This window comes from Ignavibacteriales bacterium, assembly GCA_016709155.1.
Classification (GTDB): Bacteria; Bacteroidota; Ignavibacteria; order Ignavibacteriales; family Ignavibacteriaceae; genus JADJEI01.
In genome coordinates, this window is record JADJEI010000014.1 from 1 (window position 1) to 57,671 (window position 57,671).

The 57,671-nt window shown below is 34.5% G+C and carries 62 protein-coding genes and 6 pseudogenes (1 of these 68 running past the window's edge); 51 read left to right on the forward strand and 17 right to left on the reverse strand.

Annotation, left to right across the window (positions count from 1 at the left end):
* Positions 1-599 precede the first annotated feature (599 nt).
* The 6 genes from IPH11_18630 to IPH11_18655 all read right to left on the reverse strand — a co-directional run bounded on the left by IPH11_18630 (position 600) and on the right by IPH11_18655 (position 3,616).
* Positions 600-740 (reverse strand): hypothetical protein, encoded by a 141-nt coding sequence (locus IPH11_18630; protein MBK6915576.1) that lies wholly within the window; start codon positions 738-740, stop codon positions 600-602.
* A gap of 665 nt (positions 741-1,405) precedes the next feature.
* Positions 1,406-1,570 (reverse strand): hypothetical protein, encoded by a 165-nt coding sequence (locus IPH11_18635; GenBank protein ID MBK6915577.1) that lies wholly within the window; start codon positions 1,568-1,570, stop codon positions 1,406-1,408.
* A 55-nt stretch (positions 1,571-1,625) separates the two neighbouring features.
* Positions 1,626-1,898 carry a hypothetical protein gene (locus tag IPH11_18640; protein MBK6915578.1) on the reverse strand — a complete coding sequence of 91 codons (273 nt, stop codon included), beginning with the start codon at positions 1,896-1,898 and terminating at the stop codon, positions 1,626-1,628.
* A gap of 530 nt (positions 1,899-2,428) precedes the next feature.
* On the reverse strand, positions 2,429-2,737 hold the full coding sequence (locus IPH11_18645; protein ID MBK6915579.1) for a hypothetical protein: 309 nt from the start codon (positions 2,735-2,737) through the stop codon (positions 2,429-2,431).
* Between the two features lie 36 nt (positions 2,738-2,773).
* Positions 2,774-3,241: an APC family permease gene (locus tag IPH11_18650; protein MBK6915580.1), complete on the reverse strand. Its 468-nt coding sequence runs from the start codon at positions 3,239-3,241 to the stop codon at positions 2,774-2,776.
* A 168-nt stretch (positions 3,242-3,409) separates the two neighbouring features.
* Complete coding sequence (locus tag IPH11_18655; protein ID MBK6915581.1) at positions 3,410-3,616, reverse strand: hypothetical protein; 207 nt, start codon at positions 3,614-3,616, stop codon at positions 3,410-3,412.
* Between the two features lie 782 nt (positions 3,617-4,398).
* Here IPH11_18655 and IPH11_18660 point away from each other — a divergent pair.
* The 4 genes from IPH11_18660 to IPH11_18675 are packed head-to-tail and all read left to right on the forward strand — an operon-like array spanning position 4,399 to position 5,980.
* Positions 4,399-4,746 carry a toxin gene (locus tag IPH11_18660; GenBank protein ID MBK6915582.1) on the forward strand — a complete coding sequence of 116 codons (348 nt, stop codon included), beginning with the start codon at positions 4,399-4,401 and terminating at the stop codon, positions 4,744-4,746.
* Positions 4,747-4,759: 13 nt separating this feature from the next.
* Positions 4,760-5,182: a hypothetical protein gene (locus IPH11_18665; protein MBK6915583.1), complete on the forward strand. Its 423-nt coding sequence runs from the start codon at positions 4,760-4,762 to the stop codon at positions 5,180-5,182.
* Between the two features lie 33 nt (positions 5,183-5,215).
* The gene (locus IPH11_18670) at positions 5,216-5,758 is read left to right on the forward strand and encodes a SocA family protein (protein MBK6915584.1); all 543 of its coding nucleotides are present in this window, start codon (positions 5,216-5,218) and stop codon (positions 5,756-5,758) included.
* A gap of 18 nt (positions 5,759-5,776) precedes the next feature.
* Positions 5,777-5,980, forward strand: coding sequence for a hypothetical protein (locus tag IPH11_18675; GenBank protein MBK6915585.1), 204 nt, complete (start codon positions 5,777-5,779; stop codon positions 5,978-5,980).
* Here IPH11_18675 and IPH11_18680 read toward each other — a convergent pair.
* The 8 genes and pseudogenes from IPH11_18680 to IPH11_18715 all read right to left on the reverse strand — a co-directional run bounded on the left by IPH11_18680 (position 5,962) and on the right by IPH11_18715 (position 10,990).
* On the reverse strand, positions 5,962-6,516 hold the full coding sequence (locus IPH11_18680; GenBank protein MBK6915586.1) for a hypothetical protein: 555 nt from the start codon (positions 6,514-6,516) through the stop codon (positions 5,962-5,964). The two genes, IPH11_18675 and IPH11_18680, sit on opposite strands and share 19 nt — an antisense overlap.
* Positions 6,517-6,605: 89 nt before the next feature.
* A complete protein-coding gene (locus IPH11_18685) occupies positions 6,606-7,094 on the reverse strand; it encodes a hypothetical protein (GenBank protein ID MBK6915587.1) in 489 nt (162 codons plus the stop codon).
* Between the two features lie 294 nt (positions 7,095-7,388).
* Entirely contained in the window at positions 7,389-7,622 is a 234-nt protein-coding gene (locus IPH11_18690) for a hypothetical protein (GenBank protein MBK6915588.1), read from the reverse strand.
* Positions 7,623-7,675: 53 nt separating this feature from the next.
* On the reverse strand, positions 7,676-9,589 hold the full coding sequence (locus IPH11_18695) for an N-6 DNA methylase (protein MBK6915589.1): 1,914 nt from the start codon (positions 9,587-9,589) through the stop codon (positions 7,676-7,678).
* A 40-nt stretch (positions 9,590-9,629) separates the two neighbouring features.
* Positions 9,630-9,874: pseudogene (locus IPH11_18700) on the reverse strand (DUF2188 domain-containing protein).
* A 30-nt stretch (positions 9,875-9,904) separates the two neighbouring features.
* Entirely contained in the window at positions 9,905-10,540 is a 636-nt protein-coding gene (locus IPH11_18705) for a hypothetical protein (protein MBK6915590.1), read from the reverse strand.
* A gap of 2 nt (positions 10,541-10,542) precedes the next feature.
* Positions 10,543-10,860 carry a DUF2188 domain-containing protein gene (locus IPH11_18710; protein MBK6915591.1) on the reverse strand — a complete coding sequence of 106 codons (318 nt, stop codon included), beginning with the start codon at positions 10,858-10,860 and terminating at the stop codon, positions 10,543-10,545.
* A 3-nt stretch (positions 10,861-10,863) separates the two neighbouring features.
* A pseudogene (locus IPH11_18715) lies at positions 10,864-10,990 on the reverse strand (DUF2188 domain-containing protein).
* Between the two features lie 320 nt (positions 10,991-11,310).
* Between IPH11_18715 and IPH11_18720 the strand changes: the two are divergent.
* From IPH11_18720 to IPH11_18820, 21 genes and pseudogenes are all read left to right on the forward strand, one after another.
* Positions 11,311-12,000, forward strand: a complete 690-nt coding sequence (locus tag IPH11_18720) for a hypothetical protein (protein MBK6915592.1) — start codon at positions 11,311-11,313, stop codon at positions 11,998-12,000.
* Positions 12,001-12,389: 389 nt separating this feature from the next.
* Positions 12,390-13,178: a cation:dicarboxylase symporter family transporter gene (locus IPH11_18725; protein MBK6915593.1), complete on the forward strand. Its 789-nt coding sequence runs from the start codon at positions 12,390-12,392 to the stop codon at positions 13,176-13,178.
* A 48-nt stretch (positions 13,179-13,226) separates the two neighbouring features.
* Positions 13,227-13,502 (forward strand): cation:dicarboxylase symporter family transporter, encoded by a 276-nt coding sequence (locus IPH11_18730; GenBank protein ID MBK6915594.1) that lies wholly within the window; start codon positions 13,227-13,229, stop codon positions 13,500-13,502.
* A complete protein-coding gene (locus tag IPH11_18735; GenBank protein ID MBK6915595.1) occupies positions 13,442-13,918 on the forward strand; it encodes a cation:dicarboxylase symporter family transporter in 477 nt (158 codons plus the stop codon). The genes IPH11_18730 and IPH11_18735 overlap by 61 nt, the downstream gene beginning before the upstream one ends.
* 145 nt (positions 13,919-14,063) lie before the next feature.
* Positions 14,064-15,435 (forward strand): annotated as a pseudogene (locus IPH11_18740) (sodium:calcium symporter).
* 81 nt (positions 15,436-15,516) lie between these two features.
* A pseudogene (locus IPH11_18745) lies at positions 15,517-17,347 on the forward strand (KUP/HAK/KT family potassium transporter).
* Between the two features lie 44 nt (positions 17,348-17,391).
* Positions 17,392-17,913, forward strand: coding sequence for a hypothetical protein (locus tag IPH11_18750; GenBank protein ID MBK6915596.1), 522 nt, complete (start codon positions 17,392-17,394; stop codon positions 17,911-17,913).
* 293 nt (positions 17,914-18,206) lie between these two features.
* Positions 18,207-18,422, forward strand: a complete 216-nt coding sequence (locus IPH11_18755) for a hypothetical protein (protein ID MBK6915597.1) — start codon at positions 18,207-18,209, stop codon at positions 18,420-18,422.
* A 2-nt stretch (positions 18,423-18,424) separates the two neighbouring features.
* Positions 18,425-19,123, forward strand: coding sequence for an SDR family oxidoreductase (locus IPH11_18760; protein ID MBK6915598.1), 699 nt, complete (start codon positions 18,425-18,427; stop codon positions 19,121-19,123).
* Positions 19,124-19,263: 140 nt separating this feature from the next.
* A complete protein-coding gene (locus IPH11_18765) occupies positions 19,264-19,962 on the forward strand; it encodes a MotA/TolQ/ExbB proton channel family protein (protein ID MBK6915599.1) in 699 nt (232 codons plus the stop codon).
* Positions 19,963-19,980: 18 nt separating this feature from the next.
* Complete coding sequence (locus tag IPH11_18770; GenBank protein ID MBK6915600.1) at positions 19,981-20,517, forward strand: biopolymer transporter ExbD; 537 nt, start codon at positions 19,981-19,983, stop codon at positions 20,515-20,517.
* A gap of 19 nt (positions 20,518-20,536) precedes the next feature.
* Positions 20,537-20,950 carry a biopolymer transporter ExbD gene (locus IPH11_18775; protein ID MBK6915601.1) on the forward strand — a complete coding sequence of 138 codons (414 nt, stop codon included), beginning with the start codon at positions 20,537-20,539 and terminating at the stop codon, positions 20,948-20,950.
* A gap of 74 nt (positions 20,951-21,024) precedes the next feature.
* Positions 21,025-21,477: pseudogene (locus IPH11_18780) on the forward strand (GatB/YqeY domain-containing protein).
* Positions 21,474-21,995 carry a CvpA family protein gene (locus tag IPH11_18785; GenBank protein MBK6915602.1) on the forward strand — a complete coding sequence of 174 codons (522 nt, stop codon included), beginning with the start codon at positions 21,474-21,476 and terminating at the stop codon, positions 21,993-21,995. The pseudogene IPH11_18780 and the gene IPH11_18785 overlap by 4 nt, the downstream one beginning before the upstream one ends.
* Positions 21,992-24,331 carry an endonuclease MutS2 gene (locus tag IPH11_18790; protein MBK6915603.1) on the forward strand — a complete coding sequence of 780 codons (2,340 nt, stop codon included), beginning with the start codon at positions 21,992-21,994 and terminating at the stop codon, positions 24,329-24,331. Before IPH11_18785 ends, IPH11_18790 begins: the two co-directional genes overlap by 4 nt.
* A 3-nt stretch (positions 24,332-24,334) precedes the next feature.
* Positions 24,335-25,830 (forward strand): annotated as a pseudogene (locus tag IPH11_18795) (acetyl-CoA carboxylase biotin carboxylase subunit).
* Positions 25,823-26,329, forward strand: a complete 507-nt coding sequence (locus tag IPH11_18800; protein ID MBK6915604.1) for an acetyl-CoA carboxylase biotin carboxyl carrier protein subunit — start codon at positions 25,823-25,825, stop codon at positions 26,327-26,329. Before IPH11_18795 ends, IPH11_18800 begins: the two are co-directional and overlap by 8 nt.
* Positions 26,330-26,392: 63 nt before the next feature.
* Positions 26,393-27,634 carry an outer membrane protein transport protein gene (locus IPH11_18805; GenBank protein MBK6915605.1) on the forward strand — a complete coding sequence of 414 codons (1,242 nt, stop codon included), beginning with the start codon at positions 26,393-26,395 and terminating at the stop codon, positions 27,632-27,634.
* 14 nt (positions 27,635-27,648) lie between these two features.
* A complete protein-coding gene (locus IPH11_18810; protein MBK6915606.1) occupies positions 27,649-29,079 on the forward strand; it encodes an SGNH/GDSL hydrolase family protein in 1,431 nt (476 codons plus the stop codon).
* A gap of 110 nt (positions 29,080-29,189) precedes the next feature.
* Positions 29,190-29,609 (forward strand): SPOR domain-containing protein, encoded by a 420-nt coding sequence (locus IPH11_18815; GenBank protein ID MBK6915607.1) that lies wholly within the window; start codon positions 29,190-29,192, stop codon positions 29,607-29,609.
* 87 nt (positions 29,610-29,696) lie between these two features.
* Entirely contained in the window at positions 29,697-30,416 is a 720-nt protein-coding gene (locus tag IPH11_18820) for a M48 family metallopeptidase (protein MBK6915608.1), read from the forward strand.
* 116 nt (positions 30,417-30,532) lie between these two features.
* Here IPH11_18820 and IPH11_18825 read toward each other — a convergent pair whose 3' ends face one another.
* The 3 genes from IPH11_18825 to IPH11_18835 are packed head-to-tail and all read right to left on the reverse strand — an operon-like array spanning position 30,533 to position 32,941.
* Positions 30,533-31,783, reverse strand: coding sequence for a hypothetical protein (locus IPH11_18825; GenBank protein ID MBK6915609.1), 1,251 nt, complete (start codon positions 31,781-31,783; stop codon positions 30,533-30,535).
* Positions 31,784-31,793: 10 nt separating this feature from the next.
* The gene (locus tag IPH11_18830) at positions 31,794-32,423 is read right to left on the reverse strand and encodes a hypothetical protein (protein ID MBK6915610.1); all 630 of its coding nucleotides are present in this window, start codon (positions 32,421-32,423) and stop codon (positions 31,794-31,796) included.
* 8 nt (positions 32,424-32,431) lie between these two features.
* Entirely contained in the window at positions 32,432-32,941 is a 510-nt protein-coding gene (locus IPH11_18835) for a hypothetical protein (GenBank protein MBK6915611.1), read from the reverse strand.
* A 399-nt stretch (positions 32,942-33,340) separates the two neighbouring features.
* On the opposite strand from IPH11_18835, the gene IPH11_18840 reads away from it, so the two are divergent.
* From IPH11_18840 to IPH11_18965, 26 genes are all read left to right on the forward strand, one after another.
* Entirely contained in the window at positions 33,341-33,760 is a 420-nt protein-coding gene (locus IPH11_18840; GenBank protein ID MBK6915612.1) for a single-stranded DNA-binding protein, read from the forward strand.
* A 35-nt stretch (positions 33,761-33,795) separates the two neighbouring features.
* Positions 33,796-35,076, forward strand: a complete 1,281-nt coding sequence (locus tag IPH11_18845) for an HlyC/CorC family transporter (protein ID MBK6915613.1) — start codon at positions 33,796-33,798, stop codon at positions 35,074-35,076.
* Entirely contained in the window at positions 35,073-35,435 is a 363-nt protein-coding gene (locus IPH11_18850) for a hypothetical protein (protein ID MBK6915614.1), read from the forward strand. The genes IPH11_18845 and IPH11_18850 overlap by 4 nt, the downstream gene beginning before the upstream one ends.
* Positions 35,432-36,340 carry an MCE family protein gene (locus tag IPH11_18855; protein MBK6915615.1) on the forward strand — a complete coding sequence of 303 codons (909 nt, stop codon included), beginning with the start codon at positions 35,432-35,434 and terminating at the stop codon, positions 36,338-36,340. Before IPH11_18850 ends, IPH11_18855 begins: the two co-directional genes overlap by 4 nt.
* On the forward strand, positions 36,318-38,018 hold the full coding sequence (gene ggt, locus IPH11_18860; GenBank protein ID MBK6915616.1) for a gamma-glutamyltransferase: 1,701 nt from the start codon (positions 36,318-36,320) through the stop codon (positions 38,016-38,018). The genes IPH11_18855 and ggt overlap by 23 nt, the downstream gene beginning before the upstream one ends.
* 26 nt (positions 38,019-38,044) lie before the next feature.
* A complete protein-coding gene (gene acpS, locus IPH11_18865) occupies positions 38,045-38,422 on the forward strand; it encodes a holo-ACP synthase (GenBank protein MBK6915617.1) in 378 nt (125 codons plus the stop codon).
* Between the two features lie 406 nt (positions 38,423-38,828).
* Entirely contained in the window at positions 38,829-39,260 is a 432-nt protein-coding gene (locus tag IPH11_18870; protein MBK6915618.1) for an HNH endonuclease, read from the forward strand.
* Between the two features lie 69 nt (positions 39,261-39,329).
* Entirely contained in the window at positions 39,330-40,310 is a 981-nt protein-coding gene (gene trpS / locus IPH11_18875; GenBank protein ID MBK6915619.1) for a tryptophan--tRNA ligase, read from the forward strand.
* The gene (locus IPH11_18880) at positions 40,310-41,029 is read left to right on the forward strand and encodes a segregation/condensation protein A (protein ID MBK6915620.1); all 720 of its coding nucleotides are present in this window, start codon (positions 40,310-40,312) and stop codon (positions 41,027-41,029) included. Before trpS ends, IPH11_18880 begins: the two co-directional genes overlap by 1 nt.
* Positions 41,022-41,675: an SMC-Scp complex subunit ScpB gene (gene scpB / locus IPH11_18885; protein MBK6915621.1), complete on the forward strand. Its 654-nt coding sequence runs from the start codon at positions 41,022-41,024 to the stop codon at positions 41,673-41,675. Before IPH11_18880 ends, scpB begins: the two co-directional genes overlap by 8 nt.
* Positions 41,662-42,366, forward strand: a complete 705-nt coding sequence (locus IPH11_18890) for an rRNA pseudouridine synthase (protein MBK6915622.1) — start codon at positions 41,662-41,664, stop codon at positions 42,364-42,366. Before scpB ends, IPH11_18890 begins: the two co-directional genes overlap by 14 nt.
* Positions 42,356-43,864: a D-alanyl-D-alanine carboxypeptidase/D-alanyl-D-alanine-endopeptidase gene (gene dacB / locus IPH11_18895; protein MBK6915623.1), complete on the forward strand. Its 1,509-nt coding sequence runs from the start codon at positions 42,356-42,358 to the stop codon at positions 43,862-43,864. The genes IPH11_18890 and dacB overlap by 11 nt, the downstream gene beginning before the upstream one ends.
* A gap of 10 nt (positions 43,865-43,874) precedes the next feature.
* Positions 43,875-45,383: a lysine--tRNA ligase gene (gene lysS, locus IPH11_18900; GenBank protein ID MBK6915624.1), complete on the forward strand. Its 1,509-nt coding sequence runs from the start codon at positions 43,875-43,877 to the stop codon at positions 45,381-45,383.
* A gap of 58 nt (positions 45,384-45,441) precedes the next feature.
* Positions 45,442-46,374, forward strand: a complete 933-nt coding sequence (locus tag IPH11_18905) for a DUF2279 domain-containing protein (protein ID MBK6915625.1) — start codon at positions 45,442-45,444, stop codon at positions 46,372-46,374.
* A gap of 11 nt (positions 46,375-46,385) precedes the next feature.
* The gene (locus IPH11_18910) at positions 46,386-47,114 is read left to right on the forward strand and encodes a glycosyltransferase (GenBank protein MBK6915626.1); all 729 of its coding nucleotides are present in this window, start codon (positions 46,386-46,388) and stop codon (positions 47,112-47,114) included.
* Complete coding sequence (locus IPH11_18915; GenBank protein ID MBK6915627.1) at positions 47,114-47,584, forward strand: hypothetical protein; 471 nt, start codon at positions 47,114-47,116, stop codon at positions 47,582-47,584. The genes IPH11_18910 and IPH11_18915 overlap by 1 nt, the downstream gene beginning before the upstream one ends.
* An 18-nt stretch (positions 47,585-47,602) precedes the next feature.
* Complete coding sequence (locus tag IPH11_18920) at positions 47,603-48,754, forward strand: hypothetical protein (GenBank protein ID MBK6915628.1); 1,152 nt, start codon at positions 47,603-47,605, stop codon at positions 48,752-48,754.
* Between the two features lie 28 nt (positions 48,755-48,782).
* Complete coding sequence (locus IPH11_18925; GenBank protein MBK6915629.1) at positions 48,783-50,396, forward strand: S41 family peptidase; 1,614 nt, start codon at positions 48,783-48,785, stop codon at positions 50,394-50,396.
* 121 nt (positions 50,397-50,517) lie between these two features.
* Entirely contained in the window at positions 50,518-51,210 is a 693-nt protein-coding gene (locus IPH11_18930) for a DUF3108 domain-containing protein (GenBank protein MBK6915630.1), read from the forward strand.
* Complete coding sequence (locus tag IPH11_18935; protein MBK6915631.1) at positions 51,183-51,761, forward strand: gamma carbonic anhydrase family protein; 579 nt, start codon at positions 51,183-51,185, stop codon at positions 51,759-51,761. The genes IPH11_18930 and IPH11_18935 overlap by 28 nt, the downstream gene beginning before the upstream one ends.
* An 8-nt stretch (positions 51,762-51,769) precedes the next feature.
* Complete coding sequence (gene ybeY / locus IPH11_18940; protein ID MBK6915632.1) at positions 51,770-52,198, forward strand: rRNA maturation RNase YbeY; 429 nt, start codon at positions 51,770-51,772, stop codon at positions 52,196-52,198.
* Between the two features lie 101 nt (positions 52,199-52,299).
* Positions 52,300-54,633, forward strand: coding sequence for a type I DNA topoisomerase (gene topA / locus IPH11_18945; GenBank protein ID MBK6915633.1), 2,334 nt, complete (start codon positions 52,300-52,302; stop codon positions 54,631-54,633).
* Positions 54,633-55,514 (forward strand): tyrosine-type recombinase/integrase, encoded by an 882-nt coding sequence (locus tag IPH11_18950; protein MBK6915634.1) that lies wholly within the window; start codon positions 54,633-54,635, stop codon positions 55,512-55,514. The genes topA and IPH11_18950 overlap by 1 nt, the downstream gene beginning before the upstream one ends.
* A gap of 14 nt (positions 55,515-55,528) precedes the next feature.
* Positions 55,529-55,834, forward strand: a complete 306-nt coding sequence (gene raiA / locus IPH11_18955) for a ribosome-associated translation inhibitor RaiA (GenBank protein MBK6915635.1) — start codon at positions 55,529-55,531, stop codon at positions 55,832-55,834.
* Positions 55,831-56,844 carry an HPr kinase/phosphorylase gene (locus IPH11_18960; GenBank protein MBK6915636.1) on the forward strand — a complete coding sequence of 338 codons (1,014 nt, stop codon included), beginning with the start codon at positions 55,831-55,833 and terminating at the stop codon, positions 56,842-56,844. The genes raiA and IPH11_18960 overlap by 4 nt, the downstream gene beginning before the upstream one ends.
* Positions 56,845-56,974: 130 nt before the next feature.
* Positions 56,975-57,671, forward strand: the 5' portion of a protein-coding gene (locus IPH11_18965; GenBank protein MBK6915637.1) for a M23 family metallopeptidase. The gene runs 158 nt beyond the window's last position; only the first 697 of its 855 coding nucleotides appear in the window; the start codon lies at positions 56,975-56,977; its stop codon lies beyond the right edge, outside the window.

Consider the following 57,671-nt stretch of genomic DNA (forward strand, 5'->3'; position numbering starts at 1 on the left):
TAATCGGCACTTAGTAAGTAAAATTTTATCTCGAGGAATAAAAGCCTTTCTAATTTCTTTGCAAATTCAGAACGTATTGGAATGTTTTTGGAAATTCAGGTCAAGGCCTTGAAAACCTTCCTGTTGAGGCGACTGTCTGATTGTAACTTGTATGTATTCTACCGGTTTTAAGTTTGATAAGATTAGGGAAGTGAATCGCGTAGGTTGATTTTAATTTTGAAGAGCTTGCCTGTAGTTCAGAAGTACATCAATAATTTCATGTTCACCGCGAGAAGAAATTCTAAAAGAACGAGCATCAGTTGAAAAGCCTGTTTTAGTTTTCTTCCTTTTGCCAATTGAAGTTTGTTGAATAAAATTTCCTATAATTGTTTCGGAGAATTGATGTTGAATTTACCTTAACAACGAAATATTTCGGCTGAGTAATTATCCATTAATATTGATAGTCTTTACTTAATTCATTCAGAACTTTTTCATCTACTTTGATTCCATTGAATTCCATTTCTTCGAGGACAGGACAAGAGAGAACTCAACAAGTAGCTGCAACTTTTATCAGGTTTCTTTTTCAAGTTCCTTCTTTGAAATATCGAATAGTCGGAATATTACATCAGCATCTTCAGCAGAATACTCTCAAGTTTTTCAACTTCTTCCTCAAATATTTTTGCTGGATCTTTTTTCACACCGATTAAATCGCTAAGAGGAATGGGTTGATAGTAGAGATATTTTTGAGCAAGTTCATCCATTCCATGTTTTTGATCAGGATCAATTATATGCTAACTTGCGAGCATTGTGTCGAAGTAAAAATTGTGAACTTCAATTCCGATGCTTCGCATTACAGAAATATCATATTTACCATTCAACAAACTTTTTTTATGTGTAGATTACAAAGGGTTTAAGAATTTTTACAAAATCTTTTATTGAAAGTCGTTCATCATTTATGGGATTGAATAAATCACTTCCACCTTCGAAAGGATTGACAGCGATAAAATATCCTTCACCGGGTCTGGTGCGAAGAAGCTCACCGGATTTTAATTGAAATGGATCTAATCAAATCCCCGTCTCAGTATCGAAAACAAAAAGTTCAGTTGAGTTTGAATTCAAAAAAAATTTTTGCTTCATTGATTGAAGTGATGAGTTGATATTTGGTTTTGTCACGATTGATTGTTTTAAGATCAGGCGAGATAGTTTCAATCGGTTTTATCATTTTCTTTTGAAGCATCAAAAGTTTAAGTAACCTGTTGTAAAGATTTTAAATCTCGAGATCCAAAAAAAAAAAAAAAAAAAAAAAAAAAAAAAAAAAAAAAAAAAAAAAAAAAAAAAAAATAAAAAAAAAAAAAAAAAAAAAACGAAATTTCACAAAAAGCTTGTCGAAGTCAGGGGTTTTCAAATTTAGCTTTCAAAATCAATTTCAATAAGGAACCTGACAATGAATCGTTGCAAGGTCTTTTGAAAGGAAGGCATTTTCTTTTCCTTCGATAAGTTTTTTTAATGGCAGGCTTTCAATTTCTTCAATGTGCTGATAAATGTTTTCAATCGTACCAATCCTTGAATGAGGGGAGGTGAGATTTTTCACCGATACCTTTACTCCGGAATATCATCGGATGTGTCGCCAATAAGTGCGAGGTAATCTATCGCAAGTGCCGGTTCAGGAAACCATACAAGTCTATTACTTTGTTTATCAAGAATAATATTTTCTTCGGAAGACTTCCGCAGTTTGACAATTTAACTTTGTCGGTTACAAGCTGCACATAATCTTTATCGGGAGTTACTGCAAAAGATTCTAAACCATGTTCTTCGGCTTTGAGAACTGCTGTGCCGACAATATCATCTGCTTCGTAACGGGTGAGTATGTAAAGCGGAATATCTGAGTGGCTTCGATGATTGATTTGATCCTTCCCAATTGCGGAATTAAGTCATCGGGCATTACCTGCCGGGACGATTTATAGTTTTCATATTTCTCGCGTGCCGAAAAGTTTTTTTTTTTTGAATCGAATGCTAACGAAATGTAGTCGGGCTTAAAATTTTAAGTACTTTTAATATTTGGTGATGAATCCGAACGCAGGTGAAGTTGGTTCACCTTTTGAAGAAAGCATCTGGATCACGAATGAACGCAAAGTAAGCTTTGTAAGCAAGCGCCATCGCATCTATTATTACAAACTTTTAGACATTGGTGAGTCCTGATTATTTATAAATAAAATATTGAAAATAATTCTTCAGCTTTAAGTTTGAACCTGAACCTGAACTTAATCTGATTTCTTTCTGAGTAAAAAATAAAACGGAACACCTGAAAAATTAATATTAATCCCACTGAGCGTTCTCTGTATCTGAGATTAGACTATTTAGAAGAAAGACAAAAGCGAAGAAATTTAAATAGAAAAGTTGTGTGGGGATATCCCCAAACTTTGTACGGACGATTTGCATCCGGCATTTTTTACAAAGAACGATCGCACCGTAAGCGCCAAGCATATAAAACAACCATATTTGCAAAAATCACATAATCAGAAACAGTATCGAATGAACCGGAGAGCACTAACACAGCCGACCAGATTCCCTGCACGACAAGTGAAACGTGGGGGTGTATATTAAGATGAATGTCGCCGAGTCTTTTGAAAATAATTTTCCCTTGCCATAGCGAAAGGCACACGCGCTGAAGCCGTAAGCTTCCATTCAGTGCGCCGAATGTTGATATGATAACTGCAATTGAAATTATCGCACCTCGGCTGAACCAAAAGTTTTTCAATCGCACTAGCTGCAACGAGGGGGGGAATTACTCATTTCATCTATCGGAAGAATGTACAGGTAAGCTGCATTGATTAGAACGTAAGTGAACATCACAATCAAGGTTCCTGTTAGCAGCGCTTTGGGTACATTGATCTGAGGATTTTTTAATTTCACCTGAAATGAATGTAACATTGTTCCAACCGTCGTAAGCCCAGAACGCGCCAGAGAGTGCGAGTTCAATCATAATGAAAATGTTTTGTCCGTTGTTAGAGAGTTGAGAATCAGTAACAAGATTTGCAAGATTGCCCGAGCCAAATATGAGGAGCAGTAATGCAAGTGCAACGATAGAAATGATTTTAATATAAGTTACTACGGTTTGAACCACTCCACCAAACATCACTCCGATGTAATTTACAATTGTTAAAAATATTATGCTTAGAATTGCAACGAACTTTGGTCCTATATCATTGAAGGGAAAAATATTTCCGACGAAGGGCATATAAAGTGAAATATCTTTAGCCAATCCGGTGCCTGGGGGGATTGAATGAAGTAACCGACGTACTCACCAAAGACATAAGCAATTACTGCCTGACTGCCCGAATGGATAACGGCAATGACAGACCAGCCCTAAATAAATGAAAAAACTTTCCGTACATTTTTGGAAGTAAACATACTGCCCGCTGTAGATCTATCATCCCTGCGACTTCGGCGTTTGAGAGTGCGCCATAAAAGTTATTAACCCTGCGGCGACCCAAACGAGAAGCAGCAGTTCCGGCGAAAGAAGTTGACCAGCCATAGTTGCCGGCTTGCGGAAAATTCCCGAACCAATCATTGAACCGGCAACAACCATAATTGCGGCGGTGAGTGAGAGTGTTCGCTTCAAATTTGTATTTGGCATTATTCTTTTCTTTTTATTATGAAAAAAATTCTTGGGGGTTAAGATAATAGATTTATTTAAATAGTACGGAGGGTTTAATTGCTGCATTGTTTAATTGTTGAATTGCTGAATTGCTGAAAGTGTGCGATGTATATTTTATAATTTTTGAAGCAGAAGAAATTTTGATTAGAAGGAAGGCATTTTATGTCAGCCGGAAACCGATTTACATTCGTCGGAAGTCAATTTACTGTGATCGGATGCACATTTACATTCGTCGGGAGGAGACTTACTTTGATCTGATGGGAATTTACATTTATTAAATGGGAATTTATTATCAACAGATGGCACTTTACTTTTGGAATTTACATTTACCGGAAGGAATTTTATCGTCGGAAGGTGTATTACATTGGTCGGAAATGGATTTACAGAGGGAAAAGTTTGATTTTAGTATGTTTTAAGGATTTTTGGGGGTGAAGGAGAGAAGGTTACACAGAGTTACGCGGAGAAGACACGGAGTTTATGGGAGAAGGGAACTCACCCCGACCCTATTCCCCAACAGGGATCTTCGACTTGGGAAGAGAGGGAGAAGGAGAATTTTGGGACGCTCTTACGGAGCTTTTCGGATTGGGCTGTTTTTGTTTTCGGGGGCGAAGTGGTTGCACGAAAAATAGGGGCGGACAATGATAGTGAAAGAATAATCAAAAAGATTCGATGATCTACTATAAAATAAATAAAGTAGGGTGATTTATAATATATCGCAACTTTATAGTTGACAATGATCTAATTGTTGCTTAGGTTTGTATGTGGATAAAGAAGATGTAATAAAATTCTTAAACGACTTTAAAGCTAAGCGGAGTGTTTTCGGGATTATTTACCGGGATGATAGGGGAAAGAATCTGCAAGCTCTTGCTGATCTTGAAATTACCGCACTACAAAGAACAGAGTTTATAGAAAAATTAGAAGTTGAAAATTACTCATCCGGACCACACAAGAATACCTTATATCCAAAACGTCCCGATTACTGGGAATTTGGTTTGAAGATAAAAGATAAAGTTGTTTATATAAAAGTAGAAATGGGCTTACCTAATACTCAGGTAATTTGTATTTCATTTCATGCTGCAGAACATGATTTGAAATACCCATTTAAATAAAAAGGAGTTAAATATGAAATGTGCATTCTGCGGTGCGAATGCTGTAAAGAAGCTGGAGACTGCAAAATTAATTTTAGGAAAGAAGAATTTAAAATCCACAAACAAGTTTATGAGTGTGAAAATTGCAAGGGAGCGTTTTACAAGTGATGAATTGGATGAGGTAAATATTAAACAGGTTTATAACCAATACAGAGAGAAGTACCATATACCATTTCCGGAGCAGTTAGTGAAAGCAAGGGCAGGGTATGGTTTATCTGCCGCAAAGATGTCAGAGGTTTTGGGTTTCGGGACAAATATTTATCGCAATTATGAAAATGGCGAAATACCTAATCAAAGCAATGGTACTTTGTTAACTATTGCAATTGAGCCAATAGAATTTTTAAAGATAATTGAAAACAAAAAGGGCTTATTCTCTAAAGATCAATTTGAAAAGTAATCAAGCATATAAAACAGGTGATAAGAGCAGATGATGAAGGAAATTATTTTAAAAAGAATTTTATGGAATGATAAGGAGATACCAAATGAGCTGAGCGGTTATACTTTCCCTTCATTTGAAAAGTTTGCAAATATGGTTTTGTTTTTACTAGAAAAGAATAAAAACACTTTTAAAGTGAAAATGAACAAGCTACTTTTTTATTGTGACTTTTTGCATTTCAAAAGATATGGATATTCGATTACCGGTTATAAATACCAGGCAATACAGATGGGACCCGTACCTTTTCGTTATGATGCAATTTATGATATTCTAACGCAAGAAAATATTATTGATTTTGTTATAGAAGAAATTAATAATACACCAGTTGAGAAACCGTTGGCAATAAAAGGTTTTGACGAAAAGTTATTTAAAGAAAATGAGCTAAATGTTATGACTGAAGTTTATTCAAGGTTTAAAGATGTAAGTACTGATAAATTAATTGAGATAAGTCATAACGAAAAAGGGTGGGTGGAGGAGAATAAGAAAAAAGGAATGATAAGTTATCAGAAGTATGGTTACGAGTTAAGTATTAGTTAAAATAATGGAGTAATAACCATGTCAAAATCAACGAAGAATAGCGGGAAACCGTGGACGGGTGAACAGAAGAGTAATTTAAAAGCATTGGCTAAAATGAATACGCCAACGCGTGTGATTGGGTTAAAGCTTGGAAGAACAGAGGAAGCTATAAGATCGAAAGCGAGTGAATTAGATATTTCGCTGAAGCCTGTTAATCAATCACCTTATAATAGGAAGAAGTAAATATTTTGGTCTATTAAAAAAAGGTGCGAGAACACACTTAGGGCAATGGAAAGACGGTTGTAACCTTTAATTTTCCAAACCCCATTCTTCCAAAATTTCTTTGCCATTTTTCTGATGATGGCCCAATCGTGGAGTTTTTCTTTCGCGTTATTGATTAATTGGTCGCTTAAGCTTGAAATATAATTTTTATAGTTCTTTAATATTTGTTCAACTATTTTTTCTTCTGCAGGTATTTTAATTTGAAATGCTGTTTGTCTTGAAAGCAATTCTGCAAATTCTGCTTTCACTTCGCTATCAAGTTTAAATATTACTTCACCATTTTCTGTTTTCATCTGATATAAATTAAAGAAAGCATCAGTATGTAGTCTTTTTCCATTGGTTGAATGAAACTCAAATTTTAATTCATCATAGTTTATTTTGGTACAAAAATCATCAGGAAATTTTCTTACTCCATCAGGCAAGCAATCTTCTATCACATCTTGTTTAACTTTTTCATAAGCAAACTTTACCCCTTCTTTTTGTTTTTTCTTGCGCATTTTAGGCAATTCAAGACGTTCTTTTACAAGTTCACACAAGCCTTCATAGATTTTGGGAAGATAAATTTTTGCATCAAGCCCGAGAGCTTCTAAAATTTTTTGTGTCTAATTCGTTTCTGTCTTTTTGTTTTACTCTCACTAAATATTGGTAAGATTTTTCTAGAGAATATTTTTTTATCGAGCTTCTCAACTTCAACAAGTGATGGATTTACGGTTTCGCAAAGTTCTGCTTCGTAAGTCATATTATCTAATGCACCTTCACCTAAATTTATTCTACCGTTAATTTCAATAAACAGATACTGTAAAGTTGAATTCAAAACATATTTTGTTTTGGTTAATAGCTTTTTGTTAAATAATGTTAATTCATATAACCTATCAGCGGCTAAGTAATCATTATTAACTATTATTGGATATCTATCATTAAATGCTTTAGGCCAAAGTAAATTTGAAAATTCCTTGACTTCAATTGTCCACCAAAAAGACCTACCTTGAACAGAGGGAACATCAGACCAAAGTACATTTTCTTTTGTGCGCTGCTCTCCCCATTCAATATATTTAAGCGCGTACTTATCACCCATCTTTTAAGGATAGCTTTACTTTCATTGCAAAGAAATATTTTGTATTTAAGTTTTGAAGGATCAATTGTAATAGATTCAGATTCTCGGGGGCTCTTAATTATTTCACGAAGATATTTTTCTTCGATAAATCCTTCCCAACCTCTTGCATTACGGCACAACACACAACCTTTTGCTTTATCTTTGCCTTCAATGATCTCAAGATAAAAGAAATCATTGATACCGGTTTTAATTCCAAATCTTACTTCAGCAATCTGTTTAAGAGGAATAAGTTTATCTTTGCATTCAGTAAGCAGTTTAAAATAAATATCCGGGTGCGCGAAGATATTTGCCCCACTTAGCATGTTCGCCTTTGTCAAAAATTTCTTTTTCAAGAAATGATTGTTTGACTAATCTGATCCTCATCTCTTCTAAATCAAGTGAAGAGATATCTGCTGAAATATTTTCTGTTTTAGAATTGTCTTGAGCAGTTTCAACTAAGTCAACAAGCCTATCAATTGTCTGCCATCTTTTAACAGATTGTAATTTCAAATCCTGGTAAGGAATAAGCTCTGTAAATTTCTTTTTAAGTTTAACAAACTTTGTTATGTTTTTTTCACGTTCTTTTTATTGCTTTCTTTTTCAAGAATAGTAACAATAGTATTTACAGCGGCATCATCAAACCAGGGCTCAGCCCAAGAAGCAATTACAGCCTTTACTTTGAAATTATCTAAAAAGAATTCTTTGAGAACCGAACCATAAGAAACATCAAGCCAGGAATTTGAAGTGATAACTGCGAACTGTCCTTTTTCTGAAAGCAATGTAGCTGTGTGAATAAATATGTAAGTGTAAATATCTGCTTGCCCAGAAAGTTTTAGCTCAATAAATCCTTTTTCAACATAACGGTTTATTTCTTTGGTTAACTGTTCGGGTGTAAGTTTTTTTAGATGTTCTATGTTTGTTTGATTTACGTTATTAGTTTCAAAGAGTTTAGGATAAGTAAGAAAATAATCTTTTGCCAAAACTTTTGTTAGCTCAAGCTTATATCCTTTGACTTCTTTTTCTATGAGTTCTTGTCTGATGAAAGGGAAATTACCAACAATAGCATTGAACTCGGGCAGTTGAATTTTAATTTTCTTAAAGGCTTTATTTTCTGAAGGCGGCGGGAAATCGTATTCATCACCTTTATTCACTTTAAAAATATCTGTTCGTCTTACTCGTGGAAAATTTTCAAAGTTAGAAACATCCTGTCTGAATAAATTAATAGTTGCAAGTTCAGCAGGAAACTTTGCTATATCAAAACCCCAAATTCTATTAAGCAGTTCGTTATGATTAATCTTTTTCGAAAGATACTTAAGTCTGTCATAGATTCGAATTAGGAAAGTGCCTGAGCCGCAAGTAGTGTCCGCAAAAAAAGACTTTTCGCTATCGATAACAAAACCAAGGATAAAATCCACAAGATTTTCATTTGTAAAATATTGTCCGAGTGAATGGCGTTTGTCTGGTTCGATTATCTCTTCAAATAATTCTCCGATTACATCTTCAGGTAATTCTCCGAAATGATAGACTTTCATCTCGATAAAGAAGTCTTTAAGATTTTCGTAACAGGATTTTGGAATACCGAAATTTTCTATTTCGGATTCCTCAAAAACAGCCTGCCAATCTTTTTCCTGTGCTTTGGCAAAAGCAACTCTTAAATATTTTTCGAGATCGTGTATATCGTTTGCGTAGAGATCAGGTAAATCGTCAAAGTATCTTCTGACAGTTAGATAAAAAATTATCTTCGTTATAAGATTATAAACGCTTTGACGAGCACTTAGTCTGTAATAATCGATTGGCTCATTATATGCGATGCCCTGTTCTCTGCCGTAAGCAATTAAATTAGATCGTTTTGATTTATCTTTTGAAAGATCTGTATAATGATTTTCAAATTGAGGAACGAGTTTGTTAACAGTTTCCCTAATGTAATTGACAAAATAAACTTTATCCGGAATGAACTTTCTGAATTTACCAGTTTGATTGAGATTTATAATTTCATCGCAAATGCTGCTTATGTATTTCTTGATAAAAGACTGAACATCACCACGCAACCAATCATTTATATCCTTCATTACCGGTGTAGGTTCACTGGCATGGAAAACTAGATTATTGTCTTTTAGTTCATAAGCATTAAAGTTTTGAAAATCCCAGGTGAAACAATACTTAACACTGTAACTAAGGGCTTTCTTTCTAAGTGTTTCAAGATTTTCTTTGGCTGCGAATGGAGGTTTGATTTCAATGTATGAAAATGTTTGTCGTGATTCCCTATTTATCCATAAAACAATATCGCCGAAATAAGTGGTAGAATCATATTTTGCCGGTGCTTCATTGGTGGCTTTAAATGGAAATTTATTACGATTAATGTGATCATTAAACCATTCGGAAAGTTTGCTTGTTAGCTCACGTTCGTTAGTTTCGTTTTTCTTTTTGCCAATGAAATGCACTCCTGAGAATAATTCAGTGAAAGTTTTGTTGTGCAAAAATACAAAGCCCACAGTTAAATGTGAGCTTTATTGATTATTAATGCTCTTTATCTTTTGGTGGGTTTGGGTCCCTGGATGCAATTGTATCTTTGCTTCTAATTTTTCCATCAAGTCCTTTTGTGGTTAATTCACCACCTCCTTGATTTTTAAGCATCTGTCTGGCTGCATCTTCAGCGGCTTTTGTGTTGAATGCAAAGATGAAGCTTTGTCTGCGCTATTTTTTTTATTAGCCCAGTCTCCATCTTTTGTTTTGTACACAATACGATTGTTTTGTTTTGACATAGAGCCTCCTAAATATATTTGTAATGATTATTAACTCTCAAGAGCCAATCTTTCGATTGCTTCTTTCCATTCAAACATATAATCGATCATTTCTTTGATAGTCATTGAAAAGATTTCTTTCTTGTTAAATCCTTCGTTTATTCGTTTATCATAAAAATCATCAACAAAATCTAGATATTTTTTATAAATAAATGTGTAGCCAGGTGTATGCTTTAATCCATTTTCAGAAAAAAAGTCCCTTACTCCTTTAATAAGTTTTATCGGTTCGCCATTATGGGTCTTGATGTCTGAATTAGAGATGTCTGAAAGTGCAGCTTGAAAACGATATTGTTCTTCTTCCAAAATTAAACACTTTTTTTGTTTATGCTGAATTGGATTAAATATACGAGCACCAATATCTAACCCAAGCTCAAATGGCATATTTAGTCTAAAATATTCTCCTTTTTTTTTTGCTTTTATTCTTGAAAGATCATGAATACTATATTTACATGAACTAATCAAATCGCATATTTTACTAAATCTTGTTTCGCCGCTATCCGATCTTTCTAAAGTAATTCTGGGAACGTATCCTAAATAGATGAGAGTAAATAGTAATGTGTGGAGTAGTGGTTCATAAGATTTATCAAATGGACAATTAATGAATACATTTTTATTGTATGCATCCATTATTAATGTTCCCTCTCCTTCGGTGGCTGTGAATCAGGAAGCACACTAAAACTATCTTTTGACAAAATACGTCCATTTTGTGAGTGTATGACTAAATCATCACCTTCCTCTTTACTTAATTTCTTTGCAAATTGAATAGAGTCTTGTCGGTTTTCAAAAGATTTTATTGCCCTGCTAGATCCTGTTTTTTTAACTGACCATTTTCCATCAACATCACGATAAACATGATAAGTTGCTGGTACACGTATTGAATCTTTACTATGTGTTTTACCATCAAACCCTTTTGTAGTAAGTTCACCTCCACCTTGGCTTTTTAACATTATACGCGCGGCCGATTCGGCTGCTTTTTTGTGTAGAATGTAAAGATGAAGCCCTTTCCGAACCATCTTTTTTATTAGCCCAACTACCATCTTTGGTTGTATAACCAATGCGCTCATGTTTTTTACTCATAAGACTTCCTGAAAATAAATATAAGAAAAGTAGCATGCGCTCAATACAAACTTAGTTAGTTAGACAGCGTTAGGCAAGGATTAGAAAGTTAAATTTCAAGAATAAAGTTGGAGTAAAAGGGATGGATTCCTGCTTTCGCAGGAATGACAGGGGGTGTTGAATGAAAAATGGAAAAAGCGGGCGGGTTAAATTTTAAACTTGACAAAGAAGAAAAATATTTTAATATTTGTATAGTCATTGTCGAGGGCGGGAGTCCAGACAATGCATAAGCGCATCTTTCTTTTCGAAATTTTAAATAATTAATAAAAGGAGAAAGCATTATGCTTGATCGTCAGGAAAATAAGTTGACGATGTTTGAAGCGGTAATAAGTCTATTAGACGCAAATACCATAAAGACGGCTGCAATAGCGGCATTCGCGGCAACTTACACAGTATTCAAAAACTTTGTAACTCAAATAAAAGCAAAGGATGTAGAAAAAGGCGGAGCTACGATCGGAAAGACTTCCACTAAGAATGCAGATCGTGCTGCATTAGTTAGTGCAGTAATGACGGTGGGCGGGGCGGTATCTGCATTGGGAGCGGCAACAAATAACAATCAATTAAAGGAAGGAGGTAAAACAACACGCAGCGAGTTAAATGATATTCGGGACACCTTGTTAGTAACAAAGGCGCAAGGTATTTATGGTCTTGCGAATGCGAATGCTGCAGCTCTTGTACCTTATGGAATTACGGCGGCGGTTATCACTGACCTGGATACGAAGATAACCAGCTACAATAATTCATTAGGAGCGAGAGAGAGCAGTGTGGCTCAGCAGGTCGGGGCAACCACACAAATAAAAACTCTGTTCAAGAAAGCAGATAAGCAGTTAATTGATCAGATAGACCTATTGATGGAAAGTTTTGCAGAAAACGATCCTCAATTTTATACGGAGTATAAACAGGCAAGGGTAATATATGACCTGAGCGGCGGCGGAAGTAATCCACCTCCACCAACCCCACCTACACCGTAGTAGTTCGTTGTTCGATTTATAAATAATCATCGGAAAGAAGATGCGCTTTTTGATAATTTATAATTGACAATGAAGGATGTGGGAGGAAGTAATTAGAGGTTGGAGTTTAATTGCTGAATTGATGAATTGTTGAATTGTTGAATTGTTAAATTGTTAAATTGTTTAATTGATAAATTGTTAAATTGTTTAATTGATAAATTGTTGAATTGTTTATGAGCTGGATAATTCGAGTGATTTAATATCTCACTTTACTCAAAGTTTGATTCTTATTTCAAGATTTATTTATTCTTGCACAGTCTGAAATCCGAGCTACGAATTCTTTTTTCTAAAACAATTATCTTTTGCATATTTGCCCTCGATTTAATTCAAAAAAAAATAATAACTTCTTAATGAAATTTAAATTGCCCAAACTTCACAACCAGATAATCGCTGCGCTGATTCTTGGGGCTGTGTTCGGTTCGATATTTAATATTAAAAAGGATGTGCTTGTTATTGAGTACATAAAAGATAAAAAAACCGTCACTGAAAAAATTGAGAAGTGGCAGAATTTTATTTTGGTGAATCCCGCAGAATCGGATTCTCTCTATTTCGATTCTAAGCAGCAGCTTTTGATTATAAATTCTTCACGTAAAATTTCAGAATCAAATCAAAAATCAGAAGCGATAGTTTCATCCTTTATCGCTGATCAGAAATTAATTCCTTCGAAGCATTTTTATAACATCACTTCTATCGGTAAAGAGACCACGATTCCATCAGACATCAAATGGATTGGTGATATTTTTATTCGTCTATTAAATATGATTGCCGTTCCGCTTGTGCTTGCTTCGCTTGTTGTGGGTGCTGCAAGTCTTGGAGACATAAAAAAGTTTGCACGAATCGGCGGAAAAACAATTTCACTATATATTTTTACCACCGCCCTTGCAATTTCCATCGGATTAGTTTTAGCAAATGTAATTCAACCCGGTACGCGAATGCCTGCCGACACGAAAACATCTTTGCTTTCTGTTTATGGTGAAGAAGCACAAAGTAAAATGAATCTTCAAGGGAATTTCAGTTTAATAGATCAAGTTGTAAATCTCGTTCCGAAAAACCCAATTACTGCATTAGCAAACAGTGAAATGATTCAGATAGTTTTCTTTGCTGTTTTTCTCGGTTTGGTTTTTAAGTCTGATCAGTAAAGAAAAATCAGAGCCAGTCATAAAATTTTTGATGGACTCAGTGAATCAATGATCAAAATGGTTGACATCATTATGCTGATTGCACCGCTTGGAGTTTTCGCTTTAATCTCTGCAACAATCAGCGAGTTTGGTTTTGATATACTGCAAACTTTATTCTGGTATGCTGTAACTGTTTTACTTGGATTGTTAATTCAGACATTCGGTGTTTATGCTTTGTTCATAAAGTTTTTCAGCAAGTTTAACGTGAGTACTTTTTTAAGGGGATCAGAAGAGTTCAAACGATTGGGTTCAGCACTAGTTCATCTGCGGCAACTTTGCCTGTAAACATTGAGTGCTGCCATGAAAATTTGGGGATATCCAAATCAATAACAAGTTTCGTTTTGCCTCTTGGTGCTACAATTAATATGGACGGCACTGCTCTTTATCAGGGGGTGGCAGCAGTATTTATTGCACAGGTTTTTGGAATTGATTTAAGTTTTACTCAACAGCTTGCAATTGTATTTACTGCAACTCTTGCATCAATCGGAACCGCACCTGTGCCGGGAGTAGGAATTATTATGTTAATTATTATTTTAAAGGCAGTTGGAATTCCTGAAGAAGGAATTGCATTGATAATTGGAATTGACAGAATACTTGATATGTGCCGCACGGTAACTAATGTAACCGGCGATGCAATGGTAGCTGCAGTTATTGCTGCTTCGGAAAAAGAAGAAATAAAAGTTGATTTGAGTGAAGCTTAAAAAATCAGGATGGTTGATTGGAAGTTTTTGCAGATAATTTATCCCAAACCCTCTCCCCGCAAGCGGGGTCATCGACTTACAAAGAGAGAGACTTTAAATATGAAATTAGAATTGATCTTTTAAATCCAAATAAAGGAGTTAGTTGATGAGTGAAAATAACAATCGAGAGCAATGGGGTAGCAGGATTGGTCTTATATTAGCTGTTGCAGGAAATGCTATCGGGCTGGGAAATTTTTTACGATTTCTGGTTCAGGCGGCACAAAACGGGGGCGGCGCTTTTATGATTCCATATTTTATTTTCTTTTTGATACTCGGAATTCCATTAATGTGGATTGAATGGGGAATCGGAAGACACGGCGGAAGATTTAATCACGGCAGCGCTCCCGGAATGTTTGAGGTACAGTTATCAAGGCAGGGAGGCGGGGACACATTTCGATTCTCTTCTGCCGGCATACATATTTATGCTAATAACTTTTGCTGTCAATTTCTGGATTTTATTTAAAGGAATTTCTGCAGGAATAGAAAAGCTTGCGAAGATTGCAATGCCGCTGCTTTTGTATTTGGAATAATTTTAGTGGTAAGAGTTTTAACATTAGGCGCTCCTGACCCAACCCACCCTGAAAATTCAGTAATTAATGGTCTGGCATTCATCTGGAACCTGATTTATCTAAGCTTGGAAATCCATCAGTTTGGATTGCCGCAGCCGGTCAAATCTTTTTACTCTATCAGTTGGAATGGGAACGATACATGCTTACGCAAGTTACTTAAAACCAAAAGATGATATTGTACTTTCAGGTTTATCAACATCTGCAACGAACGAATTTGCAGAAGTTATTCTTGGCGGATCAATTGCAATTCCTGCGGCAGTAGCATTTTTCGGGCTGACGATGACAACTCAAATTGCAGCCGGTGGTTCATTCGATCTAGGCTTTGTTTCGATGCCATTAATATTCAGGCAAATTCCATTTGGTGAATTTTTCGGCTTTCTTTGGTTCTTGCTTTTATTCTTTGCAGGAATTACATCTTCAGTTGCGATGGGTCAGCCCGTGATTGCATTTCTCGAAGATGAGTTTAAAATCTCGCGCAAGAAAGCAACTGCAATATTGGCTGTTGTGGTTTTAGTCTCTGTTCAATTTGTAATATTCTTTTTGAAATTTGGATTTCTGGATGAGATGGATTATTGGGCAGGAACTTTCGGATTAGTGTTGTTTGCTTTCGTGGAGACAGTTTTGTTTATGTGGGTCTTTGGAGCGGATAAAGCCTGGAAAGAAATGAATGAAGGGGGAGATATTGGTATTCCAAGAATATTTTACCCAATTATGAAATACGTAACTCCAACAGTACTATTTGTAATCATGATCTGGTGGTTTGTTCAGGACGCATTTCCTATTCTATTATTATCTAATTCAAATCCCGAGCAAGTGCCTTATATTTGGGGCGCAAGAATTTTAATGATTTTACTTTATGCAGGATTATTTTATTTGATCAAAAAAGCCTGGAGTAAAAGCAACAGATAATTAATGCTAAAGTATAATTCTTAAAAAATAATTTGAAGCACGAAGCAATATTTAGCGTGCTAATAAAATCGAAAAGATTTAATGGACATAAATTCGAATAAAGAATCTTTCTCTGATTCTTTTAAAGAAATAATAAAAGCGATGGGGTTAGTGTTTGGTGACATCGGAACAAGCCCCATTTACGCATTGAGTGTCATCTTTGTATTTACGATGCCTACTCAAGAAAATATGATGGGCATACTATCATTAATATTCTGGTCACTTATCATTTTAGTCACAATTGAATATTCGTGGCTGGCAATGAGTTTAAGTTCCAAAGGCGAGGGTGGAATAATCGTACTTAAAGAGATATTAAATTCTAAAATAAAAAAGGCAGAAATGTTGTATTTATAACTTTGCTTGGTTATGTCGGCGTTTCACTTATTATGGGGGATGGAGTAATCACACCTGCAATAAGTATTCTTTCCGCTGTTGAGGGTCTCGGATTGATTCCGGGCCTTGGTCATATTCAAACAGATACAGTAGTTATTATAACCCTTGCGATTACAATATTGCTTTTTTCGTTTCAATTTAAAGGATAGATAAAGTTGCATCCCTTTTCGGTCCGATAATGATTATCTGGTTTGTTGCATTATTCCTTAGCGGATTATTTTCAATAGCAAATTCGCCAGAAATCTTTCTTGCTGTCAGCCCGCACTATGCAATTAATTTTATGCTTCATAACGGTATTGCAGGAATTTTTGTTTTAAGTGAAGTAATACTTTGTGCAACAGGGGGAGAAGCGCTTTATACAGACATGGGTCATCTCGGAAGCAAACCGATAAGACAAGCCTGGATGTTTGTGTTAATTGCATTAGTCGTGAATTATTTTGGACAGGGTGCTTTTGTTTTGAATGGAGGTAAAAGCGATCAAGTACTTTTTGAAATGGTAAAACACACGAGCCATTTATTGTATGTTCCATTTTTAATTCTGACGCTGCTTGCCGCTATAATTGCGTCACAAGCCATGATAAGTGCTGTGATGTCTCTTGTTTATCAAGGAATTACCACACGCATTATTCCGTTAATGAAAATAAAATATACCTCGACTAAAATAAAATCTCAGATTTACATCGGAGCAGTGAATTGGGGATTGTTAATCGCTGTAATATTTATGGTTCTATTTTTTAGAAAATCAGAGAATCTGGCAGCGGCGTATGGAATGGCAGTAACTGCAACTATGACTATCAGTTCGTATTTTATGATAAGAATTTTCTTTCATGATAAAAAATTTATTAAATACTCAATTGCGATTGGAGTGTTTCTTTTTGATTTACTTTTCCTCACCGCTGTACTAACTAAAATTCCACACGGCGCTCTCTGGTCTTTAATAATTGCTTCGATTCCATTGTTCATCATTACACTATGGACTAATGGAAACAAAGCGATGTACAAAGCATTTCGCTCACTATCATTTGACACCTTTGTTTTTAGTTACGAACAAATTTATGGATTGAAAAACAACATACGCGGTACAGCGTTATTCTTCACAAAAACTTTGGAGCATATTCCACCTTACATTGTGCATTGTATGATTCGCGGAAATATTATCTACGAAAAAAATGTACTTGTTTCTATTGCGACTTCCGAACACCCATTTGGAATAAGTGTGGAGAAAAAAGAATCTATTGCTTCAGGAATGGATGGATTATTAATCAGTGCCGGTTACCTTGAAGTCTTAGATATACCAAAAATATTAAAGGAAAATGAAATCGGTGAAAAATTAATATTCTATGGTGTGGAAGACATTGAAACAAAGAAAATTTATTATAAGATTTTTGCATTCATCAAAAAGATTACTCCGCCGTTCGTGAAATTTTATAAGCTGCCTTATAATAAGATTCACGGCGTTGTAACGAAACTTGAAATATAAACTTGTTTACGGAATTAAATTTTTTTAACAGATAAATACAATCAATGAATAAAACATTTTTTATAACATTATTCGCTCTCTTTTTTTTTAATTCCTTTGCAGCCGCTCAAAACATTAATGATGATACTTTGTTTGTTGCATTTTGGAATCTTCAAAATTTATTTGACACCGAAGATGACCCGCTAACAAAAGATGAGGAGTTTCTTCCCTCCGCTGAAAAAGAATGGACGCAAGAGAGACTTGACAAAAAGTTTTACAATCTAAGCCGCGTAATTCGTTTAATGAATAATGGAAATGGTCCCGATATCCTTGGCGTTTGTGAAGTTGAACATAAAGCATTATTAGATTCAATGGTTAATAAGTTTCTGCACGACCTGGAGTATGATGTTGCTTATATGGAATCTCCCGACGAACGAGGGATTGATAACGGGTTGATATACAAAAAAAATATTTTCGATTTAGTAAACGTATCCGCTGATTCGGTTTTTCTTTCTGCTCAGGATAAAACAAGATTATTACTTAAAGTTGTACTAAAAGCCAATGATGAATTGCTAAATATTTTGTAAATCATTTTCCATCACGGGGCGGCGGTGAATTTGAATCTCAACCAAAACGAATTAAAGCTGCTGAAGTTTTAAAAAAGAATGTTGATATTATTTTAAACAGCGACCAACTGGCTAACGTAATTGTAATTGGAGATTTTAATGACGAGCCTAACAACAAATCAATTGCAGAAGTTTTATCAGCAGAGAAATATTTTTGTGATTCAACAAGCTATTCAAATTCACTGCTGCTAAATTTATCTTATGAAAAATTTAATCAAGGTATTGGCTCTTACCGATATAAAGATGACTGGAATATGATTGATCAGATTATTGTGTCAAGAAATTTAATTGATGGAAAAGTTTTTAATTACGTTTGCGGATCGTTTGAAGTATTTAAACCTTTCTTGCTGCAAACACACACTGGAAAATTTGAAGGAACTGCTTTTCCAACTTACGGAGGCAACCGTTATCTTGGCGGCTTTAGTGACCATTATCCTGTAATATCTAAATTTATAATCAAGAAAAAATAAATATGAAAAAAATACTTTTAATATTTGGAGCCGAAGGCGCTTTGGGAAAAGGTGTCAGCAGTAGTCTAATTAAAAAAGATTACGACAAGATTTATTTATTTGATTTCAAAAGGACTTCAACGTTTTCTAATAATAAAATTGAATTCAGAATTATTTCGGATTTGTCTATCGAACAGAATGCAGCATCGGCTTTCGAAGGGATTCAGCCTGATAAAAATTCTTTATTTTTTCTTTTCAGTACAATTGGCGGATTTACAGGAGGAAAAAATCTTTGGGAAACCTCGAGCGAGGAATGGCAAAAAATGATAAACATGAATTTGATCGCCAATTACAATCTTGCAAAATATTTTTCTTTATTGGTTAAAAAATCTGCCGGCGGTTCAATATGTTTTACATCTGCTTTTACGGGACTAACTGCAGAAACTAAAAAATCAATTTATGGAGTTTCAAAAGCTGCGTTAATCCATTTAGTAAAAACATTGGCGCTAGAAGGGAAAGAAATTAATTTGAGTGTAAATTCTATTGCGCCTTTTATTATAGATACTCCTGCAAATCGTGAATGGATGCAGGATGCAAATTTCGGAAATTGGGTAAAACCCGATGAAGCAGGAAATTTTATAAACAGTCTTTTTGAGAATTTTAACTTCGTAAGCGGGAATAACATCATTTTACCACACCGATTTGATATAATTAGAAAATAATTTTTATTAAAAACAACAAATAAATTTGTTGACTTTGTTTTTCGAAATACTTAATGTAGCAACGTGTTTTTATAAAATTAAAAAAAAAGTAAATAAGCTATTTTCAACACATACCTTAAAATTCAGGAGGTCGTTTGTTTATGGATATATTTGGAATCATTTCGTCATCTGTTCAACTAATTGCACAGGAAACTCAAAACTCGGGAGCATTAAACTGGCTCTCAGAAAAATATGTTGCCGGTGGAATTTTTATGCATCCTATTTTAGGCTGCATGATCATTGGTCTTGCATTCTCGTTCGAGAGACTATTCACGTTAACCCGTGCACGTGTTAACACAAAACAATTCATTATGAAGGTCAAAAAAACTTTAGATGAAGGTGGAGTAGAAGCGGCAAAAGAACTTTGCGCAAATACCCGCGGTCCTATTGCATCTGTTTTCCATGCAGGTTTATTAAGAGCCGACGAGGGTCTTGATGCAGCCGAGAAGGCAATAGTTGCTTACGGCGGAATCGAAATGGGTTTCCTCGAAAAAGGATTAATATGGATTTCAACTTTTATAACACTTGCGCCTATGCTTGGATTTACAGGTACAGTTCAAGGTATGATCGAAGCCTTCGATGCTATTAAAGAAGCAGCGCAGATTTCCCCGGCTGTTGTTGCTGATGGTATTGCTATTGCGCTTTTAACCACATTATTTGGACTTGTAGTTGCGATGATACTTCAGGTTTTCTATAATTATTTTATATCAAGAATTGATCGTTTGGTTGGTGATATGGAAGAAGCATCAGTCGAGCTTATTGATGCGCTATACGAACATAATCAAAAAGGTAAAAAATAATTACACCAGAGGAAAATCATGGCTTTTATAAAAAAGAAAGGAACACGTAATGCAGAAATTCCAACTGCATCGCAGGCTGATCTAGCCTTCCTTCTATTGTTGTTCTTCCTGGTCTCCACTGTATTTGATGTTGACACAGGAATTGGATTGACACTTCCGGAGTATGTTCCGCCAGAAGAAATGGAACAGGTTGAAGTTCCAAAAGATAGAATGGCTTCAATTCTCATTAATGAAAACGGTGATGTTCTTCTTGATAATAACGTAATTCCTGTCTTTCGAATTAAAGAGCAATTGAAACCGAGGATTGAATCTAAGACAGAATTGCCTTCTAATAAAAAATTAATTGTATCTGTTAAAACTGATCGAAAGACTGTTTACAATATTTACATTCAAGCTCTTGATCAAGTCAAAGGGGCTTTCTTTGAAGTTAGAGATACTTATTCTCAAAATAAATTTGGAGAAAAATTTATTGATTTGACTGAAGAGCAGCAAAATGAAATAAAGGACAAAGTACCTATCATTATTTCTCTTGCTGAACCTGAAGCTGTCAAATAATTCAATAAAGGATTTATAAATGAAATTTGAAAAAAGAAGAGCGACTACAAAACAGGAAATTCCTACTACCTCTATGCCTGATATCGTTTTCATGCTGCTTATGTTTTTTATGGTTGCTACAACTCTTAGAGAAGTTGATGTGCTTGTAGATTTTAAATTGCCTGAAGCTCAAGCTATTGAAAAGATCGAGAATAAACGGCTTGTATCTTATCTTTGGGTTGGAAAGGATAAAAGAATACAGGTAAACGATAGCATCGTAAAAGTTGAGGAAGTTCAACCGATAATGTATAACAAGAGGCAATCGCTGCCAAATATTATTATTTCTTTAAGAATTGATAGGGGAGCAGATATGGGCTTTGTTACTGATATTCAACAGGAATTAAGAAAAGCCTATTGCTTGCGTATTAACTACTCGTCCACTATTAAAATTTAATCTGAACTAAAGAAAAATATTTAAGGCAGGTTTGCTGATTTCAGTAAATCTGCCTTTTTAATTTTAGAGGAAACATGTCATTAAAAGAAAAAATAAATGAAGATCTAAAAACTTCGATGAAGTCTGGTGATAAGACCCGGCTTAATACCGTGCGCTCAATACGAGCTGCAATTTTAGAGTTTGAAAAAAGTGGAGCTAACAAAGAACTTACTCCCGATGATGAATTAAAAATTATTAACTCGGCTGTGAAGAGGCGGAAGGAATCTATCGAACAATTTACAGCAGGCGGCAGACCCGAAGTTGCTCTTCAGGAACAAGCAGAATTAAATATTTTAATGGAATACATGCCGAATAAGCTATCTGAAAATGAAATAATCGAAATTATATAATCAATTGGTCAAAATATCGGTGTAAAATCAAAGGAAGTTTTTACAGAATTAATGCCGGCGGTTATGAGAGAATTAAAAGGTAAGGCTGATGGAAAATTAGTCAAAGCGTTAGTTGAAAAATTTTTAGGAATAATTTGACTGTATTTGATATTATAATTGCTCTTGGGATAATTATAGGATTCATTCTCGGCTTTAAGGATGGCTTCGTAAGAAAAATTATCGGCATTATTGGCTTTTGCTGCGGTGTATATTTAGCGCTTACTTTTGCTGACGATATTGGTAAATTTCTCGAATACTCACTTGGTATCGAATTTTATCTTGCAGAAATTATGGGTGGAGTAATAATTTTTTTATTCACTATTCTAATCTTTACAATTCTAAAACGCATTGTTCATCCATTCGATAAAGTTAATAGTTTGATCAACCAGATCATCGGTGGGGCTGTTGGCTCAATTCAAGTTATATTTTTTTTAAGTGCTGTTCTTCTACTTTTGAATGTATTTGAAATCCCTGATAAAAAAACTGCTGATTCTTCAATACTCTACCACACAACATATGAAGTCATTCCCTCAACGATTGACTATTTAAGCGGCTACACTCCAAAAACAAAAAAAATTATTAAAGACTATATAAACGAAAAAGACTCGTTGGAATGATATCCACTGACGTAATCGAAAAATTAGAATTTAGTAAAGTCTTAACCGTTATTTCCTCTTACGCTGTCACCGAAAAAGGGAAGTCAAATATCCTTTCAATTTTTCCATCTGTAAATACTGAACACATCATTTGCGAAGGTAAACTTGTTTCCGAAGCAAAAAATATTTTAATCAAATCTGATCTCCCTCCTTTAGAATATTTACCCAATATTACAGAGTCACTTTTACAAAGTAAAATTGATGGAGTTGTACTTAGCAGCAAAAAAATACTTGACATCTTAAAACTTGCAGAGATTTCCAGATCCATATTTTATTATTTAAAAAGAAATTCTGAATTTCAAGAAGAATTGAACAAAAAAAACGAGCATCTTTTTAACGATAAAATATTTGAGCATCAGATTAAAAAAATTATTAATGAAAATGGAGAAATAAACGCAAATGCAAGTTCCAAACTGCTTGAAATCAGAAATGAAATAAGTTGGAAGAATGAAGAGCTTAAAAAACTTGTAATTAGAATAATTAAAAACCTTACTAAAGATGACATCGTTCGTGAAGAATATTTAACGCTCCGTGATGGTAGAATTGTTGTTCCTGTAAAAGTCGAACACAAAAGGCATCTTAAAGGTTTTATTCATTCAGAATCTGCTTCGGGTCAAACTGTGTATATCGAACCGGAAGAAACTCTTGAATTAAACAACGACATTGTCTCGCTCGCATTCGCTGAGAAACGGGAGATTGAGAGATTGTTGAAGGAGCTCACTAAATTTATCGGGCAGCATGCCGCAGAGCTGTCTAAAAGTTTTGAATTGATTAGTGAGATTGACACCATTTTTGCGCGTGCAAAATATTCTATAGAAATTATTGGTTCATTCCCTGAAATTAATTCTGAAAAACCATTTACAATCACTGGCGGTCGTCATCCACTTTTATTAAAACGATTGTCACGTGAGAAATCTATCCCCGTGGATTTATTTCATTCAAAAAACATTATTCTGATTACCGGTCCAAACGCAGGGGGAAAAACTGTAGTGCTTAAAACAATTGGGTTACTTTGTTTGATGGTGCAAAGTGGAATTCATATACCTGCAAGCCCGGATTCTGTATTTAATATTTTTACAAATATATTAATTGATATCGGCGATCAACAATCAATTGAAGATGACCTTTCAACCTACACTTCACATTTGAAAAATCTAAAGAAAATTGTAGATACTGCAGACGATCACTCGTTAGTATTGCTCGATGAAATCGGTACCGGCACTGATCCATCTGCAGGTGCTGCAATCGCTGCTGAAGTGCTGCTTCGGTTAAACGAAGTCCGTGCTAAAGTTTTAGCAACTACACATCATGGCTCACTAAAATTAATTGCCAGCGAAACAAGCGGTTTTGAAAATGCGGCAATGGAGTTTGATTCTTCAACTCTTACACCCACGTATAAATTTAAGCAAGGAATTCCCGGCTCAAGTTATGCCTTCGAAATAGCCAGCAGAATAGGGTTCGATAATTCATTTATTCGTTCGGCTGAAAGATTTATTGATAAGGAACAAAATAAAATTGAGAAATTTCTTGTGGATATCGAAACCAAATCGCATAAACTTTCTGAACGCTTGAATCAAATCGAAAAAGAAAAAACCTTACTCGAAGAATTGACTGCCAAATACAAAAGCGAATATGAATTACTTCAAAAAGATAAAAAAAATATTTTAAAAAATGCTAAAGCCGAAGCCGCTGAGTACATTTCAGGAATTAACAAAAAGGTTGAGAGTGAAATCAAAAAACTTCGTGAATCGAATGCAGAGCACGAACACATAAAGCATGTTAAAAATGAAATACAACAAATTCTCCAGAAAAATGAAAAACTAATTGAAGAGGATGCTGAGGTAGAAATTGACTCTGAAATTACAACCGGAAAATTTGTTCAGATAAGAAACACGAATACATCAGGAAAAGTTGTCGAAATTGATAACCAAAAAAAACAAGCTTTGGTTGAAGTTGGGAAAATCAAAATGAAAATAAAATTGAGTGAATTATTCCCAATAAAAAAACCGGAGCCGGAAAAAGTATTTCATGATTACCCTGTAATTTCAAGCAAAGCAAATACAAGATTAGACATTCGAGGCAAAAAACCCGATGAAGTAGAATTTGAATTATTAAAATTTATAGACGATGCCTACACAACGAACTTAAGTCAGGTCGAAATTCTTCATGGGAAAGGTACCGGCGCATTAAAGAAAGTTGTTAATGAAATTTTACGCGAACATTCTAAAGTTAAAAGTTTTTATTTTGCACCCGTGGAATTTGGAGGCGAAGGAATTACAATTGTTGAGATCAAATAACTAATGATAAAAAAAATACTGATTGCAAATCGAGGTGAAATTGCGGTAAGAATAATCAGAGCCTGCAAAGAGCTTGGCATTATTGCTGCCGCCGTTTATTCAGAAGCTGATAAAAAAGCAAAACATACACTATTAGCAGATGAGGCTTATTACATTGGCGAAGCTCCTTCAAATCAATCCTACCTTGTGAAAGAGAAATTAATTACGCTCGCAAAAAATATAGAAGCCGATGCAATTCATCCCGGTTATGGTTTTCTTTCAGAAAATACTGCGTTCATTGAAATGGTCGAAAATGAAAATCTAATTTTTATTGGTCCTTCTTCCACATCTGTAAAACTGATGGGAAGTAAAACCTCAGCCCGGTCATTGATGAAAAAAAATAATGTACCTGTTGTACCGGGGACAATTAAGCCAATTCAAAATCTGGAAGAAGGAATTGAGACTGCAATAAAAATTAGATTTCCGGTTTTGCTTAAAGCATCCGCAGGAGGCGGCGGTAAAGGAATGCGAATTGTAAATTCAGAATGAGAATTTAAGGATGCCTTTGAAGCAGCTAAGCGAGAAGCTGAAAAAGCTTTTGGGGATAGTTCAATTTATATCGAAAAATTAATCGAAAATCCAAAACATATCGAAGTTCAGATTATTGCGGATAAACATGGAAACTATGCTCATTTATTTGAGCGCGAATGTTCGGTTCAACGGAGACATCAGAAAATAATCGAAGAATCACCTTCATCATCAATTGATGAAATTACCCGTGGAAAAATAACTGAAGCTGCAATACAAGCAGCAAAAGCATGCAATTATTACAGCGCAGGTACAATTGAATTTTTAATGGACGGGGAAAGGAATTTTTATTTTCTTGAAATGAATACACGCCTTCAGGTTGAACATCCAGTCACTGAATTAGTTTCGGGGATTGATTTAGTTAAAGAGCAAATACGAATTGCATCAGGAGAAAAATTATCTTTTAAACAAAATGATTTGAAAATTCATGGGCATGCAATAGAATGCCGAATCTATGCCGAAGACCCTTTAAATAATTTTCTTCCTTCAACGGGAATTCTGCTTAACTATTTCGAGCCTGCCGGTCCAGGTATTAGAGTTGATTCAGGTTTTCAGCAGGGGAGTGAGATCACCGTTTATTATGACCCGTTGATTGCAAAAATAATTTCATGGTCGTGTGATAGAGAATCCGCGATAAAGCGTATGATTCGCGCTCTTGATGAATATTCAATTTCCGGGATAAAAACAATATCTCTTTTCTTAAAAATGTTTTAAGTCATAAAAGATTTTTGGATAGTAGTTTCAATATAAATTTCATTGAAAATTCAATCACAGAAATTTTAAATGCACATACTGCAGTCAACAAAACAATTTCTGATGAGGATGTTGCAGCAATTTCGGCATTATTAATTAAACTTAATCCGCACCCGACGAGCAGAAGTGAGAACATTACCACTAGTTTTAATAGATGGACGGAACAAAATTATGAATGAATATTTTGCTACAGTTAACGCATTGATAAAAAAAAGAATTTCGTTCGATGGTAACTCGACTATATTTTTAGATGGAGAAAAGATTTCAGGAGAACTTGTTGAGCTGAATAAAGATTCAATTATTCTAAAGTTAAATAATAAATTTTATGAACTTAAAATTGAATCGAAAAATGGAGAAATGATTTCGCTTAACTATGAAGGAAATTTTTATGAGGTTAATATTCGAACTGAACTTCAGGAAAGAGCTAATCAAATCTTAGAATCAGAAACTTCCGGCAAACCTCATTCTCAAAATATAAAATCACCGATGCCGGGGATGATTGTAAAAATCAATTTTAAAATTGGAGAAAAGATGATGAAAGGAGATACAGTTTTAGTGCTTGAAGCAATGAAAATGGAGAATGAGATAAAGTCTCCCTCAGAATGCTTTTTGAAAGAAATATTTATCTCGGCGAATAAGTCTGTAGAAAAAGGACAAATATTATTTTCGATTGAGTGATATATTCCCATAAATATTCTTATTTTTTGACGATTAAAAACAATTAACAATCAAGGAGGCAACTTGAAAAAATTTGTACTGTCTCTTGCGGCTTTAATTCTTCTCAGTAATTCAATGATCTTTGCAGGAGGATTTCAGCTTAATGAACATGGTGCTAAAGCGTTAGCACTTGGTGGTGCTTTTACTGCAATTGCAAACGATCCGTCTGCTATCTATTGGAATGGAGCGGGTCTTACACAATTAAGCGGCACGCATTTTATGTTTGGCACTGCTTTAATTAGTCCAACATCCACTTTCCGTGGTGTTAGTCCTAATGTGGATATTTACCACATGCAGCCACAGGTGTTTTTCCCGAGTCATTTTTTTGGATCGCATACTTTTGGAGAGAGTTTTGCAGTAGGTCTTGGTTTTACCACACCCTTTGGCTTGGGAACAAGATGGGATGAGGATTGGATTGGTAAATATCTTGCCATTGAAACAGAATTAAAAACATTTATTGTAACGCCTGTTATCACTTATCAACCATTTACTTTTCTTTCTCTCAGTGCCGGTTTTGTTTACAGTTTTGCAGATGTTTTAATTACAAGAAAAAACTCACTTGAACCATTTGCCGGTGATGCCTTCATTCATCTTGAAGGAAAAGATAACTCAGCTTTTGGTTACAACGCTGGTATAATGTTAAAACCATTTGATTTTCTGTCACTTGGTGCTTCCTTCCACAGCGAAGTTGAATATACATTTGAGGGAACTGCAACAGCAACGGCTCCTAATCAGCTAAGTAGTTTGCTGCCTCAGGGAGATGTTACTGCTGATTTAAAGACTCCTATGAATCTCGCTGTTGGTTTAGCGGTGGATGTTTCTTCAAGTTTAAAACTCAGTGCTGATTATCAATTCGTTGGATGGAGCAGTTACGATTATCTTGTCGTCAATTTTGTGGATCCAGCTCTTGAAGATTTATCAAGCCCGCGATTGTACAAAGATTCTTACATAATAAGATTCGGTGCTGGTTACAAGGCGAGCGATGATCTATCATTAATGGCAGGAGTTTATTTTGATAGCAATCCAGTCGAATCAGAAAATCTGAATCCTTCATTACCTGATGCCGATAGACTAGGACTCAGTGTTGGCGTGGAAGGTAAACTAAGTGAAAATCTTACTGTTACCGGATCATTCCTTTTTATACGTTCAAAAGAATTAACCGTTACAAATTCAGCAGAAGAATACACTTCAGGCGGAAGTGCTTTTAACGGTACTTATAATTCTTATGCAAATATTTTATCACTCAGTTTAATATATGGTTTATAAGAGAGGAAAATGAAATGAAAAATATAAAATATCTATCCGCTCTTTTTACAATCGTTATATTATTCTCATCCGGATGCGATGATTATAATAAACTAACAGCACCTATTACCGGTCCAGTAAATGGAAATGCTGACTTTACTCGTTACGTCGCAATTGGAAATAGTATTACGGCGGGTTACCAATCCGGAACACTTTTCGAAAGCGCTCAAATGTATTCTTTTGGAAACCTGATTTCAAAACAGGTTAATACTTCTTTTGCTACACCCTGGGTAAGTGATCCGGGACTTGGCGGAAGATTAGAAATTGGAAGTTATTCTCCTTTTTCTATTTACACCAATCCTAATGCTGGAGTACCAACAAATTTAGATTATCCCGCGCCTTATAACAATCTTGGTGTACCGGGTGCATTAGTTTATGATGTACTTTTTGCTACAAAGTCAACTGACTGTGCATCTTATCTGTTTGCAGGCATTCCTAATCCATATTTTGACTTAGTATTAAGAAACAGTGTATTCAATATTGGATCGCAGCTTTCGCAAGCAATCACACTTGACCCTACCTTAGTTACTCTTTGGATCGGGAATAATGATGTGCTTGGATATGCGACAAGCGGTGGAACGGCACCAACAGCACCGACTGATGCTGGACAGTTTGCTGCTTTGTTTAATGGTATTGCAGGCACATTAGCACAAGCTCAAGTTCCGGTTGTTGTTGCTAATATTCCTAATGTAACAGCAATTCCATTCTTCACAACTGTTGGTCCTCAAATTGCTCTCTCGGTTCCTTGGACTGTTTCAGGAGCTCCAGGTTTGGTTTATCAATCAAGCACAACAGTGATTGGTATAGCAGATTCAGCAAGCTTATTAACAGGTGGGGTATTAGTTACTCTAAAAGGCAGTTCGTACGCATCGTTACTTGGTGCACCTACCGGTAAATTTTATAGAGACAACGGCATAACTGATCCCTCTGTTTTAGGCATTGACACAACACAGGCATTTGGTTTTTCCCTTGGAAATCCTTGGCCAAACGCATTGATACTTGACGATGGTGAGATTACCATTGCCAACGATGCAGTCGCAGCTTTCAACGGTGCAATAGCAACTGCCGCAGCGAATTTTGGTTTTGGACTTGTAGATATAAATGGAATTTTCAATTCCATTAGACAAGCTGATTTCACCGGCGGAACTATTTTTAATGGAATCCCGTTTTCAACCTTTTATGTTGCGGGTGGTTTGTTCAGCTTAGATGGTGTTCATCCATCAAGCAGGGGACAGGCAATAATCGCAAATGAATTTATAAAAGTTATTAATTCTAAATTCAGTGCGAGCATTCCATTGATTGATGTTTCAACCATCCCCGGAAGCATTGTACTTGCTTTTAAGTTGAATGGAAATAGTACTTACTATGATATACCTGCAAAGGTATTTGAGCATCTTTTATTTTAATTTAATCTTTTCTTCAGAAGGGATGAATAAATCATCCCTTCTTTTTCTTCTTTTGATTAATTCCCTTATTTCCATAATTTGAACTTCATAATAGGAAGGATAATTTTTATATGAATAAATTATTGAAAAACATTTTAATTGTAAGTCTGCTCGCGATTATCATCGCGGGTTGTTCGTCAACTACAGAAACTACTGAAGAAAAATCAGAGGATGTATATGTGTTTGATGAAGTTAAATCAGATTCGACTTTTGAGCTTACCGATCCGATGGAGTATCCATCTCTTGGAGTTACCTATTACGTTGTGCAGATCGGAGCTTTTACTACAAAAGACAGAGCTGAAAATTTTATGGCTGATAGTAAGAATAAGATCAGTCATTCACTCAACATCGCTTACAGTAAAGAAGTCAATCTTTATGTCGTTCAATTAAGCACTGCCTATACTTCTAAAACGGATGCTGAAAAAATTAGAAATGGAATTTGGAAAATGAATGAGTTTAAAGACGCCTGGATACTAACTATAAACAAATAAAAATAATTTTTATAAATATTTAAGAGCTTCTATCGCTTAAGTAATTTCCTCCGAAAATAATTCTACCTCCGTTTTATTTGAAATCAAATGACCGATAAAATAATTTACATCGAAAGTGTTGGGAAAGTAATATTCAGACATAGCAGCAGAGCTAAATATCTGAACATATCGGTAAAACCTTTCTATGGTGTTAGAGTATCTGTGCCTAAGCATTTAAGCCTTTCTAATGCAGCTGCTTTTGTGGAAGAGAAAAAATCGTGGATTAAAAAACATTTGGATAAAGTTAAAAGTCACGAGTCTCAAAAACCAATTATAGATGAAAAATCAAAATGCCTTCCAAAGAACCATACGCTTCATTTACATACTAATGATGAACAAAAAATATCGTTACGCATTTCTAATGGAAAAATAATAGTTTCGCATCCTTCTAATTTCAATCCTGAATCAAAAGAGGTTCAATCGGCAATTAAAAAAGGAATAATAGAGGCTTTAAGAATTGAAGCAAAGACATTTTTGCCAGCAAGAGTTCGTCTTTTAGCTGATCGGTTCGGATTGGAATATAGAAATCTATCAATTAAAAATATTAAGTCAAGGTGGGGAAGTTGTTCGGGTAAAAATAATATTAACCTAAACGTTCATCTTATGCGTCTTCCGGATTACTTAATTGATTATGTTATACTGCATGAGTTGGCGCATACGGTTCATCACAATCATAGCCTGAAATTCTGGGGATTACTGAATAGCGTAACCGGAGATGCAAAAAGACTTGATAAAGAATTAAAGAATTTTAAGATAGCTTTTTTTTAAGAACTGGATAACCTTTCAAGTCGAGAACCTTTGAATTTGTAATGTAAAATTTCTACTGTAAAAAAAAACGGCGATCATTATTGATTCGCCGTTTCTTAGATTAAATCATTTTAGTTTTATTCTGCCCAACTAATCACTTTATAATATTTTGTCTTCGGGAAGTAGGGAGGTACTTGCTTGTAAAATCTCTGATCGTATTTATGAATATAACTGTACCCATTAGTAGGTATTAAATCTTTACCGACCCATTTATAAACTGCTGTTGGCTGTATTTTTTGTCCAATCACACCGCCTAATAAATTCATGTGATACGCCGCAGGATAGCTGCTATATTTATCTATCACAAGCCCATCATTTTGCGAATAAATAGAAGCATGAATATCAATATCTCCACGCGAGGAATTAAAATCCACTTGAACTTTTTGTTCACCTACAAGTCCAAGCATATCTGTTGATGATGGATCTGTCAACGGATTTTTATTATAAGTAATGCTATTAGCAATATGTACAGTCCCTGCGGAAGTTGTTCCTTTTTTAGTCGCAACTATTGTAGCTTGCCCGTTCAGTGTGCCTTCAACATAAACATTTCCCTTCTCAACATAAATAACTCCATTTGGTGCTAATGTTTTTAGGGGGGTTGTCTTTTCGGTAGTCCATCCTTTATTATTAATATTTACCTGATATTTTACATTACCATCATTGAGGAATGTAAGTTTCACATCAGTTATATAATTTTTATTAGTAGTATCCCTAAAAATTTTCCCATCAGTATAAGCTGCCTTTCTAATAGAGCTTGTATCAAACTCAAGTGGAATGCTTACACCTGTTTCTAATCCACCTAAAAAAACAGGATTGCTGTAAGAGTTATATTTTTTAACACCTTTTAAAGTTGTAGTGTAACCAAGAAAAACAGGATTGCCGTAACAATTCAAATAGTCGTTAGTATGAAATGGACCTGAGAATGTATCACCAGTTGCGGCCCAGACACCACCCATAACATTATAAAAGTTACCATATTGTGCGAAGTTTTTTGGCTGGAGGAGAACGGTTACTGTATCTTTAAATCCTTCATATTCTCCTATTGAAACCAATTTTCGGTTGTCATCACCATAAGCTGTAATTGTTACAGTGAATATGCCATTCTCAAAAGGAATATTAGAATAACCAGTGTTCCAATATTTATTAAAGAAAAGTTGATTAACCGCCATGTTCGCTCCGGCAGTTGCAATATTGTGAGTATTGGTTTCTTTATAGTATTGAATAAAATTATCCATACTATCATTTGAAAAGCCAATTAACTCATTCCCCTTTAGCAAGAACAAACCACTGAAAGCTAAAACTAAAATAAAAGTTGCTTTACCGCTCATTTTTTTTCTCCTATCTTTTTCTCAAATTTCTTGAAGTTAACCTTAACTGTGACCACATAGCGTGTGAGTATTTTTGTTCAAATTCACCTGTATCCTCATTGTATTGACTGTATGCATCCGGATCTTCTATTCTAAAAGATATTCTCAAAGATTCTATCATCCTATTATCTGCGATTGGTTGTGAAAGCTCGGCATTGAAAGTATCGAAATAATTTAAGTAAAAATCAGTAACACCAGTACTCACTATCATTGGCTGTTCATCATTCAATTTTCGATACAGGATTCTGTCTCTCTCATTTGGGGTTTCCGATAATTCATTGGTGGAGCTTAAATAATAATTCATCCTATCAAGTTCGCCGTCGGAATCAAAATCAGCTCTGAAAATAATCTGAGAAGTATCTGCAGTAAAAATAAATGTGGTTGTATCGTCCAGAACATCTTCGCTTGCCGAATACCCCATTTTTCTAAAATCACTCTCAATTGTCGTGGCGAGGTTCGAGACTTCCTGCTGAACGAGTCTATCGTGCCCCCAGGTCACCTCTGAATCCACTGTATTATCGCTAAGCCTTGTTAACGTTAACATAAGTAGCCCTCCCATTATCATCGAACCAAGAATATCTATTATTGTACTAAATCCCATATGTTACCTCAAATTTCCTTCCAATAGCTAAAAATAGAACTTACTTCAATTGTGTCTTTTAAAAGAGCATTATTGTTAACCTTATCAGTGTAAATTTTAACTGTAAGTTTTTTATTCCAGGTTTTATTTGAAGATTTAGAATCCGGTGAATTAGCATTGACATAAACCACCGTGCATTTAATTCTAAATGAAACTTCGTCAACTACATCTGTTCTACTTAAGCCGTTGTAATCATCAAAGTCATTAAAATTGGGGTAATATTCTCCCGTTGCAGGTCCTAAATTTGAAGCTGCAGTTAAGGCATTTAGGTCAGTCACAAAATTATTTACCGTAGCAAGATCAAATGCACGAGCATTAGCCTCTTCAACGTAAGAAGTGGCTAATGAAACTGCTATCAAACCAAGTTTTGAGTTAATCATTGTATCTTCAGTATTTAACTGATTGGTATTTACGTTTAGTATCATGACTGATAAAAAGATCATTGCTCCCATTGCGAGCATCATTTGACCTGTATTCATATTATGCCTTATTAATTTTAATTGTAATGATTAGCAAAAATCGTGCAAGGATAGATATCAAAACTTATCCATTTGTGTTTGTTTTGAGACAATTTCAATCTTGAATTTATTCTCAAATAGAAGTTTTTTAAGCAGTTTTATTTTTATTGAGACACTCTCAAACATTTATATTATTCGTATAAATGCAATCCCGAATATTACGAGTAAATATTTCCGTTTTAGGAAAATATTTCTTCTATTTGAAAATGATAATTATGTGCTAATGGCCAAAATTTTTTCCTAAGCTGTGATTAATTAAACGATTTTCCTTTTAATTAATTACAAAAATTATTTGCATTCTTTCTAAATTATAATTATCATTGAAAAAAAAATCTATAAATAAATGTAGGAGTTCATATTATGGCTTTCTCAGTAAACAAAGTGATGTTGATTGGTAATCTTGGTAAAGATGCTGAAACAAGATTTACTAATAATAATCTTTCAATTACTAACTTTACTTTAGCAACGGAAAATCGTTTTAAAAATAAAGAAGGTAATTGGACTAGTACAACAGACTGGCATAAAATTACAGGATTTAGTTTATCCGATTATATCAAAGAAAAACTAAAGAAAGGCAAAAAGTTTTATGTGGAAGGTAGAATTTCATACGGCAGTTATACAGACAAAGATAATGTAAAAAGATATACGACAGACATTATCGCGGAGAAACTTATCCCGTTAGATAGTTCCTCAGAAGGCGGACAATCTGAATCAGAGGAATCCGGCTTAACAACCGCACCGGAAATCCAGACTGATCCGAACGAAGATCTTCCGTTCTAAATATTTTGTAAAACAATTTAGGAAATTTTGACTTTTTGGATTCTTATTGGTCTTTGAAAATTTTTGCTCTTTTTATTCTAATTATTTTTTCCGGATTCTTTTCAGGTTCCGAGGTTGCTTTATTTTCATTAGATAGAAAAAAGATTAAAAATTACTTTGGCGAATCCAATCTTATCAGCAGATATATTAGTGAATTGCTTGAGCGTCCAAGAAGATTATTAGTAGTCATTCTCCTTGGTAATACAACAGTAAATGTATCAGCTTCAATTGTTGGGGTTTCTCTTGCATTGGATTTCTCTACCCAACATGCTATATCTGCTGATGTTATTTTAACTATCCAGATATTGGTTTTGACCATTTCAATTATTCTATTTGGTGAATTGCTGCCAAAAGTCTGGGCGTCAAAAAATGTTATTGCGGCGGCAAAAATTTCTGCAATTCCAATGTTCTGGATCGCAGTGATTGTATTTCCCATAGCTGAAACTATTACCGAATTTATCAAATCTTTATCCTCCCGGCTTAATTTTGACAAATCAAAAACTGCCATATTGCCGGAGGACATATCTGAATTAACAGACATTGTAATCGAACACGGAAAAATTGAAGACGAAGAACATGGACTGATTAACAGTTTAGTCTCTTTTCGATCTGTCACTGTGGGAGAGATAATGACGCCACGTGTAGATATGATTTCTATTGAAGAGAAAAATGATTTTCGTGAATTGTTGAAATTAATTACTGAAACAGCTCATAGCCGTATTCCACTTTTCAAAAATGATCTTGATGAAATTATCGGGATAATCTATGCTAAAGATATTTTAAAATTTCTCAAAGAAGCTGACAGTACGAACGATCTGCAATTAAATACATTTGCACGAAAAGCTTACTTTGTACCAAAATCAAAATTGATAGACGAACTTTTGCAAGAATTTCAGACAAAAAAAATGCACATCGCAATTGTAGTGGATGAATATGGTGGAACAGCAGGCATGATAACTATGGAAGATATAATCGAAGAAGTTGTCGGAGAGATAAGAGACGAGTTTGATAAAGAGGAAAACTCTTTCACTAAATTAAGCGATGGACAATATCTTGCTCTTGGTAAATTAAGTATCGAAGAATTAAATGAATATTTGGATGAATCCATCGAAATTGAAAATAAAGATTTCGAAACTTTAGCAGGTTATTTAATCAATGAGGCAGGCACAATTCCGCGTGAAGGATTTTCAATTAAAAGGGGGAAGTACAAATTCGTTGTTAAAGAAGTTTTCAAGAAAAGAATTACAAAAGTCTTAATTGAAGAAATCAAGAAATGAAAAAAGGCTGCTTCTTAAAAGCGATTTTCATTCTAACAATTTTAGCGGCTCTAATTATATATTGGATTGATCACGAAGGCAAAGAGTTTTTATTTCAGCAGGGCAAAAATTTAGCAAAAAAATATATTGTTGATGATTTTGAGAATCAATTTAAATTTATAAAAGATTCCCCGGAAAAAGATTCATTAGAAACTATGCTTAATACTACCTTGTTTAATCTGGAAAAATTCCGCGATCTTTCGGATGAAGAATTAGATATTATTTATTCCAAATTTGAAGCATCATTAAACGATAGTATTATTTCTTCGAAAGAATTAAGGGAACTGAATATTTTAGTTAATGAAAGGTTTAGAAAATGAAAGACCAGCGTAAAACAGAAATCAAAGTTGGCATAACAGTCATAATTGGAATAATTATTTTCATCTGGATTTTAGGGTGGGCTAAAAATTTCAGTCTTTCATCCAATGAAAATATAATTGATGTCAGATTTAAGAATGTCAGTGGACTTGAAATTGGAGATGCTGTTACAGTCAATGGCGTTCGTAAAGGATATGTTGATGATATGGTTGTAAATTCAGAAAGCGTAAATATTAAACTTAGAATTGATAATTCGATTCAGTTAAAAAGAGATGCGTCTTTCAGTATTTCAATGCTTGACCTTATGGGAGGGAAAAAAGTTGATATTATCCCTGGAATATCTTTAGAACCTTTTAATTATGATGTTCAACACGAGGGGACTTTTAATTCTGACATACCAGCGTTGATGACACTGGTTGGCTCTTATCAAGTAGAATTGACAAACATAATTACTGAAACAGGTACAGCACTTACTTCTTTAAATAAATATCTAACCGATCCTCAAATAAATAGTGATTTAAAAAATTCGCTTTCTAATCTTAATTCACTTTTGGTTGATGTCAAAAAGGTGCTGAATGAAAATGACCAAAATATTTCTAAACTAATGCAGAACTCAGTTGAACTAACCGAAGAGGCAAAATCATTTATAACACAAAATAAAGATGGAATTACTTCCTCTTTAACTGATCTGAAAACCCTGCTTGCTAAAAGTGATTCGCTGGTTTCTAAATTCGATAGAATTACTGATGAGACAACCGCTCAACAAAATAATCTGGGTAAAATGCTTTACGATGAGGAGCTGTTAAAAAGTATTAAAAACACTTTAACACAACTCGAGGAGTTAACCAAAATTATCCTGCATCAAGTGCAGAATGAAGGGATTAATGTTGATGCGCACATTTTCTAAATTATTTCTTTTAATACTTAGCTTTTTACTTATTTCCTTTTTTAACATTACACAGGCTCAACGAGATCCTGTCCGCGGTAGAAACGGAATGGTTGTGACCGAAGAGAAAATTGCAACGCAAGTCGGACTTGAGATATTAAAGAAAGGCGGAAATGCGGTTGATGCAGCAGTGGCAATTGGCTTTACTTTAGCTGTTACATATCCCTCGGCAGGAAATTTGGGAGGAGGAGGTTTCATGGTGATTCATCTTGCAAAGGGAAATAATATTACGATTGACTTCAGAGAAAAAGCTCCGTTAGCAGCATCAAAAAATATGTACATTGATGCAAACGGAAATGTGAATTCGGATTTAAGTTTATTTGGCGGCTCTTCAGCGGGAATACCGGGAAGTGTTGCGGGATTACTTTATGCTCTTGATACTTATGGAACAATGAAAATATCAGAAGTAATTCAACCAGCGATAGACCTTGCAGTAAACGGGTTTGAACTGGATTATCATCTCGCTGAATCACTTGAAAATGAATTGAAATACTTTGAGCAATTCCCTTCATCTTTGAAAGTGTTTACTAAAAATGGAGAGGTTTACAAGGAAGGGGATATCATTAAACAACCTGATTTGGGAAAAACGCTAACTTTAATTCGTGATTTTAAAAGTGATGGATTTTACAGCGGTGAGATTTCTAACTTATTAATTAAGCAGATAAATTCAACCGGTGGAAATGTTTCACAAAAAGATTTTGATGAATATAATGTTGTTGAAAGAGAACCGATCACCAGTAGCTATCGTGGTTATGATGTTGTTTCGATGGGTCCGCCAAGTGCTGGTGGATTAGTTCTTTCGCTGCTTCTCAATATTTTAGAGAACGAATCATTTAGTTTAGAGCAATGGGGGAGTAGTAAATACATTCGGCTTGTGGCTGAAGCAATGAAATATGCATACCTTCAGCGAAGTTATGCTATCGGTGATGAAGATTTTTTCCCTGTCGATAAAGAAAGACTTACCTCTAAAATATTTGCTAAAGAAATATTTAATAAGATTATTTCCAGAGTAACTCCTTCGGCAGAATTACAAGACTTAATGATTGAACAAAAACCGGAAAGCTTTGAGACTACGCATTATTCAGTGTGTGATAAATATGGAAATGCTGTAAGCACAACAACTACTATTAACTCTTCCTTTGGCTCCAAAATGATTGTTGATGGGGCGGGTTTTTTATTAAATAATGAAATGGATGACTTCAGCAGTAAACCCGGCTCTCCCAATCAATTTGGATTAATTGGCTCAGTGGCAAATTCGATTGAAGCAGGGAAGAGAATGTTGAGTTCAATGACACCAACGATTGTATTAAAAAACAATAAACCATTTTTAATCCTTGGTGCACCGGGTGGTTCCACAATTACAACTGCCGTACTTCAGGTATTAATAAATTGTATTGATTTCGATATGGATATTCAACGTGCTATTGATTTGCCGCGATTTCATCATCAGTTTCTTCCTGATGAGATAAACTTTGAATATTTTGGGGCAGCAGAAGATGTTAAAGATAATCTTCGCTCTTTCGGTTTTACAATTGGCAAAAATATTACTATCGGCAGGGTGGAGGGAATATTGATAAAAGATAATATAATGTATGGCGCCGCCGATCCAAGAGGTCACGGAATTGCTATTGGGTTTTAAGTTTTATTTTATTTGAAAGTAAACAAATGGTAATTGGAATTGGAATAGACATTATTGAGATAGAAAGAATCAGATATAGTATAGATACTTACAAAGAAAGATTTTTAAACAAAGTATTTACCAAAAATGAGTTGGAGTATTGCTTAAGCAAAAGTAATAAGTATCAGCATTTTGCAGCAAGATTTGCGGCGAAGGAAGCTGTCTATAAAGCATTGGCAACAGGCTGGCACGAAAATCTTAGCTGGCAAAATATTGAAATATTGAACGAAGCTAATGGAATGCCTTTAGTAAACTTAAGTGGAAAATTAAGTTCATTTCTTTCTAATGATAAAAGTTTAAAAATTTCTATGAGTCATTCAAAAAATTATGTCACCTGTGTGGCAATAATTTATAAACTTTCCTAACCAACTAGTCCGTTTTATTCCACTTTATTGAATTAATCAGATATTGATTTAGAAAGGTCAAATAGATATGTTTACGCATGATTAATTAGAATTGTTTTTAGATGCTAAATAAAAAAACATATAATATTTTTAATTATGCCTCAATGACGGCTATTGTGATTTTGCTGGTCTTAATGTTTACAAAAACAGTTCCAACAGAATCTAATGTTTATATTCTCGGATTTGCATTTCTAATTTTAATATTGAGGATTGTGTTCAGGTTAATTGTTAGTTCAAAAATAAATAAGTGAATCCGGAGTTTGTCTTCGAACCTTCCAAACGAATCAATGGTAAACTAAATGCAAAGGTCCTTATCTTAAATCAAAGCTACGAACCTCTGACAGTGTGCACGATTAAGAAGGCATTCATTCTTGTATTTCTTGGAAAAGCTGAAGTGGTTGTTGATGACAAAAGAAAATCTTTAAGGGCTGTATCCAAAACATTTCCATGGCCTAGCGTGATACGACTTGCAAGTTTTGTAACCGTTCCTTATAAAAAAGTTGTTTTAACGAGAAAAAATATTTTAAGGCGTGATAGCTACCAATGCGCCTACTGCGGCAGAAGCGATTTGCTTCTAACGATTGACCATGTTATTCCAAAAGCCCGCGGTGGTACTGATAGCTGGGAAAATCTGATTTGCGCTTGTACTGTTTGTAATAATAAAAAGGGTGATCGGACTCCGACCGAAGCCGGGATGCCGTTGTCGAAGAGCCCATTCAAACCGAGTCATATTATGTTTATTAAAAATGTTGTCGGTAAACTAGACGAGAATTGGAAACCATTTCTTTATCTATCTTAACCTGTTGAGTTACAAATTCCTAAGAATTTCTAGTCCATTATTGTTATTTTTCCTCCATAATATTTCAGGATTTTGATGAAGAGAATTTTAAGCGGGATGCGCCCAACGGGGAAACTTCATTTGGGGCATTACGTAGGTGCTTTAGAAAATTGGGTCAAGCTGCAGGATGAAAACCAAAACTTCCACCTGATTGCAGATTATCACGTATTGACCACCAACCTTGATACATCTGATGTATACAATAATTCTATCGAAATGTTGATTGATTGGCTATCCGCAGGGTTGAATCCTGAAAAAAGTCCAATGTTTAGGCAGTCTCAAATAAAAGAACACACAGAATTAAATCTGATACTCGGTATGCTTATCAGTGTAAATCGTCTTGAAAGAAACCCTACGGTTAAAGATCAAGTACGTGATTTGAAAATCGAAAACATAATTTATGGTCATCTTGGTTATCCTGTTTTGCAAACCGCTGACATTCTTCTTTATAAAGGTGAAGCAGTTCCCGTTGGTGAAGACCAAGTCCCTCATATTGAAATCAGTCGGGAGATAGCGAGACGATTTAATAACCAATACGGAAAAATTTTTCCTGAACCGGATGCTATGCTGACAAATTTTGCAAGACTACCCGGACTTGATGGGGGAGCTAAAATGAGTAAATCTCTTGGCAATACGATTTTACTTTCTGATCCGTCTGATGAAGTAAAAACAAAATTAAAAAAAGCTGTTACCGATCCACAGAAAGTAAGAAAAGGTGATCCGGGAAATCCGGATATCTGCCTAATTTTTTCCTATCATAAAAAATTTAATTTAGATCAAATCCCTGAAATAAATGAGAGATGTCGTTCAGGTCAGCTCGGCTGCTTTGATTGTAAAATGAGATGTGCTCAAAAAATTTCCACATTCCTTGAACCAATACAAGAAAAGCGAAAATTTTATGAGAGCAATATTGATCTTGTTCTAAATATTTTAGCCGATGGCGAGAAGCGAGGTAAAAAAGTTGCAGTTGAAACTATGAATGAAGTTCACGACAAAATGAAGTTTGGTTAATGTATAAAATTAAATTAGATCATTTTGAAGGTCCGCTCGATTTGCTTCTGTTTTTTATTAAGCGGGACGAGTTGAATATTTATGACATCCCAATCTCAAAAATCACGAAGGAATTTTTAGAATATGTCAATCTTATTAAGGACCTTGATCTTGAAATCGCAGGTGATTTTATTTTAATGGCTTCAACACTGATGCACATAAAAGTAAGACTGCTTCTTCCACGAGAGATTGACGAGAAAGGCGATGAGATTGATCCGCGGGCGGATCTTATAAAAGCATTACTCGAATATAAACGCTATAAAGAAATGGCTGAAGAATTTTCTGACTTTGAATCCGAGCAGCGTAAAATCAGCTTCCGCGGGAATAATGAAGCTGACCCAAAAGAATCGCCTGCCGATTTGAACATCTTGTTAAAGAATGTAACTATTTATGATTTAGCCAAAGCATTCAAAAAAATAATTGACGAAATAAAAACGGAAGTTGTTCATGAAATAAAGAAAATAAATATTTCAATTGATGAACAGATTTCTTTTATACTTAATAAACTTGAAGAGATTCATGAACTGCACTTTTTAAGTCTTGTTTACGAAATGCACGAAAAAATCAGAATTGTCATTACTTTTGTTGCCTTGCTGGAACTAGTTAAAGCAGGGAAAATAGGTATTCATGAATCTAAAAATTATAATGATTTTGTAATATTGAGATTAACAGATGGATAGTGTCTATACTACAGTTATTGAATCATTAATATTTTCCTCTGACGAGCCTATATCTTCAGTTGAAATTGCAAGAGCAATTCAAGGCATTGATGGTGAAGAAATAAATATTCCCACAGAAGAAATTGAAGCAGCAGTTGATCAGCTCAATCAGCATTATATTCAACAAAATATTTCTTTTAGAATAATAAAAGTAGCTAACGGGTTTTTATTTGCCACCTCCCCTGAAACAGCAAAATACATCGGTTATCTTTCATCCGAAAAAAGTAAAAGAAGATTAAGCCAGGCTGCGCTAGAAACTCTTGCTATCATTGCTTACAAACAACCGGTAACAAAACCAGAACTCGAATCAATCAGAGGAGTAAATTCGGATTATATCATCACTACACTACTCGAAAAAAATCTTATAACAATAAAAGGCAGAGCAGAATCTATTGGTCGTCCTTTACTATATGGAACAACTGATCAGTTCTTGATTTATTTTGGATTAAATAAACTTAGTGATCTACCAAAGCCGCGCGAGATTGAAGATATTATGAATGACGAAGATTTCCTCGATCAAAAGAGAAAAATTATGATGAACGCTTTGGAAGAAGCAACTGAACAATCTCTGGAAAACGAAACGGAAAATAATGATCAGACTGAATAAATATATTGCGGATTGCGGTATTGCATCGCGAAGAAAAGCTGAAGAGTTTATTAACGAAGGCAGGGTTACTATAAACGACAAAGTCATAGTTGATCTTACTTTCAAAGTTGATTTAGAAAAGGACAAGGTTGAGCTTGATGGTGAATTACTAAAACCATCTTCTCATGTTTATTTTCTTTTAAATAAACCCAAAGGCATTATTTCTTCCACGATAGATGAAAAGAAAAGAATAACGGTTATTGATCTAATTAAAACTAAAGAAAAAATTTATCCGGTTGGTAGATTAGATTTTAACACAACAGGTGTTTTAATATTAACAAACGATGGCGAGTTTAAAAATTTCTTGACTCATCCTAAAAATAATATTGCCCGCGTATACGAAGTAAGGCTTGAGAAACCATTGACAGATGAAGATAGAAAAAAATTGCTGAAAGGGATTTATCTTGATAACAAAAGAGGAAAATTTGCTATAATCAATTTTCCAAAACCGCGCGATAGAAAATCTGTTGAAGTAACAGCGATGGAAGGCAGAAATCATTTTGTCAAAGATATGTTCAGAGCTTTAGGGTATAATGTAATCCAGTTAAACAGAAAAAGTTTTGGCGGATTGACAGCAGATATACCGGTAGGTGAGTACCGGAAACTTTCTCAATCAGAAGTTGAATCTTTAAGAAAGAAAAATGTTAAATAAATATTTTCACTTATTGATACTGATATTTGCTTTCACGGTGAATGCACAGATTAGGAATGAGAACACTACTTCAGATTCTATTCCAAAATATGCTCAGCTTACCATTCCGGAACTCTGGTCACAAATAGAGGATATATTTAATGACCCGAGTTTTAATGGCGCAGAGTGGGGAGTGGTAATACAATCTCTTGCGAATGGAGAATATTTTTATAAAAAGAATGAGGATAAGCTTTTTACGCCTGCCTCAAATTTAAAAATTTTAACAACTGCTGCTGCACTATTTTTGCTTGGTGAAGATTATACTTACTCTACTGATGTATTTTACAGAGGTGAAATTGACGGGTCTATTCTGCAGGGTGATTTAATTATTCAGGGAAGGGGTGATCCAACTTTATCTGCAAGATTTCACGATGGCGACATGACGGCTGTGTTCAGTAACTGGGCTGACTCTCTGCTTCGCAATGGGATTGATGAAATTAAAGGCAACATTATCGGCGATGATAATTATTTTGATGATATCGGCTTGGCGCCAGGATGGTCGTGGGAAAATGAGAGCTATTGGTATTCTGCTCCAACGAGTGCTCTATCATTCAATGATAATTGCGTTGACTTAATAATCGAACCGAATAGGAATAAAAAAACAGTAGATATTAATATTCTTCCAGATATAAAATATGTTGTAATTCTGAATAATGTTGAAGTACTCGATGACGATTCAAAAGCCTCTATTGATGTTTACAGAGAACGCGGGACAAATGTGATAAATGTATTTGGTCATATCGGAGCTTATGCTGATTCTTTCAAAACATTCGTAAGTGTAAATAACCCTACCCAATTTTCTGTCGTCACTTTTAAAGACGTACTAAAAAAAAAGGGAATCAAAGTCAGTGGTTATCCTGTTGACATTGATGATATCAGCAGCCCGATTGATTATTCAAAAGCAAATTTTCTTTTTTCATATCATTCGCCTGAGCTAAAAGATATTGTAAAAGTGATTAATAAAAATTCTTACAATCTTTATGCTGAATTACTACTAAAAACGATCGGACTTGAAATAGAAGGTTTTGGTTCAACCGCTAACGGAATAAAAGCTGAAAAAACTTTTTTGAATGAGATAGGCATAAATCCTGAAAGTATCAGACTTGTTGACGGCAGCGGATTATCCAGGCTTAATCTCATTTCACCGCGCAATATTGTTGCGGTGCTTGATTACATCTACAAAAGTCCATACTTCATTCCTTTTTATAATTCACTACCAATCGCAGGCACAGATGGAACGCTCGGGAAACGCATGACTTATTCGCAGACGAGGAATAACGTACGTGCTAAAACCGGATTTCTCGAAGGCGTAAGAAGCCTTTCCGGGTATGTTTATACCGGTGATAAAGAACCAGTAGCCTTTTCGATGATTGTAAATAATTATCTTGTTCCCGATAAACTTGCAGAAAATATTCAGGATCTTATATGTTTAAGATTAGCAAACTTTAAAAGAAAATAACGGAGGCACTTTGGATAATAATCCTCAACAGGATCTTAATGTTCTTATAAAACGAAGATTAGAAGAACTTGACGAATTGACAAAACTTGGATTTGAAACATACGCTTATTCATTTGAAGTTGATTCAAATTCTGAAACTATTAAAAATAATTTTGTTGAAGGCAGCGAAATGAATGTCAAAATCGCTGGTCGCTTAATGGCTCTTCGACGCATGGGCAAAGCTTCTTTTGCGCATATTCAGGATCATCTGGGCAGAGTACAAATATATCTTAGAAAGGATGATGTGGGTCAAAGCTATGATGCCTTTAAGCTAATGGATATTGGAGATATTATTGGAGTTGAAGGATATGTTTTTAAAACTAAAACAGGTGAAATTTCTGTACACACAAAATCTTTACAACTTCTCGCTAAATCAATCAGACCTCTGCCAATACCAAAGGAAGTGATTGATGAAAATGGGAACAAAACTTTATTCGATCAATTCGTAGATAAAGAATTACGCTACCGCCAAAGATATGTTGACTTGATAGTTAATCCCCAAATAAGGAATACATTTTATTTGCGAAGTAAAGTTGTTTCTGCCATCAGAAGGCTTTTGGACTCTTACGGATATCTCGAAGTAGAAACTCCAATATTACAACCATTGTACGGCGGGGCTGCAGCAAGACCGTTTATCACGCATCACAATACTCTTGACACTGATTTGTATTTAAGAATTGCCGATGAGTTGTATTTAAAAAGATTAATTGTTGGCGGCTTTAATGGTGTTTATGAAATTTCTAAAGACTTTAGGAATGAAGGAATGGATAAAACCCATAATCCTGAATTTACTATGATGGAACTCTATGTCCCGTATAAAGATTATGAATGGATGATGAGATTCGTCGAACAGATGTTTAATTATATTTGTCAGGAAGTTTTTGGTAAGCACGAATTTGAATTTGAAAATAATAAAATAAATTTTGCCTCACCGTGGAAAAGAATTTCTATGGTAGATTCTTTACTTGACAAAACAAGCCTTAACATTGTAGATGCTTCGGTTGAAGAACTTCACGCGGCAGCTGAAAGACTTCAAGTAGAAGTTAATCCGAATGAAGGTAAAGCAAAATTGATAGACGAATTATTTAGCGTACTAATTCAACCAAAACTAATTCAACCAACTTTCGTTGTTGATTATCCATTGGAAATTTCCCCGCTTGCAAAAAAACATAGAACAAAAAAGGGAGTGGTCGAACGATTCGAGGTTTTTGCCGCCGGAAGAGAATTGTGTAATGCGTTCTCCGAATTAAATGATCCGCTTGATCAACGTGCGCGATTTGAAGATCAATTAAAAATGAAAGAAGCCGGCGATGAAGAAGCACATCAACTTGATGAAGATTTTATTCGCGCTATCGAGTATGGAATGCCCCCGACTGCAGGGTTGGGAGTTGGAATTGATAGATTGGTAATGCTTCTGACAAATGAATCTTCAATTAGAGATGTTATATTCTTCCCGCAAATGAAACCTGAAGTTCAATAATCGCTCTAAAAAACTGACTTATTTCTTAGTTTAGTTTTTGATATTTTAACATAAAAAAATGAAGCCAATTGGTTTTAATATTTTGAGTATAATTGTATTATTAACACAATTCATTTATGGTCAAAATTTAATTGTAAAGAATATTCCAATCCAATTTGAGAAACTGAATTACAGCCAAAGTTTTTTAATAGATGAATCAGAAGATAATAATTATGATCCATTGAAAACTGAAATTGATTATACAATTTTAGGAACTTTAAGTGCGCTGTATCTGGGTTCAGGAATTGGGATGCACCTATATCAACAGAAAGCCTGGTGGAGCGACCAGAAGGTACCTTTCCACTTTACAAATGACTGGGCGTATGCTCGGTCAATTGACAAAGTTGGACACTTTTTTGGAACCACTCTTCTTGCGCATGCTTTTTCTGCCGGTCTGGAAGCTGCTAACTTTTCGATTGAAGACTCATATCTATATTCTGGTATCGCCGCTTTTGCTTTTCAGATGTACGTTGAAATTGAAGATGGGTTTGGACCAAAGTGGGGTTTCAGTCCTGGTGATGCTGCTGCTGATTTTTTAGGTGCAGCATTCAGCACCAGCCAATATTATTTCCCATATTTAAAAAACTTTCAAATGAAAATCTCTTATCTGCCATCACAAAAATTTCGCAGTGGAGAAACGTTTAGCGTAATTGATGATTACGAAGGGCAGAAATATTGGTTAGCATTCAGAATGGAAGAGCTGCTTCCTGAATCTGCTGCAAAATACTGGCCTGATTTTCTTAATCTGGCTGTAGGTTATGGTGTTGATAAGTTGGATGGCGTTGGGGGTGGGGATTCCGAATTCTATTTAGGATTAGATTTCGACGCAGAACAGATTCCACTTCATGGTGAATTCTGGCAATTTATTAAGAATACACTTAACTATATTCACTTTCCATTGCCGGGAATCAGAATTTCACCGAATGCTGCATTTCTTGCTTTTGCATTTTGACAGGTAATATATTGAAATTTAGTTTTGTAATTCCGACATTAAATGAGGAAAAGCTTTTGCCGGCAATCTTGAAACAGATTTGCGTTGAAGAATTAAAATCAAAATTTGATTACGAAGTCATCGTTTCAGATGGCGGCAGTATTGATAAAACTGTTCAAGTAGCGTTAAAATATGCTGACAAAGTTACAGTGCACTCTTCTGAAAATTTGCAAAATATTGCCGAAGGCAGAAACAGAGGGGCAAAATTAGCGGCAGGTGAAAATATAATATTTATTAATGCTGATGTGTTACTTCAAAATGTTGATTCATTTTTTAACTACATCAATATGAAATTTATCAATTCTGAATTTTTAGCAATGACAACATTTGTGAAAATATTTCCCGCCGAAGAAATTTTTATTGATAAATTCTTTCACTTCTTTTTTAATCATTACTTTTACTTACTTAATTTTATTGGAATAGGGATGGGGAGGGGCGAGTGTCAGGTAATCCGTGCTCCTGTATTTCAAAAGTTAAATGGCTACAGAGAAGATATCGCTGCCGGAGAAGATTTTAATATGTTTGTAAGAATTCGCAAATTAGGAAAAGTACTTTATGCAAGAGATATTTTTGTCTTTGAATCCCCAAGAAGATTTAGAAAGCTGGGATATTTAAACATTACGAGCACATGGGTTAAAAACGGTTTCTCGGTACTGATTAGAAATAAAGCAATTTCAAAAATTTGGGAACAAGTGAGATAGTGAAAATATATTTTTACTTATTCATAGTTTTTTCAGCAGCTTGTAATATACTTGCGCAGGCTGAATATGTTCAATCGGATAATAAGGTTTACAATTTTCTTGAGCGAATGGATAATCTGAATATTATAGATGGTTACAATTCATTTGAACTTCCAAAAACGAGAAAAGAAATTTCAAGGTTACTTATTACTGTGAAAGAAAATGAGTCGCTGCTCGATAATATTGATAAAAAAATGTTAGCAGATTTTTTACTTGAATATGAATTTGAGATTTCTAATTCACTAGAACACACCTCAAAAATAATTGATTCAAATGGCTATGATTTATTTTCACAACGAAATAAATATTTGTTTTACTTTTATGATTCATCCGCTTCAATATTTATTAATGTATTTTGTGAATCGCAACTTATTTCAGCTTCTAAACCATCAATAAAAAATTCATTCGGCGGACTTGCACTTATCGGTTGAGAAATTCGCGGAACATTTATGAATAATTTTGGTTTTCTTATTTCAGGTTATAATGGCAGTGCATTTGGAGATCGCGCTTCGTCTTCACTAAGTGATAAACTAAAATTCAATTATAAGTTTAATGAGAATCAGGATTCATCTTTTTTTGATGATACTTTTGGTTACTTGACTGCAGATTTTGATTTAGTCAAATTTAAAATTGGAAGTGATAGATTAAATCTTGGTTATGGTCGGGTGAAAACTTTTCTTGGAGATAATTCGCCTTTATTTAATTATGTCTCATTAAAAATTGATTATAAATTTTTTACTTTTAGTTTTTTCCATGGAAAATTGTTGGGACAGTCAATTTCAGATACAAGTTTTATTAATGGAAGTGTTAGACAGATTGATGAAAAATATATCGGTTATCACAGAATAGGTTTTAATATTTCCAGCGATATAGATTTTGGGTTTGGAGAATTTATTATTTATGGTGACAGACCAATTGATCTCTCCTACCTTAATCCATTTAATTTTTACAAATCAACTGAGCATGCAAATAGAGATAGGGATAACTCTATGCTGTTTTTGGATTTTAATAATACTTCAATCAAAGGATTGAAATTTTATTCCACTCTCCTATTGGATGACATAGATTTTTCAAAATTGGGTACAGGTTGGTGGGGAAATCAAATGTTATTAACTATTGGTGCCTCGTCGAGCAGTTTATATGACTTAATTCCTATTGATATTAATGCTGAGTATGTTCGGGTTGATCCTTATGTCTTTTCTCATCGCTTGATTCGGAATAATTTTTCAAATTATAATTACTCGCTTAGCTCTATTTCAAATCCGAATACTTCACTTTATTATTTAGGGTTTGATTATAGACTAACTTACAGATTATCTGTTACTACCTCCTTTACTTATTTCATTCATGGAGCCAATCCCCTTAATTCTGATGGGATTATCAGCAAAAATGTCGGCGGTGATATTCAACTCGGACACAGACTATTTGATTCGGAAAATTCAAAATATTTAGATGGTGATTTAGAATACGGCAGAATATTTTCGGTTAAATTATCTTTCGAACCGATAAAACAACTTTACCTGATCTTAGATATGAACTACATTAGTGAAAATCTTCAGAGTAATTTTAAAATAGATTATTTAGTACTTTGTTTCGTCTAATTACAAGATTATAAATTTTGGATCAATTATGAATTTTGAAAAAATAAAAATTCCTTTTCTTATTTTATTTTTAGCAGTGGGAATAATTCTTGGTATTCAAATAGAAAAATTATTCTCGAGTGATAAATTGAAAGACAGCGTTGATAAATTCGAGGACGTTTTATCGCTCACGCAAAAATATTATGTAGAGGATGTTGATACGCAAAAATTAGTTGAGGATGCAATCAATGGTTTACTTGCCGATTTAGATCCACATTCAGTTTATATTCCCGCAAATCAGCTTGAAAATATTGAAGAATCTTTTCGAGGTGACTTTGAAGGAATAGGGATCGAGTTTCAGATAGTCAATGATACAGTTGTGGTCGTTTCATCTATCACCGGTGGACCGAGTGAGCAGCTTGGTATTTTACCCGGCGACAGAATTATTAAGGTAGATGGAAAAAATTTTATTGGTGTATCAACTGAGAAAGTGCAAGCCACTTTGCGTGGAGAAGCAGGAACAAAGGTGAATGTTGCAATACTTCGAAATGGCAACAAAGATCTTATTGATTATGAAATAACTCGTGATAAAATTCCTCTTTATTCCATTGATTCACATTTGATGATAGACCAGCAGACCGGATATGTCAGTGTTTCAAGATTTTCTGAAACTACTTTCGATGAACTAAAAAGCTCTTTGAATGATTTAAAGAAAAGCGGTATGACACAGTTAATTTTAGATTTGAGAAGTAATCCGGGCGGCTATCTCAAACAGGCAGTGGATATTTCTGATCTGTTTATTGATGGCAAGAAAAAAAGCGTTTTTACAAAGGGAAGAAGATCGGAATACAATGAGGATTATAATGCTTCGAAATATTCGGAGTATGAAAAAATTCCATTAATCGTTCTGATTAACCACGGCAGTGCATCTGCAAGTGAGATAGTTGCAGGCGCTATTCAAGATTGGGATCGCGGTTTAATAATAGGTGAAACTTCATTTGGGAAAGGTCTCGTTCAAAAACAATTTGATCTTTCTGATAATTCAGCAATACGGTTAACCATTTCAAAATATTATACCCCCTCCGGTCGTTCTATTCAGCGCGATTATAAAACTATAAAAAGTAAAGATGATTATTATGCTGACGCTCAAAATCGAGTGGAAGTTGAAGGCGAAAATATAGAACACAATACTGAAAGCGATTCATCTGCAGAATATTTTTTAACTGAAAGCGGCAGAAAAGTTTTTGGAGGTGGTGGTATCACGCCGGACTACATTGTAAAAAATGAAAAACTAACTGACTATTCAACCAATCTTTTAAAAAATAATGTTTTTTATGAATTTGTACTCAAATACTTAGACATAAACAAAAACAATATTCTGTCGGTGTTTAATGGCGAACTCAAAAAATTTAATTCAACATTTGAGTTAAATGAAACTGAGATAAATAACCTTATTAAATTTGCAGAAAACAAAGAAGTAAAATTTTCGAGTGAAGATTTTACCAAAGATAAAAGTTATATACTTACGCGCCTAAAAGCAGAAATTGCACGAAACTTTTGGAAAAATGAAGGATGGTACTCGATCATGATTAAAAGTGATGATCAAGTATCGAAAGCATTAACTTTGTTTTCCGAAGCCAAATCAATCGCAAACTTAAAATGAAAAATTTACTTTAACTATTTTAATATTAGTTGTATTCTTTTTTTATGCGGGGCAAACCATCTTCTGTCAGAATCATTCGTCAGCTAAGAAAGACTATAAATTTCTTCTTGATGGTGAAGATTTGACTTATGTCGTACGGTTTGGTCCGATCGAACTTGGGGAAGTAAGAGTAAAAGTCCAAAATGTAATTAAAGAAAATAACCATAATTATTTTTTAACGATTGGCTATATTGATTCGTATTCCGGAGTACCATTTGTTGATCTCCATCAAATTTATGAAAGCAAATTCGACACAACTTATTATCCGGTTTTTTTTAGAGGGACTATTAAGGGGGAGGAAGATACTACTTTTACTGAATATCACTTCGATAAAAAAAATATGAAAGTAAGGGTGATAAAAGGAAACCGTTCACCGAAAGATATTTGGACAGATACAACCGGCAAAATGGAATCTTTTTACCAGGATGGTCTGTCATTATTTTATTACGCCAGAATGAAACTTGGTAAGAATCACTCTGAAAACATTCCCTGTTTTGTTGCTGAAAAAAAAGAAAAGACCATTATAAATTTTCATAACGAGCCTGAAGGAGTTTCGATTGATGCTGTTGACTATGACATTGACTGCATACATCTCGATGGCAATACAGATTTTGTCAGCATTTTTGGCTTAACAGGATATTTTGAAGGATGGTTCTCTAACGACGAAGCTTCAATTCCAATTGTCGCAAAGATGAAGGTCATTATCGGCAACATTACTTTAGAACTAAAAAAATGGAAGCGCACAGGATGGAACCCCCCGGTTTACAAAAATTAGATTCCGAACAAAAGTTGTTTCCGTACCAGGATTCATTTCCTAAAATAGAATCAACTGTATTTCTGGCATCAGGAGTAAAAATTATTGGTAATGTCGAGATTGGAAAAAGCTCCAGTGTCTGGTATAACTCCGTTATTCGCGGAGATGTACATTATATAAAAATAGGTGCACGAACTAACATTCAGGATTGCTCAATGCTTCATGTTACGAATGGGAAATTTCCACTAAACATTGGAAGTGAAGTAACTATTGGGCACTCAGTTACACTTCATGGCTGCATTCTTCATGATTTATGTTTGATAGGGATGGGTGCAATAATTCTTGATGGAGCAATTGTTGAAAAATATTCCATCGTGGCAGCTGGTTCGGTTGTTAAACAAAATTTTGTTGTCCCTTCCGGGAAATTAGTTGCTGGAGTACCGGCGAAAATAATTCGGGACTTGACTGAAACTGAAATAAATGATTTTGAAAAATCTGCCGAACGTTATGTTAATTACACAAAAATTACAGTTGATTCGTTGATAAAATTTGCAAATAAATTACGCGGGTAACTTAATTGATTAAAAATCTCGTAATTAATACTTCAGGCTATACATTGAAGAAAAGATCTATTCACTCTTTTGTTGGAAAAATTAAACGGCATCTGCAAATTGAAATTGAAGCTTTAACAATAAATTTTATTTCAGCAAATGATTTGCTTGAAATAAATAAAAAATATTTAAACCACGATTTTTATACAGATATTATTACGTTCAATTATTCCGGTGATAATAAATTAATTGATGGGGAAATTTTTATTTCGTATGAAAATGCCATAGAAAATGCTAAAAAGTATAAGGCGAATTTTTTAGAAGAAATCGGGAGATTAATAATTCATGGAATTCTTCACTTGACAGGATTAAACGATAAAGGTAAATCAGAAAAAATATTAATGAGAAAAAAAGAAAATGAATTGCTTAATATGTTTAAATTTCTTTTATTGCAGTAGAATGAAATCCAATAAGTGTATATTCAATTTAAGAACTGAGTCATTTTAAAATTTCAATCTATATGATTCATTCCAAATAAATCAGAAAGCAAATAGTATAAATGTCAAAAAATTTAGTGTTAGTCGAATCACCTTCTAAAGCAAAAACAATAAATAAATATCTTGGTAAAAATTTTATAGTTGAAGCTACTATCGGGCATATCAGGGACTTACCAAAAACTAAACTTGGAGTTGATGTAGATAAAAATTTTGAAGCTCAGTACTTGAATATTCGTGGGAAAGGCGATGTAATTAAAAAGATCAAATCGCTGGCGAATAAAAGTAAAAACATATATATCGCTACTGACCCTGACCGTGAAGGCGAAGCAATTGCACAGGATATCGCTGATATTCTTAACGGCAATAGTGAAGCTTTACTTCACCGGGTTTTATTTAATGAAATTACCAAAACCGGAATTGAACGTGCAATGAAATCCCCGAGAGAAATTGACAGTCATCTTGTGTTTTCTCAGCGGGCAAGAAGAGTAATGGATAGAATAATCGGATATAAAATCAGCCCATTTTTATGGAAGGCTGTCATCGAAATTTCAGGTAGCGGCTCAGTATCTGCCGGTCGAGTTCAATCAGTAGCATTAAAAATAATTTGTGATAGGGAAGTACTGATTCAAAATTTTGTCCCAACAGAATATTGGTCAATTTGGGCTGTCTTTGAAACAGAGCAGAAAGAATCTTTCAAGGCAAAACTATTCAGTATTAATAAAAATGAAATTAAAATTCCTCCTAAACCTCAGATGTCTGAAGAAGAGTGGAAAGAATTTTACAATGAATATTTCGCAATAAGAAATCAAGCTGAAGCTCAAAGTATTTATGACAGAATAAATAAGCTAAAACAGTTTATTATCTCGAATATTTCAAAAAGACAAATTAAAAGAAATGCTCCAGCACCATTCATAACTAGTACAATTCAATCGGAAGCCTCCCGCAGACTTGGTATGCGCCCGAAGCAAACTATGATGCTTGCTCAAAAACTTTATGAAGGAATTGAACTTGGAACCGAAGGTACAGTTGGACTAATTACTTATATGAGAACTGATTCCACTCGAGTTAGTGACGAAGCTTTAACCAGTGTAAGAGAATTTATTAATACGAAATTTGGTAACGAATATCTGCCGGAAAAGCCAAATACTTTTACTGCAAAAGGGAAGAGCAATGTTCAAGATGCTCACGAAGCAATTAGACCTACATCATTAAAATTTACACCGGAATTTGTGAAACCCTACCTTGATAGTAGAACATTTAAATTGTACGAATTAGTTTGGAAACGATTTGTTGCCTCACAGATGGCGCCAGCTTTAATGGAAACTACTGTTGTTGAAATTACTGCACAAGAATTTGTTTTTAGAGCCTTGGGCACTACGATTCTTTTCAGCGGCTTTCAACAAATGTATGAGGAAATTTTGGAGCCTAAAGAAAATGCTGAAGAGAAAGAAGAATATCGAAATGAAAAAATTCCTCTTGGGCTTGAAAAAGATCAATCACTAAAGCTATCCGAGTTAAAAGAAACTCAGCACTTTACAAAACCTCCTGCACGGTTCACCGAGAGTTCTTTAATTAAAGAGTTGGAAAGCAAAGGCATTGGAAGACCAAGCACTTATGCGCAGACAATCAGCACGATACAGGATAGAAAATATGTCCTGCTTACTGAAAAAAAATTATTTCCAACAAAGCTTGGAATTGAGGTGAACAAAATACTCGTCAAAAACTTTCCAAATATTATCAACGAAGACTTTACAAGTAAAATGGAAAGTGAGTTAGACGAAATAGCCCAGGGCGAAAATAATTATATCAAAGTCTTGAATGATTTTTATACTCCTTTTAATCAAACATTAAAGCAGGTTGAGGCTAATATTGAAAAAATAATTTGTGATTTGTGCGGACACGAAATGGAAATTAAAATTGGTAGATTCGGTAAATACTTAGCTTGCAGCAATTACCCGACTTGTAAAAATATTAAATCATTTAGAGATATTGCTTCCCAAAATAGTGAGCCGGAATACACTGGCGAGAAATGCGAAAAATGTGGCAACAGAACTGTTTTCCGGAATGGAAAATTTGGACGATTCATTGGCTGCGAAAAATATCCTGAGTGCGATTTTATAAAGAATCTTGACACTGGTGTTAGCTGTCCTAAGTGTAAAGAGGGGATGGTAGTTGAGCGGCAGTCAAAACGCAAAAAAATATTTTATAGCTGCTCAAGATATCCCAAATGTGATTTTGTAAGTTGGAATAAGCCTGTCAGTGAACCTTGTCCTAATGCTGATTCAAATTACATGGAAAAAAAGTATAGTGTAAAAAAAGGAAATTATTTTAAATGTCCTGTTTGTGGTGAAGAAAAAATTATCCAGCAAGTTGAAGAAACTGTAAATGATTTATGATGAGCATTGCAAAAATTGTTGATCAATACCTTGAGGAACTGGAATTTGTCAGAAGATATTCTTTAATGACAGTTGAAGCTTATAAGGGTGATTTATTAGCCTTCAGAGACTTTTCAATAAGCTGTTCAAAACTGAATATCGAAGATATAACTGAAAAATTTATTAAGTCATTTCTAATGAAGCTTAGTCAATCAGGTTTGGATAAAAACTCTATATCAAGAAAACTCTCTGCGGTCAGAGGATTATTTAAGTATGCATTTCAGAATAATTATATTGAGATTAATCCAACATCGGACTTAACCAACCCGAGATTGTCGAGAAAATTACCCGGAATAATATCAGTAGATTCTACAGACATGCTTTATAAAATTATTGATCAGAAAGATGATGATCCTATCCTGGTAAAAGCTATTTTTGAAGTGCTTTACGGTTGTGCTTTAAGACGAAGTGAACTATGTAATTTACTAAGCATTGATGTAGATTTGAATGAGCAGACTCTAAGAATAACTGGTAAGGGTGATAGAACTAGAATCGTTCCTATCGGGGATAAATCAAAACAAGTTTTAGAAAAATACATTCTTCAGAGGCAAAATATTTTTAACGGAAAATATTTTTTCACGACTAGTGATGGCAAAAAAATATATCCACAAATGGTTTATAGATTAGTTAGAAAATACTTATCTCAAATTACTGATATCAAAAAACGAAGCCCGCACATACTTAGACATAGTGCTGCAACTCATATGCTCGATAACGGAGCAGATATTCTTGCAGTTAAAGAAATACTAGGTCATCAAAATCTTTCGACGACTCAGATTTACACTCATGTTAGTATTGAAAGGCTAAAATCAACTTATAAAAAATCACATCCAAAATCATAATTTCGGAGGATACAATGAACATTTCAATAACGGCCAGAAAGTTTAAAGCTCACGATACACTTAAAACTTTCATTAAAGATGAAGTTTCATCATTAGAAAAATTTTACGATGGAATTTTAAGTGCTGATGTGATACTCAGTTACCAAAAAGCGAAAGAAGATTTAAAAACTGCCGAAATAATCGTGAAGATTCCCGGTCAGATTTTAAATGCTGCTCACGAAACTGACGATTTTAAAAAGTCGGTTACTGCCTCAGTAGAAAAGTTAGCCCGACAATTAGACAAAACAAAATCTAAAAGAACAACAGCTAGACATAAATGATTAAAATTGACCACAAAGCAATTAGTAAAAAAGAATCCATCACTGTCGATTTTTTTTATACAAATGCAAAAAAGCTTGCAAAACTTACTTTACAAAATGAAACTGTAAATCTTAAAAAATTTATTTTTGATCAAAATTTGCACAGACCCGGTTTAGCATTAGCCGGGTTTGTGGATTTATTTTCTTATAAAAGAGTGCAGGTATTTGGCAATACTGAAATGCATTATCTTGCTCAACTTGATGACAGTCAAAAAAGGAAAACTCTTTCCCGGGCTTTCAGTTTCGATCTACCTTGTGTGATTTTAACTGATGGGAACAAACCATTCCCGGTATTAATTGATGAAGCAAACAAACATGAAATACCCGTATTCGTTTCAAGCCACGCCACAACTAAATTAGTTTATCTCGTAAGTGACTTTTTAGATGATCAGTTCGCACCGCGTATTTCTTTACACGGGTCGTTTGTTGACGTATATGGAGTCGGAATTCTTTTTGTCGGCAAATCCGGTATCGGGAAAAGTGAAGTCGCTCTTGATCTCGTTGAACGGGGGCACCGGCTGGTTGCAGACGATATAATTATTTTTACAAAAAAGGGTGAAGGTATCCTCATGGGAACCGGAACTAATTTAGCCAAACATTTTTTAGAGATTAGAGGATTAGGAATAATAGATATTTCTAAAATGTTTGGAATCCGTGCAATTAGATTCCAAAAAAGATTAGAAATAATAGTAGAATTAGAAGTTTGGGACGAAAAAGGGGAGTACACTCGAACAGGTCTTGACGAAACCACAATTTCTATTTCTGAGGTTGATGTTCCATACGTCAAATTACCAATATTCCCTGGGAAAAACATCACTGTTATTTCGGAAGTAATTAGCCTGAATTACCTCTTAAAACATTACGGTTATGATGCGGCAAAAGAGTTTCAGGAAAAATTAAATGTTGAATTACGCACTAAACAAAAGGGAATTCAAAGAGGTGTTGACTATTTTGAACATGATTTCGAATAATTAAATTCTTCACTTGACAAATCACTCTTATTTGCTTAGATTCCGTCCCTAAATTATGAAAAAATTTTATTACTTTTCGCGCCAAAAACTAAAGTTTATTGAAATAAAAAACTTTAGGAGAAAGTTGCTATTGTCTTTAACTTCAGCAACTTTCATGATTTCTTTGATAGTTTTTGGTGTTTATACGGTCATTTCCAACTTTACTAATTCTAAATCTGACATCAAAGTTTTAATTGCTGAAAATAATGCCCTTAAAAGTAAACTAATACAAATTTCAGATCAATTTAGCTTATTAAGTACTGAACTTGATAGTATCTCTTCGAAGAACAATGATTTGAGAATTATGGCAAACTTGCCTCCATTATCTGAAGATGAAAGACAAGTTGGAGTGGGTGGAAATAAAATTTTTAGTGACTTAGATTTCTCAAGTTTATCTGGAAATGAAGATATTAGTTCCGCATTGGCGCTTGTTGATGAGGTTACAAGAAAACTTGAGTTTGAAAAAAATTATTACAAAAAAATCACCGCAAAACTTAAAGAGAATAAAATTCTTTATGAATCCATCCCTGCATTAAAACCTTGTGCAGGTACATTAGCTGAGCATGGTTTTGGAATGCGATTTCATCCGATACTTCACATAAATAGAATGCACGACGGGGTGGACATCATAACCGATACCGGAACGCCTGTTTATGCTCCAGGTAATGGAACAGTGACTTTTGCGGGCAGCAGGAACGGTTATGGACTTTGTGTTGTGATTGACCATGGCTTTGGATATGAATCGCTGTATGCACATTTATCCAGCTCAAATGTTAAGGTAGGTCAAA

Excerpts from the sequence above, each read along its gene's own strand:
- IPH11_18750 (MBK6915596.1), top strand. The coding sequence starts at position 17,392 with ATGAATAAAACATTTTTTATAACATTATTCGCTCTCTTTTTTTTTAAT.
- IPH11_18680 (MBK6915586.1), bottom strand. The coding sequence starts at position 6,516 with ATGCGCAAGAAAAAACAAAAAGAAGGGGTAAAGTTTGCTTATGAAAAA.
- IPH11_18710 (MBK6915591.1), bottom strand. The coding sequence starts at position 10,860 with ATGTTAAAAAGCCAAGGTGGAGGTGAACTTACTACAAAAGGGTTTGAT.
- IPH11_18925 (MBK6915629.1), top strand. The coding sequence starts at position 48,783 with ATGAATTTTGAAAAAATAAAAATTCCTTTTCTTATTTTATTTTTAGCA.
- scpB (MBK6915621.1), top strand. The coding sequence starts at position 41,022 with ATGGATAGTGTCTATACTACAGTTATTGAATCATTAATATTTTCCTCT.
- IPH11_18720 (MBK6915592.1), top strand. The coding sequence starts at position 11,311 with ATGCTTGATCGTCAGGAAAATAAGTTGACGATGTTTGAAGCGGTAATA.
- IPH11_18820 (MBK6915608.1), top strand. The coding sequence starts at position 29,697 with ATGACCGATAAAATAATTTACATCGAAAGTGTTGGGAAAGTAATATTC.
- IPH11_18880 (MBK6915620.1), top strand. The coding sequence starts at position 40,310 with ATGTATAAAATTAAATTAGATCATTTTGAAGGTCCGCTCGATTTGCTT.
- IPH11_18670 (MBK6915584.1), top strand. The coding sequence starts at position 5,216 with ATGAAGGAAATTATTTTAAAAAGAATTTTATGGAATGATAAGGAGATA.
- acpS (MBK6915617.1), top strand. The coding sequence starts at position 38,045 with ATGGTAATTGGAATTGGAATAGACATTATTGAGATAGAAAGAATCAGA.
- IPH11_18815 (MBK6915607.1), top strand. The coding sequence starts at position 29,190 with ATGAATAAATTATTGAAAAACATTTTAATTGTAAGTCTGCTCGCGATT.
- IPH11_18835 (MBK6915611.1), bottom strand. The coding sequence starts at position 32,941 with ATGAATACAGGTCAAATGATGCTCGCAATGGGAGCAATGATCTTTTTA.
- dacB (MBK6915623.1), top strand. The coding sequence starts at position 42,356 with ATGTTAAATAAATATTTTCACTTATTGATACTGATATTTGCTTTCACG.
- IPH11_18705 (MBK6915590.1), bottom strand. The coding sequence starts at position 10,540 with ATGGATGCATACAATAAAAATGTATTCATTAATTGTCCATTTGATAAA.
- IPH11_18790 (MBK6915603.1), top strand. The coding sequence starts at position 21,992 with ATGATATCCACTGACGTAATCGAAAAATTAGAATTTAGTAAAGTCTTA.
- IPH11_18655 (MBK6915581.1), bottom strand. The coding sequence starts at position 3,616 with ATGCCAAATACAAATTTGAAGCGAACACTCTCACTCACCGCCGCAATT.
- IPH11_18830 (MBK6915610.1), bottom strand. The coding sequence starts at position 32,423 with ATGGGATTTAGTACAATAATAGATATTCTTGGTTCGATGATAATGGGA.
- IPH11_18665 (MBK6915583.1), top strand. The coding sequence starts at position 4,760 with ATGAAATGTGCATTCTGCGGTGCGAATGCTGTAAAGAAGCTGGAGACT.
- IPH11_18825 (MBK6915609.1), bottom strand. The coding sequence starts at position 31,783 with ATGAGCGGTAAAGCAACTTTTATTTTAGTTTTAGCTTTCAGTGGTTTG.
- IPH11_18675 (MBK6915585.1), top strand. The coding sequence starts at position 5,777 with ATGTCAAAATCAACGAAGAATAGCGGGAAACCGTGGACGGGTGAACAG.
- IPH11_18850 (MBK6915614.1), top strand. The coding sequence starts at position 35,073 with ATGAAAAAAGGCTGCTTCTTAAAAGCGATTTTCATTCTAACAATTTTA.
- IPH11_18755 (MBK6915597.1), top strand. The coding sequence starts at position 18,207 with ATGATTGATCAGATTATTGTGTCAAGAAATTTAATTGATGGAAAAGTT.
- IPH11_18685 (MBK6915587.1), bottom strand. The coding sequence starts at position 7,094 with ATGGGTGATAAGTACGCGCTTAAATATATTGAATGGGGAGAGCAGCGC.
- raiA (MBK6915635.1), top strand. The coding sequence starts at position 55,529 with ATGAACATTTCAATAACGGCCAGAAAGTTTAAAGCTCACGATACACTT.
- ggt (MBK6915616.1), top strand. The coding sequence starts at position 36,318 with ATGTTGATGCGCACATTTTCTAAATTATTTCTTTTAATACTTAGCTTT.
- topA (MBK6915633.1), top strand. The coding sequence starts at position 52,300 with ATGTCAAAAAATTTAGTGTTAGTCGAATCACCTTCTAAAGCAAAAACA.
- IPH11_18725 (MBK6915593.1), top strand. The coding sequence starts at position 12,390 with ATGAAATTTAAATTGCCCAAACTTCACAACCAGATAATCGCTGCGCTG.
- IPH11_18855 (MBK6915615.1), top strand. The coding sequence starts at position 35,432 with ATGAAAGACCAGCGTAAAACAGAAATCAAAGTTGGCATAACAGTCATA.
- IPH11_18905 (MBK6915625.1), top strand. The coding sequence starts at position 45,442 with ATGAAGCCAATTGGTTTTAATATTTTGAGTATAATTGTATTATTAACA.
- IPH11_18760 (MBK6915598.1), top strand. The coding sequence starts at position 18,425 with ATGAAAAAAATACTTTTAATATTTGGAGCCGAAGGCGCTTTGGGAAAA.
- IPH11_18810 (MBK6915606.1), top strand. The coding sequence starts at position 27,649 with ATGAAAAATATAAAATATCTATCCGCTCTTTTTACAATCGTTATATTA.
- IPH11_18935 (MBK6915631.1), top strand. The coding sequence starts at position 51,183 with ATGGAACCCCCCGGTTTACAAAAATTAGATTCCGAACAAAAGTTGTTT.
- IPH11_18730 (MBK6915594.1), top strand. The coding sequence starts at position 13,227 with ATGATCAAAATGGTTGACATCATTATGCTGATTGCACCGCTTGGAGTT.
- IPH11_18770 (MBK6915600.1), top strand. The coding sequence starts at position 19,981 with ATGGCTTTTATAAAAAAGAAAGGAACACGTAATGCAGAAATTCCAACT.
- IPH11_18960 (MBK6915636.1), top strand. The coding sequence starts at position 55,831 with ATGATTAAAATTGACCACAAAGCAATTAGTAAAAAAGAATCCATCACT.
- IPH11_18840 (MBK6915612.1), top strand. The coding sequence starts at position 33,341 with ATGGCTTTCTCAGTAAACAAAGTGATGTTGATTGGTAATCTTGGTAAA.
- IPH11_18765 (MBK6915599.1), top strand. The coding sequence starts at position 19,264 with ATGGATATATTTGGAATCATTTCGTCATCTGTTCAACTAATTGCACAG.
- IPH11_18775 (MBK6915601.1), top strand. The coding sequence starts at position 20,537 with ATGAAATTTGAAAAAAGAAGAGCGACTACAAAACAGGAAATTCCTACT.
- IPH11_18920 (MBK6915628.1), top strand. The coding sequence starts at position 47,603 with ATGAATAATTTTGGTTTTCTTATTTCAGGTTATAATGGCAGTGCATTT.
- IPH11_18950 (MBK6915634.1), top strand. The coding sequence starts at position 54,633 with ATGAGCATTGCAAAAATTGTTGATCAATACCTTGAGGAACTGGAATTT.
- IPH11_18800 (MBK6915604.1), top strand. The coding sequence starts at position 25,823 with ATGAATGAATATTTTGCTACAGTTAACGCATTGATAAAAAAAAGAATT.
- IPH11_18630 (MBK6915576.1), bottom strand. The coding sequence starts at position 740 with ATGGATGAACTTGCTCAAAAATATCTCTACTATCAACCCATTCCTCTT.